At 71.2% G+C, this 57,671-nt stretch carries 48 protein-coding genes (2 of these 48 running past the window's edge); 40 read left to right on the forward strand and 8 right to left on the reverse strand.

The genetic code is table 11. The features are described from left to right. On the forward strand, nucleotides 1-8 hold the end of the coding sequence (locus EMA17_RS52115; RefSeq protein ID WP_160161682.1) for a hypothetical protein. Its footprint begins 130 nt before the window's first position; the window shows 8 of its 138 coding nt (coding positions 131-138); its start codon lies off the left edge, out of view; the stop codon is at nucleotides 6-8. 51 nt (nucleotides 9-59) lie between these two features. Beyond that, nucleotides 60-1,058, forward strand: a complete 999-nt coding sequence (gene pgfA, locus EMA17_RS35415; RefSeq protein WP_126641278.1) for a cell envelope lipid trafficking protein PgfA — start codon at nucleotides 60-62, stop codon at nucleotides 1,056-1,058. A 388-nt stretch (nucleotides 1,059-1,446) separates the two neighbouring features. Here pgfA and EMA17_RS35420 read toward each other — a convergent pair whose 3' ends face one another. Continuing rightward, entirely contained in the window at nucleotides 1,447-2,316 is an 870-nt protein-coding gene (locus EMA17_RS35420; protein ID WP_126641279.1) for a class I SAM-dependent methyltransferase, read from the reverse strand. Between the two features lie 300 nt (nucleotides 2,317-2,616). Between EMA17_RS35420 and rpsA the strand changes: the two genes are divergently transcribed. The 13 genes from rpsA (at nucleotide 2,617) to EMA17_RS35485 (ending at nucleotide 18,650) form a co-directional block, all read left to right on the forward strand. Beyond that, entirely contained in the window at nucleotides 2,617-4,104 is a 1,488-nt protein-coding gene (rpsA, locus tag EMA17_RS35425; RefSeq protein ID WP_078977653.1) for a 30S ribosomal protein S1, read from the forward strand. Between the two features lie 178 nt (nucleotides 4,105-4,282). After that, a complete protein-coding gene (locus EMA17_RS35430; protein WP_126641280.1) occupies nucleotides 4,283-5,548 on the forward strand; it encodes an MFS transporter in 1,266 nt (421 codons plus the stop codon). Further along, nucleotides 5,538-6,605, forward strand: a complete 1,068-nt coding sequence (locus EMA17_RS35435) for a TolB-like translocation protein (RefSeq protein WP_170222318.1) — start codon at nucleotides 5,538-5,540, stop codon at nucleotides 6,603-6,605. Before EMA17_RS35430 ends, EMA17_RS35435 begins: the two co-directional genes overlap by 11 nt. A 353-nt stretch (nucleotides 6,606-6,958) precedes the next feature. After that, the gene (locus EMA17_RS35440) at nucleotides 6,959-7,522 is read left to right on the forward strand and encodes a phosphatase PAP2 family protein (protein ID WP_126641281.1); all 564 of its coding nucleotides are present in this window, start codon (nucleotides 6,959-6,961) and stop codon (nucleotides 7,520-7,522) included. A 4-nt stretch (nucleotides 7,523-7,526) separates the two neighbouring features. Next, nucleotides 7,527-8,531, forward strand: a complete 1,005-nt coding sequence (locus tag EMA17_RS35445) for a decaprenyl-phosphate phosphoribosyltransferase (RefSeq protein ID WP_174861484.1) — start codon at nucleotides 7,527-7,529, stop codon at nucleotides 8,529-8,531. Continuing rightward, entirely contained in the window at nucleotides 8,524-9,909 is a 1,386-nt protein-coding gene (dprE1, locus tag EMA17_RS35450) for a decaprenylphosphoryl-beta-D-ribose oxidase (RefSeq protein WP_170222319.1), read from the forward strand. Before EMA17_RS35445 ends, dprE1 begins: the two co-directional genes overlap by 8 nt. A gap of 61 nt (nucleotides 9,910-9,970) precedes the next feature. Continuing rightward, nucleotides 9,971-10,726 (forward strand): decaprenylphospho-beta-D-erythro-pentofuranosid-2-ulose 2-reductase, encoded by a 756-nt coding sequence (gene dprE2, locus EMA17_RS35455; RefSeq protein WP_126641282.1) that lies wholly within the window; start codon nucleotides 9,971-9,973, stop codon nucleotides 10,724-10,726. Between the two features lie 144 nt (nucleotides 10,727-10,870). Then, a complete protein-coding gene (coaE, locus tag EMA17_RS35460) occupies nucleotides 10,871-11,470 on the forward strand; it encodes a dephospho-CoA kinase (RefSeq protein ID WP_126641283.1) in 600 nt (199 codons plus the stop codon). Between the two features lie 111 nt (nucleotides 11,471-11,581). Then, nucleotides 11,582-13,657 carry an excinuclease ABC subunit UvrB gene (gene uvrB, locus EMA17_RS35465; RefSeq protein ID WP_126641284.1) on the forward strand — a complete coding sequence of 692 codons (2,076 nt, stop codon included), beginning with the start codon at nucleotides 11,582-11,584 and terminating at the stop codon, nucleotides 13,655-13,657. Between the two features lie 218 nt (nucleotides 13,658-13,875). Continuing rightward, the gene (locus EMA17_RS35470) at nucleotides 13,876-14,448 is read left to right on the forward strand and encodes a TerD family protein (RefSeq protein ID WP_078977660.1); all 573 of its coding nucleotides are present in this window, start codon (nucleotides 13,876-13,878) and stop codon (nucleotides 14,446-14,448) included. A gap of 104 nt (nucleotides 14,449-14,552) precedes the next feature. After that, nucleotides 14,553-16,301, forward strand: coding sequence for a TerD family protein (locus EMA17_RS35475; protein WP_126641285.1), 1,749 nt, complete (start codon nucleotides 14,553-14,555; stop codon nucleotides 16,299-16,301). A gap of 538 nt (nucleotides 16,302-16,839) precedes the next feature. Continuing rightward, complete coding sequence (locus tag EMA17_RS35480) at nucleotides 16,840-17,496, forward strand: 3'-5' exonuclease (RefSeq protein WP_126641286.1); 657 nt, start codon at nucleotides 16,840-16,842, stop codon at nucleotides 17,494-17,496. Between the two features lie 164 nt (nucleotides 17,497-17,660). Beyond that, nucleotides 17,661-18,650 (forward strand): TerC/Alx family metal homeostasis membrane protein, encoded by a 990-nt coding sequence (locus EMA17_RS35485; protein ID WP_174861485.1) that lies wholly within the window; start codon nucleotides 17,661-17,663, stop codon nucleotides 18,648-18,650. Here EMA17_RS35485 and EMA17_RS35490 read toward each other — a convergent pair. Further along, on the reverse strand, nucleotides 18,647-18,811 hold the full coding sequence (locus tag EMA17_RS35490; RefSeq protein WP_170222313.1) for a hypothetical protein: 165 nt from the start codon (nucleotides 18,809-18,811) through the stop codon (nucleotides 18,647-18,649). The two genes, EMA17_RS35485 and EMA17_RS35490, sit on opposite strands and share 4 nt — an antisense overlap. Nucleotides 18,812-18,936: 125 nt before the next feature. Here EMA17_RS35490 and EMA17_RS35495 point away from each other — a divergent pair, with 125 nt between their 5' ends. Next, nucleotides 18,937-19,491 (forward strand): CGNR zinc finger domain-containing protein, encoded by a 555-nt coding sequence (locus tag EMA17_RS35495; protein ID WP_126641289.1) that lies wholly within the window; start codon nucleotides 18,937-18,939, stop codon nucleotides 19,489-19,491. A 25-nt stretch (nucleotides 19,492-19,516) separates the two neighbouring features. Here the strand turns inward: EMA17_RS35495 and EMA17_RS35500 are convergent, their stop codons facing one another. Both EMA17_RS35500 and EMA17_RS35505 read right to left on the reverse strand, forming a co-directional pair. Further along, nucleotides 19,517-20,173 carry an MBL fold metallo-hydrolase gene (locus tag EMA17_RS35500; protein ID WP_126641290.1) on the reverse strand — a complete coding sequence of 219 codons (657 nt, stop codon included), beginning with the start codon at nucleotides 20,171-20,173 and terminating at the stop codon, nucleotides 19,517-19,519. A gap of 45 nt (nucleotides 20,174-20,218) precedes the next feature. Continuing rightward, the gene (locus EMA17_RS35505; protein ID WP_218043174.1) at nucleotides 20,219-20,953 is read right to left on the reverse strand and encodes a maleylpyruvate isomerase family mycothiol-dependent enzyme; all 735 of its coding nucleotides are present in this window, start codon (nucleotides 20,951-20,953) and stop codon (nucleotides 20,219-20,221) included. Nucleotides 20,954-21,369: 416 nt separating this feature from the next. Here EMA17_RS35505 and uvrA point away from each other — a divergent pair, with 416 nt between their 5' ends. The 16 genes from uvrA to EMA17_RS35585 all read left to right on the forward strand — a co-directional run bounded on the left by uvrA (nucleotide 21,370) and on the right by EMA17_RS35585 (nucleotide 41,808). Further along, complete coding sequence (uvrA, locus tag EMA17_RS35510) at nucleotides 21,370-24,216, forward strand: excinuclease ABC subunit UvrA (RefSeq protein ID WP_126641291.1); 2,847 nt, start codon at nucleotides 21,370-21,372, stop codon at nucleotides 24,214-24,216. Nucleotides 24,217-24,320: 104 nt separating this feature from the next. After that, nucleotides 24,321-24,797 carry a Rieske (2Fe-2S) protein gene (locus tag EMA17_RS35515; protein ID WP_126641292.1) on the forward strand — a complete coding sequence of 159 codons (477 nt, stop codon included), beginning with the start codon at nucleotides 24,321-24,323 and terminating at the stop codon, nucleotides 24,795-24,797. A 39-nt stretch (nucleotides 24,798-24,836) separates the two neighbouring features. Beyond that, entirely contained in the window at nucleotides 24,837-26,942 is a 2,106-nt protein-coding gene (gene uvrC / locus EMA17_RS35520) for an excinuclease ABC subunit UvrC (RefSeq protein WP_126641293.1), read from the forward strand. A gap of 24 nt (nucleotides 26,943-26,966) precedes the next feature. Next, on the forward strand, nucleotides 26,967-27,860 hold the full coding sequence (gene rapZ, locus EMA17_RS35525; protein WP_126641294.1) for an RNase adapter RapZ: 894 nt from the start codon (nucleotides 26,967-26,969) through the stop codon (nucleotides 27,858-27,860). Further along, on the forward strand, nucleotides 27,857-28,822 hold the full coding sequence (locus EMA17_RS35530) for a gluconeogenesis factor YvcK family protein (protein WP_126641295.1): 966 nt from the start codon (nucleotides 27,857-27,859) through the stop codon (nucleotides 28,820-28,822). The genes rapZ and EMA17_RS35530 overlap by 4 nt, the downstream gene beginning before the upstream one ends. Continuing rightward, nucleotides 28,813-29,793 carry a DNA-binding protein WhiA gene (gene whiA, locus EMA17_RS35535; protein ID WP_126641296.1) on the forward strand — a complete coding sequence of 327 codons (981 nt, stop codon included), beginning with the start codon at nucleotides 28,813-28,815 and terminating at the stop codon, nucleotides 29,791-29,793. The genes EMA17_RS35530 and whiA overlap by 10 nt, the downstream gene beginning before the upstream one ends. Before the next feature lie 186 nt (nucleotides 29,794-29,979). After that, nucleotides 29,980-31,224, forward strand: coding sequence for a GNAT family N-acetyltransferase (locus EMA17_RS35540; protein ID WP_126641297.1), 1,245 nt, complete (start codon nucleotides 29,980-29,982; stop codon nucleotides 31,222-31,224). Between the two features lie 327 nt (nucleotides 31,225-31,551). After that, a complete protein-coding gene (locus tag EMA17_RS35545; protein ID WP_246127111.1) occupies nucleotides 31,552-34,632 on the forward strand; it encodes a M14 family metallopeptidase in 3,081 nt (1,026 codons plus the stop codon). A 144-nt stretch (nucleotides 34,633-34,776) separates the two neighbouring features. Beyond that, nucleotides 34,777-35,313: a hypothetical protein gene (locus EMA17_RS35550; protein ID WP_126641299.1), complete on the forward strand. Its 537-nt coding sequence runs from the start codon at nucleotides 34,777-34,779 to the stop codon at nucleotides 35,311-35,313. A 198-nt stretch (nucleotides 35,314-35,511) separates the two neighbouring features. After that, entirely contained in the window at nucleotides 35,512-36,516 is a 1,005-nt protein-coding gene (gap, locus tag EMA17_RS35555; protein ID WP_126641300.1) for a type I glyceraldehyde-3-phosphate dehydrogenase, read from the forward strand. Between the two features lie 136 nt (nucleotides 36,517-36,652). After that, nucleotides 36,653-37,840, forward strand: coding sequence for a phosphoglycerate kinase (locus tag EMA17_RS35560; RefSeq protein ID WP_126641301.1), 1,188 nt, complete (start codon nucleotides 36,653-36,655; stop codon nucleotides 37,838-37,840). A gap of 5 nt (nucleotides 37,841-37,845) precedes the next feature. Next, complete coding sequence (tpiA, locus tag EMA17_RS35565) at nucleotides 37,846-38,640, forward strand: triose-phosphate isomerase (protein ID WP_126641302.1); 795 nt, start codon at nucleotides 37,846-37,848, stop codon at nucleotides 38,638-38,640. Between the two features lie 250 nt (nucleotides 38,641-38,890). Further along, nucleotides 38,891-40,570 carry an AbeC-like domain-containing protein gene (locus EMA17_RS35570; RefSeq protein ID WP_126641303.1) on the forward strand — a complete coding sequence of 560 codons (1,680 nt, stop codon included), beginning with the start codon at nucleotides 38,891-38,893 and terminating at the stop codon, nucleotides 40,568-40,570. Further along, nucleotides 40,567-40,911, forward strand: a complete 345-nt coding sequence (locus EMA17_RS35575) for a hypothetical protein (RefSeq protein WP_126641304.1) — start codon at nucleotides 40,567-40,569, stop codon at nucleotides 40,909-40,911. Before EMA17_RS35570 ends, EMA17_RS35575 begins: the two co-directional genes overlap by 4 nt. 126 nt (nucleotides 40,912-41,037) lie before the next feature. Continuing rightward, the gene (gene secG, locus EMA17_RS35580; protein ID WP_126641305.1) at nucleotides 41,038-41,274 is read left to right on the forward strand and encodes a preprotein translocase subunit SecG; all 237 of its coding nucleotides are present in this window, start codon (nucleotides 41,038-41,040) and stop codon (nucleotides 41,272-41,274) included. A gap of 198 nt (nucleotides 41,275-41,472) precedes the next feature. Continuing rightward, a complete protein-coding gene (locus EMA17_RS35585) occupies nucleotides 41,473-41,808 on the forward strand; it encodes an RNA polymerase-binding protein RbpA (protein WP_040877318.1) in 336 nt (111 codons plus the stop codon). Nucleotides 41,809-41,964: 156 nt separating this feature from the next. Here EMA17_RS35585 and EMA17_RS35590 read toward each other — a convergent pair whose 3' ends face one another. Next, complete coding sequence (locus tag EMA17_RS35590; protein WP_126641306.1) at nucleotides 41,965-43,326, reverse strand: tetratricopeptide repeat protein; 1,362 nt, start codon at nucleotides 43,324-43,326, stop codon at nucleotides 41,965-41,967. A gap of 276 nt (nucleotides 43,327-43,602) precedes the next feature. On the opposite strand from EMA17_RS35590, the gene EMA17_RS35595 reads away from it, so the two are divergent. Further along, nucleotides 43,603-44,211 carry a hypothetical protein gene (locus EMA17_RS35595; RefSeq protein ID WP_126641307.1) on the forward strand — a complete coding sequence of 203 codons (609 nt, stop codon included), beginning with the start codon at nucleotides 43,603-43,605 and terminating at the stop codon, nucleotides 44,209-44,211. Nucleotides 44,212-44,255: 44 nt separating this feature from the next. On the opposite strand, the gene EMA17_RS35600 is transcribed toward EMA17_RS35595, so the two are convergent. The 3 genes from EMA17_RS35600 to EMA17_RS35610 form a co-directional block, all read right to left on the reverse strand. Next, nucleotides 44,256-45,908, reverse strand: a complete 1,653-nt coding sequence (locus EMA17_RS35600) for a pentapeptide repeat-containing protein (RefSeq protein WP_160161683.1) — start codon at nucleotides 45,906-45,908, stop codon at nucleotides 44,256-44,258. Nucleotides 45,909-46,099: 191 nt separating this feature from the next. After that, the gene (locus EMA17_RS35605) at nucleotides 46,100-46,459 is read right to left on the reverse strand and encodes a hypothetical protein (protein ID WP_126641309.1); all 360 of its coding nucleotides are present in this window, start codon (nucleotides 46,457-46,459) and stop codon (nucleotides 46,100-46,102) included. Nucleotides 46,460-46,561: 102 nt separating this feature from the next. After that, entirely contained in the window at nucleotides 46,562-47,512 is a 951-nt protein-coding gene (locus tag EMA17_RS35610) for a heme o synthase (RefSeq protein WP_174861486.1), read from the reverse strand. 444 nt (nucleotides 47,513-47,956) lie between these two features. Here EMA17_RS35610 and tkt point away from each other — a divergent pair, with 444 nt between their 5' ends. From tkt to egtA, 7 genes are all read left to right on the forward strand, one after another. Next, complete coding sequence (tkt, locus tag EMA17_RS35615) at nucleotides 47,957-50,047, forward strand: transketolase (protein ID WP_126641311.1); 2,091 nt, start codon at nucleotides 47,957-47,959, stop codon at nucleotides 50,045-50,047. Between the two features lie 127 nt (nucleotides 50,048-50,174). Further along, on the forward strand, nucleotides 50,175-51,287 hold the full coding sequence (gene tal / locus EMA17_RS35620; protein WP_126641312.1) for a transaldolase: 1,113 nt from the start codon (nucleotides 50,175-50,177) through the stop codon (nucleotides 51,285-51,287). 179 nt (nucleotides 51,288-51,466) lie between these two features. Then, a complete protein-coding gene (locus EMA17_RS35625) occupies nucleotides 51,467-53,149 on the forward strand; it encodes a phosphoglucose isomerase-related protein (RefSeq protein WP_246127112.1) in 1,683 nt (560 codons plus the stop codon). Continuing rightward, entirely contained in the window at nucleotides 53,146-54,702 is a 1,557-nt protein-coding gene (gene zwf / locus EMA17_RS35630) for a glucose-6-phosphate dehydrogenase (RefSeq protein WP_126641313.1), read from the forward strand. The genes EMA17_RS35625 and zwf overlap by 4 nt, the downstream gene beginning before the upstream one ends. Further along, a complete protein-coding gene (gene opcA / locus EMA17_RS35635; RefSeq protein ID WP_246127113.1) occupies nucleotides 54,699-55,889 on the forward strand; it encodes a glucose-6-phosphate dehydrogenase assembly protein OpcA in 1,191 nt (396 codons plus the stop codon). Before zwf ends, opcA begins: the two co-directional genes overlap by 4 nt. Then, nucleotides 55,886-56,644, forward strand: a complete 759-nt coding sequence (pgl, locus tag EMA17_RS35640) for a 6-phosphogluconolactonase (protein ID WP_126641314.1) — start codon at nucleotides 55,886-55,888, stop codon at nucleotides 56,642-56,644. The genes opcA and pgl overlap by 4 nt, the downstream gene beginning before the upstream one ends. A gap of 338 nt (nucleotides 56,645-56,982) precedes the next feature. After that, nucleotides 56,983-57,671, forward strand: the 5' portion of a protein-coding gene (egtA, locus tag EMA17_RS35645) for an ergothioneine biosynthesis glutamate--cysteine ligase EgtA (protein ID WP_126641315.1). Its footprint extends 562 nt past the window's final position; the window shows 689 of its 1,251 coding nt (coding positions 1-689); it begins with the start codon at nucleotides 56,983-56,985; the stop codon falls past the right edge of the window.

Below are 57,671 nucleotides of genomic sequence, written 5' to 3' on the forward strand. Positions count from 1 at the left end.
GTCCCTGACCGCGCCGGCGCGAATCCGTACCCGGTTCCATCGTCAAGGGGTCCACCTCGATGCGTCGTAAGTCCGGTCTGATCCTCCTGGTCGCGGCCGTGTTCTGCGTGGCCCTGGCGCCGCTGTTGCGCGAGTTCGTCCTCCCGAGACTGGTGGCCAAGGCGCTCGCGGGCGAGGACGCCTACCGGGTGGTGGTCCTGGACGCGACGAACGCCACGCTGCTGGGCGCACCCGAGGGCCCGGGCAAGGCCAAGGTCACCGCGATCCAGACGATCCGGCCCAACGCCAAGGACAGCCACGGTTCGACCGTGGTGTGGGACCTGAACCTGGCCGTGGTGGACGGCACCGGCAAGGTGGTCACCCAACTGCCCGAGCGCTACGCGTTCGACGCGGCCGGCCAGATCCCGAAGAACTGCTGCGGCGAATCCGTCGACGGCGCCCCGGCCGCGCACACCGGCCTCGCCTACAAGTGGCCCTTCTTCACCGGCAAGCGCGACTACAACTACTACGACTCGCAGGCGCACAGCGCGAACGTGATCGCGTACAAGGGCACCGACCGGCGCGACGGCCTGCGGACGTACCGCTTCGAGCAGGTCGTGCCGTGGATGAAGATCCCGATGCCCAGGCAACTCCCGGGCGGCCTGGACCCGGTCGCGGTGGAGAAGGAGGGCATGCAGCTCTGGTACACCGCGACCCGGAAGATGTGGGTCGAGCCGGTCACCGGCATCCCGGTGTACGTCGAGGAGACCCGCACCGAGGAGTTGCGCACGTCCCCGCCGGCCGACGATCCCAACGCCAAGCCGGTGGTCACCAAGCTCTTCGACGGCACCTTCAAGCTCCGCCCGGAGTGGTCGGCCGCGCTCGTCGCGGACGCGAAGGACTGGAGCGGCAAGCTGCGCCTACTGCACGACACGGCGCCGTTGGCGTTGATCGTGGTGGGCGTCCTGCTCTTCCTGACGGCCGTCGTGCTGCAATACGTGGCGGACCGCAAGACGGCCGGGCCGCGCGCGCGCCCAACCCCCGAGCACCAGCCGACGAAGCCACCCGTGACGGCGTAACGCGCACACCCCTCCGGGGATTGGCGCACCCACCCACTCCACCCGTTGCGTGAGGTGCGGACCCCGCGGTCCCACGGACCCCCCGACGACCCACCCGCCCCCACAGCCATCCGACGCCCCACCCCCAAGGCGCGTCAGCGCCCACACCCTTGGCCACCCCCGCGATCGACGCGCGAAGCGCGGAGAGCGGCGGAGCCGCAGAACTTGGGTCGGGTGACCCGGAGCGAAGCGGAGGGACACCCGACCCCGAGCGAGGCACCGCTTTTCTGCGGAGGAGCGAAGCGGGGGAGCAGAAAAGCGGTGCCTCGCGAGCCGGCGCGAAGCGCCCAACAAGAAGCAGCGCCCACGCCGCGACCCCGCCCCGCCCCGCCCCCTCCCCCCACCCCCCTCACTCCCTCCCACACACGAAAATCGCCGTCCCCGGCAACAACCGCCCCCGAAGCGGGCTCCAGCCCCCCCACGTCGACTCCAGATCGTCGGGCCACTCCGGTTCGACGATGTCCAGGAGCCGGAAGCCGGCCCCGACCACCTCGCGCACCCGCTCACCGAGCGTGCGGTGTTGTTCGACGTAGGTCGCCCGGCCGGTGTGGTCCTGCTCGACGTAGGGGGTCGTGTCGAAGTACGAGGCGACCGCGGTCAGCCCCTCCGGCCCCGGCTCGTCCGGGAACGCCCAGCGGATCGGGTGGGTGATCGAGAAGACCCACCGCCCGCCCGGTCGCAGCACCCGGGACACCTCGCGCATGATCCCCGCCCCGTCCGGGCTGAACGGCAGCGCGCCGTACGCGGAGAACGCCAGGTCGAAGCTCGCGTCGGCGAACGGCAGCCGGCCCGCGTCGGCCTGCACCACCGGTACCCGGGTGCCGTGCTCGGCGTCCAGTCGGCGCGAGTGCTGGAGCTGGCGCAGCGACAGGTCGAGCGCGATCGGGAACGCGCCGCGCGCGAGCAGCCGCCGCGAACACTGCGCCGCGCCCGCGCCCACCTCGAGCACGGTGCGCCCCTCCACCGGGCCGAGCAGCTTCACCCGGTCCTCGTCCAGTCCCTCCGGGCACCACGTGAAGCGCGCGTCGCCGAGGAAGTCGCCGTGCTCGACCTGGTACTCGTCGGCGTTCGCGTCCCACCACCGGCGGCCCGCGCGCACACTCTCGACGAGGCCGACCCTGCGGCGCACCGCGTCGTCGTCGCCGTCGTCCGCGTCCTCGGGGTCGGCGTAGCGCGCCACCAGTGACGCGTGGGGGTCGTGGGACGTGGGCCGGTTCACTTGGCTCCCGGGTGCGGTGAAGCCGCGGTATCGCTGCGGGCGGGCACGGACGCGCGTAGGGTACTCCCTTCGGGACGTCCGGGTTGATCGCATGCATCCCGTGCGCGTTGACCACACCCGGTCGGCCCCGTATGCTGCAAGTTGCGCCGCGGGCCTGCGTGAACTCAGACGGAGCAGGTCGCGCTCACCTTTGTCGATCCCACGCCATCCTCTTGCATGGACTGCGGTCGTCGGGGGCGAAACCGGGTCCACAAGCGTGTTTGAAAACGACTTCTGTCCGTACCCGGAGCCCTTACCCACATGACGAGCAGCACCGAGGCCACGCCCAGCACCACCCCGCAGGTGGCGGTCAACGACATCGGCTCCGAGGAAGACTTCCTCGCAGCGATCGATGAGACGATCAAGTACTTCAACGACGGCGACATCGTGGATGGCGTGATCGTCAAGGTCGACCGGGACGAGGTCCTGCTCGACATCGGTTACAAGACCGAAGGCGTCATCCCGTCCCGCGAGCTTTCCATCAAGCACGACGTGGACCCCCACGAGGTCGTCACTGTCGGTGACCACATCGAGGCCTTGGTTCTCCAGAAGGAGGACAAGGAAGGCCGCCTGATCCTCTCGAAGAAGCGGGCGCAGTACGAGCGCGCCTGGGGCACGATCGAGAAGATCAAGGAAGAGGACGGCATCGTCACCGGTACCGTCATCGAGGTCGTCAAGGGTGGTCTCATCCTGGACATCGGCCTCCGCGGCTTCCTCCCGGCCTCGCTGGTCGAGATGCGTCGTGTGCGGGACCTCCAGCCGTACGTGGGCAAGGAGCTCGAAGCCAAGATCATCGAGCTGGACAAGAACCGCAACAACGTGGTCCTGTCCCGCCGTGCCTGGCTCGAGCAGACCCAGTCCGAGGTGCGCCAGACGTTCCTCACGACCCTGCAGAAGGGTCAGGTCCGCACGGGTGTCGTCTCCTCGATCGTCAACTTCGGTGCGTTCGTGGACCTCGGCGGCGTCGACGGCCTGGTGCACGTCTCCGAGCTGTCCTGGAAGCACATCGACCACCCGTCCGAGGTTGTCGAGGTCGGCCAGGAAGTCACCGTCGAGGTCCTCGACGTCGACATGGACCGCGAGCGTGTCTCCCTGTCGCTGAAGGCGACCCAGGAAGACCCGTGGCAGCAGTTCGCCCGGACCCACCAGATCGGCCAGGTCGTTCCCGGCAAGGTCACCAAGCTCGTTCCGTTCGGTGCGTTCGTCCGCGTGGACGAGGGCATCGAGGGCCTGGTGCACATCTCCGAGCTGGCCGAGCGCCACGTGGAGATCCCGGAGCAGGTCGTCCAGGTCGGCGACGAGATCTTCGTCAAGGTCATCGACATCGACCTCGAGCGTCGCCGCATCAGCCTCTCGCTGAAGCAGGCCAACGAGGCGTTCGGCGCGGACCCGGCCACGGCCGAGTTCGACCCGACCCTCTACGGCATGGCCGCGACCTACGACGACGCGGGCAACTACATCTACCCGGACGGCTTCGACCCCGAGACCAACGACTGGCTCGAGGGCTTCGACAAGCAGCGCGAGGAGTGGGAGAAGCAGTACGCCGACGCCCAGGCGCGCTTCGAGTCGCACCAGCAGCAGGTCGTCAAGGCCCGCGAGGCCGAGGCGGAGGCCGTGGCCGGCGAGGCCGCGGGCGCCTACTCCTCGGGCGGTGACGACGAGGTCGAGGCCGACACCACCGGCGGCGCTCTCGCGTCCGACGAGGCGCTGGCCGCGCTGCGCGAGAAGCTGGCCGGCGGCCAGAGCTGAGCTCGCGCGGACGACGCCTGAGGTGAACCTCGGGTAGCCGGACGTATCGCGAGGCCCCATCTCCCTTCGGGGAGGTGGGGCCTTTCGATTTTCCGGGCGCGACGGCGTTTTCCGGTGCGGGGGCGCGAACGGCACTAGGGTCGGGATCGGTCACACGGCAGCCGGGGGAGGGTGCGGCGTGTACGTCTCGTCCACACGTGCGGATGCGCCGCTCGCGCGGCCCGGGTCGGGGCGCGGTGTGGTGGTCACCGGCAATGTGATCGCCCTCGGCATGGTCAGCCTGGTCACCGACATCTCCTCCGAGATGGTGACCGCGGTGATGCCGGTCTACCTGGTCACGGGCCTGGGCCTGACGATGCTTCAGTTCGGCTTCCTGGACGGCCTGTACTCCGGTGTCACGGTCTTCCTGCGGCTGATCGGCGGGCACCTCGCGGATCGGTTCGCCGCCCGCAAGCCGGTCGCGGTGGTCGGCTACGGGATGTCCGCCGCGGCCAAGCTCGGCCTGCCGCTGGTCGGCGCCTCGGTGCCGGGGATCGGCGCGGTGCTCGCCGCCGACCGGGCGGGCAAGGGGCTGCGTACGGCGCCGCGCGACGCGCTGATCTCGCTGTCCAGCACCCCCGAGGCGCAGGGGCGCGCGTTCGGTGTGCATCGTGCGCTCGACACCGTCGGGGCGTTCACCGGCCCGCTGGTGGCGTTCACCATCCTCGCGGCGGTGGGTACCGCCTACGACGCGGTGTTCGTGGTGAGCTTCTGCGTCGGCCTGGTGGCGGTGGCGATGCTGGTGCTGTTCGTGCGCGACCACCGGGATCCCCCGGAGCACCGGCCCGGATGGCGCGACGGGGCGCGGCTGTTGCGGGATCGGCCCTATCGCCGGTTGTGCGTGGTGGCGGCGGTGCTGGGGCTGGTCACGGTCAGCGACGCGTTCGTGTATCTGCTGCTCCAGCACCGGCTGGAGATCCGCCCGCACTGGTTCCCGCTGTTGCCGCTGGGTACCGCCGGGGTCTACCTGGTACTGGCGTTGCCGCTGGGGCGGCTGGCCGACCGGGTCGGGCGGCGCCGGGTGTTCCTGGCCGGGCACGGCGCGCTGCTGGCGGCGTATCTGTTCCTGGGCGGTCCGCTCGGCGGGGTGCCGCTGCTGCTCACGGTGCTCGCCCTGCACGGGGTGTTCTACGCGGCCACCGACGGCGTGTTGTCGGCCGCGGTGGGGGCGCGGTTGCCGGCGGCGGGTCGGGCGGGCGGGATGGCGGTGGTGCAGACCGGGCAGGCGGTGGGCCGGTTCGCCTCCTCGATGGTCTTCGGCGCGTTGTGGACCGCGTGGGGGCCGGAGACGGCGATCAGGGTGCTCGCGGTCGCCCTCGCGGTGGCCTTGTTCGGCTCCACCCTCGCCCTGGCGGGTCGCCGGGTGCGGGCGACGCGACCCACGGAGGTCCCCGATGTCCGTTGACATCGACTCCGACGCCGACGCGCCGGTGAAGCCGGTGGTCACCCGGCGGCGGGTACTGGTGTTCGCGCTGGTCCTGGTGCTGCTCGCGGGCATCGCGATCGGCTACACGGTGTACGCGGTGCGGCGCGAGGACGACCGGCTCTACGGCGGTGACGGCACGGCGCCGGGCGGGCCGCCGCTGAGCCTGGTCGGCGCGCCGCGACTGCTGTTCCGCAGCACCGAGTCGGGTCCGGGGTACGGCCGGCTGGCCACCGTCGCGGCGGCCGATCCGGGTGGGCCGCGCACGGTGGGCGAGCGCTCCTGCGACCGGGTCTACGCGGCCGGCGGCACCGCCGTGTGCCTGGCCACCGAGGGCGGCCTGACCAGGACCCCCGTGGCGCTGGTCCTGGACGCGAATCTGCGTCAGGTGCGTCGGGTCGAGTTGGCCGGCACGCCCAACCGGGCCCGGGTGTCGGCGTCGGGGCGGATGGCCTCGTGGACGGTGTTCGTCTACGGCGACTCGTACGCGTCCATGACCTTCTCCACGCGGACCTCGATCCTGGACACCCACACGGGCGAGTTGACCGCGAACCTGGAGGACTTCACCACCACCCGGGACGGCAAGGAACTCAAGTCGCCGGACCGCAACTTCTGGGGCGTCACCTTCACCGCCGACGACAACACCTTCTACGCCACCCTGTCGACCAACACCACCGGCCGCACCTACCTGGTCCGCGGGGACCTCTCGGCGCGCACCATGACGGTGCTGCGGGAGAACGTCGAGTGCCCGTCGTTGTCCCCCGACGGGACCCGACTGGTGTTCAAGAAGAAGGTCTCGCAGAGCACCCGCAACCCGTGGCGGCTGCATGTGCTCGACCTCGCCACCATGCGCGAGACACCGCTCGCGGAGACGCACAGCGTGGACGACCAGGCGATCTGGATCGACGACCGCACGGTGGGGTACGCGCTGCCCACCGGCTCCGGCGCGGCCGGCGATGTGTGGTCGGTGCCGGCCGACGGCGGCGGTGCGCCGGCCCGGCTCGTGGTCGGCGGATTCTCCCCGGCGCCGCTGCGCTGACCGCGCGCAAGGACGCACTTGTGCATCGGCCCGGCCTCGCGCAGGCTGCGGGTCTGCCACAGTTCCGTCACGAAATGCCGGTCGCGACCCGGCGGTGTCACCCGTTCGGCAGCGTGTGACCTGGAACGAAGCCGCAGGACGGGTGCCCGATGGCCGGCGCCCCCTTCGGGGCGACGGCGGACCGGCTCGGCGAAGAGCCCCCACGCGGTTCGCGTACCCTGACTCATTGGTGCCATGCGCCGGGCTCATATGGAAGTGGCCCGTGTGGCGGTCGGGACGACCGCCGAAAGCACGTAGCCCCCGGCTTCGGGGCAGGGTGCCCATTCGACGTGCAGTAGGAATTGGGGATATCGATGGCCTTTGGTGGAGCGTTCGCCACCGGGCAGGTAGTCAAGACCGTCGGCGCGTCAGACGTCGCCCTGTACCGCGGGGTGCGCGGGCGCACCGGGCACCCGGTCGTCCAGCGCACGAGCAAGGCGCTGTCCTTCGCCGGGGAGCACGCGGGTGTCTGGCTCGCCGCGGGTCTGGTCGGCGCCGCGGTGGACCGCGACCGTCGGCCCGAGTGGCTGCGCGCCACCGCGACCGTCGCCGGGGCGCACGTGGCCAGCATGGTGATCAAGCGTGTCGTGCGCCGTCCCCGACCGGCGATAGCGGGTCTGGAGCCGACGGTGCGCACCGCGGGCCGACACAGCTTCCCCTCCTCGCACTCGGTCTCCTCCGCTGCCGCGGCCGTGGCGTTCCACGGTCTGCTGCCCACGGCCGTCACCGGCACGGCAGCCGCCGCGACGTGTTTCTCGCGGCTCGTCGTGGGCGTCCACTATCCGTCCGACGTGGCCGCCGGCGCGACCATGGGTCTGGCCGCAGGTGGCTTGGGTCGAGCCTGGGCTCGCCGCGCAGAGCGTCCGAAGGGGATCTGAAGTCTTGAGTACATCCGAAGTCGAATCGTCGCTCGAGCCGGACGAGACCCTGGTCTCGGCCGGTCCGGCGGCCGGGGCGGCGACCGCCACGGTCACCGCCCCGGCCCCGGTCGAGGCGCCCGCGCCACCACGCGGCGGACTCGCCGGCGGCCTGCTGAAGCTGGCCCGACCCAAGCAGTGGGTCAAGAACGTGCTCGTGTTCGCCGCGCCGTTGGCGGCCGGACGACTGGACGAGGGCTACGTCCTGGGCCACAGCGCGATCATGTTCGTACTGTTCTGCCTGGCCGCCTCGGCGATCTACTACATCAACGACGCGTTCGACGTCGAAGCCGACCGCGAGCACCCCACCAAGCGCAACCGCCCGATCGCCTCCGGCGTGGTGCCGGTCAAGCTCGCCTGGACGCTCGGCCCGATCCTGGGCGTCGCCGCGGTCGTGCTCGGGGTGCTGCTGTGCAACCCGGGGACCGCGCTGGTCCTGGGCCTGTACGTGGTGCTCAACGTCGCGTACTGCTTCTCCTTCAAGCACGTGGTCGTGCTCGACCTGGCCATGGTCGCCTCCGGCTTCCTGTTCCGGGCGATGGCCGGCGGCACCGCGTCCGAACTGCCGCTGTCACGCTGGTTCCTGCTCACCGCGGGCTTCGGGTCGCTGTTCATGGTCGCGGGCAAGCGCTATTCGGAGATGGTCCTGATGGGCGAGGAGGCGGCCAAGACGCGCGCCTCGCTGGCCAACTACTCGATCACCTACCTGCGCTTCGTGTGGCAGATGGCGGTCTCGGTGACGCTGCTCACCTACTCGCTGTGGGCGTTCCAGATCCCCGAGGGCGATTCCACCCTGGCCTGGCACCAGTTGTCGCTGGTCCCGTTCGGCTTCGCCTTCCTGCGCTACGCGGTGTACGTGGACGCCGGAACCGCGGGGTCCCCCGAGGACGTTCTCCTCAAGGACAAGGTCCTCGTCGGCCTTGGCTTCGCCTGGCTTCTCACCTTTGTTCTGGGAGTGTTCCATGTCTGACGGCCCGTCGGCCGACGTACGCCCCACCGCTCGGCGGGTCCGGCTGAACGGATGGGGACGCACCGCCCCCACCTTCGCCGACGTCGTGCGGCCCACCACCCGCGAGCAGGTCGCGACCGCCCTCGGGCAGCGCACCTCGCGCGGGGTGATCGCCCGCGGCCTGGGTCGCTCCTACGGCGACCCCGCGCAGAACGGCGGCGGCACCGTCCTGGACATGACCGGCCTGGACCGGATCCTCGCGGTGGACCTGGAACGCGGTCTGGTCACCTGCGAGGCCGGGGTCAGCCTGGACCGGTTGATCGAACTGTTCGTCCCGTTCGGCTTCTTCGTCCCGGTCACCCCCGGCACCCGGCAGGTGACCGTGGGCGGCGCGATCGGCGCCGACGTGCACGGCAAGAACCACCACGCCGACGGCAGCTTCTGCAACCACGTGTCGTCCATCGACCTGCTCCTGGCCGACGGCACCGAGCGCACCGTCACCCCCGAGAGCGACCCGGAGCTGTTCTGGGCCACCGCCGGCGGCATGGGCCTGACCGGACTGGTGTTGTCCGCGACCATCCGCATGACGCCCATCGAGACCTCGCTCGCGTCGGTGGACACCGACCGGACGCGCAACCTCGACGAGGCCATGGCGTTGATGGCCGAGACGGACGAGAAGTACACGTACACCGTCGCCTGGCTCGACTGCCTGGCCAAGGGCGCCAACCTGGGCCGCTGCGTGCTCACCTGCGGCGAGTTCGCGGCGCTCGACGACCTGCCCGCCAAGAAGCGCCGGGACCCGCTGCGCTTTCGTACCGGCTCCCTGCTGACCGTGCCGGACCTGGTGCCGGGCCGGCTGCCGAACAAGCTCACCATGGGGCTGTTCAACGAGCTGTGGTACCGCAAGGCGCCCAAGCACAAGGTCGGTCAACTCCAGTCGATCACCGCGTTCTTCCACCCGCTCGACCTGGTCCAGGAGTGGAACCGGGTCTACGGGCGGACCGGCTTCCTCCAGTACCAGTTCGTGGTGCCGTTCGGCCGCGAGGACGGGCTGGTCAAGGCGGTCGAGACGATCAGCCGGCACGGCGCGCCCTCCTCGCTCACCGTGCTCAAGCGCTTCGGTCCGGGCAACGCGGGTTTCCTGTCCTTCCCCAAGCCGGGTTGGACGCTGACCCTCGACTTCCCGACCAACACCCCCGGCCTGGCCCGGCTGCTGCGCGAGCTCGACGAGATCGTGCTGACCAACGAGGGCCGGTTCTACCTCGCCAAGGACTCGCGGATGGACCCGGCCGACCTGGCCCGGATGTACCCGCGCCTTGAGCGGTTCCGCGAGGTGCGCGCCAAGGTCGACCCGGACGGGGTCTTCGTCTCCGACCAGGCGCGCCGGCTCGGGCTCTGAGCCGGCCCCTCCCCAGTCCTCTTCCGTCTGTTGTGAACCACGCCTTTGTGAAGGACGCACCGTGAAAGACGCCTTGGGCGCACCGCAGTCCCTGCTCGTTCTCGGCGGTACCTCCGAGATCGCGCTGACCACGGCCCGCGCGATGGTCGCCGAGCGCGTGCGGCGGGTCGTGCTCGCCGGACGCCCCTCCGCCGGGCTCGAGGCGGCCGCCGACGACCTGCGCGGTCGCGGCGCCACGGTCGAGGTGGTCGCGTTCGACGCGGCCGAGCCCGACGACCACGAGAAGACCATCGACGAGGTCTTCGCGGCGGGCGACATCGACGTCGTGCTGCTCGCCTTCGGTGTGCTCGGCGACCAGGACGCGGACGCGAAGGCCCCGGCCGCCGCCGCGCGCGTCGCGCAGGTCAACTATGTCGGCGGCGTCTCCGCCGGGCTCGCGGCGGCGAACGCGCTGTCCCGGCAGGGGCACGGGGCGCTCGCGGTGATCTCGTCGGTGGCCGGCGAGCGGGCCCGCAAGTCGAACTTCATCTACGGCTCGACCAAGGCCGGCCTGGACGCGTTCGCGCAGGGCCTGGGCGACAAGCTGCACGGCACGGGCGTGCACGTGATGGTGGTCCGGCCCGGGTTCGTCCGGACCAAGATGACCGAGGGCCTGCCGGACGTGCCGCTGGCCACCACGCCGGAGGCCGTCGCGGAGGCGATCGTCAAGGGCCTGCGGCGCAAGTCGTCGGTGGTGTGGGTGCCCGGTCAGTTCCGCTTCGTGATGTCGGCGCTGCGGCACGTGCCGCGCCCGATCTTCCGCAAGCTCAACATCTGACACCCCGTGCCACGCGAGGGCCCGCCCCGGTGATCCGGGGCGGGCTTTCGCGTGTCCGGGGCCGGGGCCTTCCGGGGCGGGCGCCGCCCGGCCGCTACGGTGGCCCGGTCGTGGTTCACCCGGGTACGGACGAGGGGCGCGGGCATGGGCAGCAGGGGAAACGTCGGCCTGACCGGTGGGATCGGGGCGGGCAAGAGCGAGGTGGCGCGGCTGCTCGCGGAGCTGGGCGCGGTGGTGATCGACTCGGACCGGATCGCGCGCGAGGTGGTGGCGCCCGGGACGCCCGGCCTGGCGGCGGTGGTCGCCGAATTCGGCGAGTCGGTGCTGCTGCCCGACGGCTCGCTCGATCGCCCGGGCCTGGGTCGGATCGTCTTCGGCGCGCCCGAGCGGCTGGCCGCGCTGAACGCGATCGTGCATCCCCTGGTCGGGGCGCGCGCGGCGGAGCTGACGGCGGCCGCCGGGGACGACGCGGTGCTGGTCAACGACGTGCCGTTGCTCGTGGAGAACGACCTGGCCGGGCGGTACGACCTGGTGGTGGTCGTGGACGCGGCTCCCGAGACGCAGCTGGACCGGCTGGTCCGGCTGCGGGGTATGCCGGAGGCCGACGCGCGGGCCCGGATGGCCGCGCAGGCGTCGCGGGAGCAGCGGCTGGCGGTCGCGGATGTGGTGATCGACAACGACGGGCCGTTGGCGGCGCTGGAGCCTCAGGTGCACGCGCTGTGGGAGCGGTTGACGGGCGCCTGAGGCGGTGGTCGTGCGTCGGCCCGGTTCGGTGGGGTGTACCCGCCCGCGGAGCGGCCCGGTCACGTTCCCGGGCATCCGTCGTTTGTCGGTGCGGGGTCGTAACGTGTATCCGTGCGACCCATTACCGATCTCGAACGCAGAGTGGCGCCTTTCGAGGTCGTCAGTCCCTTTCAACCGTCCGGCGACCAGCCGCAGGCCATCGATCTGCTCGAGGAGCGGATCAAGGCCGGCGACCGCAACGTGGTGCTGCTCGGCGCCACCGGCACGGGGAAGTCGGCGACGACCGCGTGGATGATCGAGCGGCTGCAGCGACCGACGCTCGTCATGGCGCCCAACAAGACCCTCGCCGCGCAGCTCGCCAACGAATTCCGCGAACTGCTGCCCAACAACGCCGTCGAATACTTCGTCTCGTACTACGACTACTACCAGCCCGAGGCGTACGTCCCGACCACCGACACCTACATCGAGAAGGACTCCTCGATCAACGAGGAGGTCGAGCGACTGCGGCACTCGACCACCAACTCGCTGCTGACCCGCCGTGACGTGGTCGTCGTCGCCTCGGTGTCCTGCATCTACGGCCTGGGCACCCCGCAGGAATACGTCGACCGCATGGTCCGGCTGCGGGTCGGCGAGGAGATCGAGCGGGACGAGCTGCTGCGCCGCTTCGTGGGCAACCAGTACACCCGCAACGACGTCGCGTTCACGCGCGGCACCTTCCGGGTGCGCGGCGACACGATCGAGATCTTCCCGGTCTACGAAGAGCTGGCCGTGCGGATCGAGATGTTCGGCGACGAGATCGAGTCGCTGATGACGCTGCACCCGCTCACCGGCGAGGTGGTCAGCGAGGACGAAGAACTCTACGTCTTCCCCGCCACCCACTACGTGGCCGGCCCCGAGCGCATGGAGCGCGCGGTCGTCGGGATCGAGCGCGAGCTGGAGGAGTCGCTGGCCCTGCTGGAGAAGCAGGGCAAGGTGCTGGAGGCGCAGCGGCTGCGCATGCGCACCACCTACGACATCGAGATGCTCCGCCAGATCGGCACCTGCTCCGGCGTGGAGAACTACTCGCGGCACATGGACGGCCGCGAGGCCGGCAGCGCGCCGAACACGCTCCTCGACTACTTCCCCGAGGACTTCGTCCTCGTGCTGGACGAGTCGCACGTGACCGTGCCGCAGATCGGCGCGATGTACGAGGGCGACGCGTCGCGCAAGCGCACGCTCGTCGAGCACGGCTTCCGGCTGCCCTCCGCGATGGACAACCGCCCGCTGAAGTGGGAGGAGTTCCTGGAGCGGGTCGGCCAGACGGTGTACCTGTCGGCGACGCCCGGCAAGTACGAGCTGGCCAAGGCCGACGAGGTGGTCGAGCAGATCATCCGGCCGACCGGACTGGTCGACCCCGAGGTGGTGGTCAAGCCGACCGAGGGCCAGATCGACGACCTGCTGCACGAGATCAGGATCCGGGCCGAGAAGGACGAGCGGGTGCTGGTCACCACGCTCACCAAGAAGATGTCCGAGGACCTGACCGACTACTTCCTGGAGCAGGGCGTGCGGGTGCGCTACCTGCACAGCGACATCGACACGCTGCGCCGGGTGGAGTTGCTGCGCGAACTGCGGTTGGGCGAGTTCGACGTGCTGGTCGGTATCAACCTGCTCCGCGAGGGTCTGGACCTGCCCGAGGTCTCGCTCGTGTCCATCCTGGACGCGGACAAGGAGGGCTTCCTGCGCTCGGGCACCTCGCTGATCCAGACCATCGGCCGCGCCGCCCGCAACGTGTCCGGCCAGGTGCACATGTACGCGGACCGGATCACCCCGTCGATGGAGAAGGCGATCGACGAGACGAATCGCCGGCGCGAGAAGCAGGTCGCGTACAACACCGAGCGCGGCATCGACCCGCAACCGCTGCGCAAGAAGATCGTGGACATCCTCGACTCGATCTCGCGCGAGGACGCGGACACCGCCGACCTGCTGTCCGGCGGGGGCCGGGGTCGGCAGAAGGCGCCGGCGCTCGGTCGCAAGGGCGGGGCGGGCGAGATGCCCGCGACCGACCTGGCCGACATGATCCGGGTGATGACGGACCAGATGCACGCCGCCGCGTCCGAACTGCAATTCGAGCTGGCCGCGCGGTTGCGCGACGAGGTCGGGGAGCTGAAGAAGGAGCTGCGCGGGATGAAGGCCGCGGGCATCGCGTAGCAGGATGGCGGGACGGTTCGCCGGATCCGAGGGAACGGCCTGCCGAGTCCGTACGTCATGACCGGTAGGTTCGTGACCCTGAATGTGTCCGAGGGGGCTCGCCGGGACACCGGCGACCCCCGAGGACTACTCTGCGGCCAGTACGGGCCCGCCCGCCTCGTTCCGGGGCGGGGCCCACGAGCCGCGTGACCGAAAATCTGTGAGGGGAGACGTCGCCAGTGGCCGTCAACATGTCCAAGGGCCAGAGGATTTCACTCGACAAGCCGGGTGGTGGCGAGCTGACCATGGTCCGGATGGGCCTGGGCTGGGACGCCATCAAGCGCCGCGGCCTGTTCGGCAGCCGGGAGAAGGAGGTCGACCTCGACGCGTCGTGCGTGCTCTTCGCGGAGAACCAGCCGGTCGACGTCTGCTACTTCGGCCAGCTCACCAGCAAGGACGGGTCCGTGCGCCACACCGGCGACAACCTGACCGGGCACGGTGACGGCGACGACGAGTCGATCCTGGTGGACCTGGGTCGCGTGCCGGTGCACGTGGACCAGATCATCTTCACGGTCAGCTCCTTCCAGGGGCAGACCTTCCAGGAGATCGAGAACGCGTTCTGCCGGATCGTGGACGAGACCACGAACACCGAGCTGGCCCGCTACACGCTCTCCGGCGGTGGCAACTACACCGGCCAGATCATGGCCAAGCTGTACCGGCACGGCACCGGCTGGAAGATGGCCGCGATCGGCGAGCCCGCCCACGGGCAGACCCTGCGCGACCTCCTGCCGGCTCTGATGGCGCACCTGTAGGACGCACAACCACACATGGCGAGCGGGCCGGGACGGGCGGACGACGCCTCCCGGCCCGCTCGCGCGGGGTCCGTCCCGGCGGGGCGGGGAGGGGACGAACGCACGTGAGCACCGAACTGGTACGGGGTCAGAATCTGGCACTGCCCGACACCCGGGTGGAGGTCGAGGTCGCGGCGCAGTGTCCGGTCGAGCTGGTGGTGGCCCTGGTGGGGGCCGACGATCGGGTCCGCGGCGACGACGACGTGGTCCAGCGCGGCGGTGGCGACACCGCCGGGGTGACGATCCGTCAGGCCGGTGCGACCTTCGAGTTGGACAAACTGCCCGCCGAGGTCGAGCGGGTGCTGGTCGGCGCCTCGCTGGAGGGCGGCGGCGTGGACCGCTTCGGCGTGGTCGCCGCGCCCGTGGTCACCGTGCGCGCCGCGGGCGAGGACCTGGCCTCCTTCCGGGTCACCGACCTCGGCAACGAGCGGGCACTGCACACCGTGGAGCTGTACCGGCGCCAGGGGGCGTGGAAGGTGCGCGCCGTCGGGCAGGGCTACGAGGCGGGCCTGGAGGCGCTGCTCAAGGACGTCGGGGTCCAGAACCGGGCCCGGGTCGTGGACCGCGCCCGGACCGCGCTCGGCGGGCCGGCCGCCGCGCCGTTCAGCGCCGCGAACGCGCCAACGGAGCCGCGCGAGCCGGGTACCGTGCCGCGCGTGGACGCGAACGGCGGGATGGCCTGGGCCGCGCCGCCGCCGGATGTCGAGCAGGAGGCGAACCGGCGGGCCGCGCGGCGCGAGGTGGAGAAGCTGTACGAGCAGGTCTGGGGCGTGTTCGAGGACGCGGCGCGGTCGGCGGCCGCCTATCGCTCGGCGATCGAGTACGCCGACGGTCGGCTGGACAAGGAGCTGGAGGGGGTCCTGAACGACCCCGCCGCGCGCTTTTCGCCCGCCGGGCTGGCCGCGCAGGACACCGCGCGGGATCGGCATCGGGCGCTGGCCGAGCAGGCGAAGGCGGTGCTGGATCGCGACACCGCGCAACTGGTCGGCGAGGTCGAGCAGTTGGAGCCGAACCTGCCGCCGGTGATGGCGCGTTGGGACAGCACGTCGTGGGCCGGGTGGCAGGCGCCGGAGGACGGGGCGCCGGCGATTCGGCTCGGCGACCTGTACCTGCCGGAGCGGCCCGAGCTGCGGGTGCCGATGGTGTTGCGGCTGCCGATGGATCGCGGGTTGTGGGTGGACACCGGTGCCACCGGTCTGGAGGGCGAGCGGGGCGACGGCGCCGAGCGGGCGAACGAGCTGGCCGTGTCGTTGACCGCGCGGATGTTCGCGGCCTTCCCGGTGGGCGAGTTCAAGGTGCACGTGATCGACCCGGCGGGCAAGGGCACGGCGGCGGCGCCGTTGCAGCCGCTGGCGGCCTCACGACTGCTGGTGGGGCCCGTGGCCACCGACGCGGCCGACGTCTCGGCGCTGCTGGGTCGGATCATCGATCGCATCGAGCTGGTGCGGATGGCGGTTGCCAACGACGCGGTGGACTCGCTGCCGGACGGGCTCGATCTGGCGCGGCAGTTGCTGCTCGTGCACGATTTCCCGTTCGGGTTCGACGATCGCAGTGCGGCGCAGTTGCGGCACATCGTCGAGGAGGGGCCGCGGGTCGGGGTGCACGTGATCGTGGTCGGGTCGCGGGCGGACGCGGAGTCGTTCGGGCCGCTGCTTGAGCCGTTGTGGCGGTCGTTGTTGCGGCTGACGGCGATTCCGGAGGATCACATCATGGATCCGTGGATCGGCCTGCCGTGGGTTTACACGCCGGACCTGCCCTCGGGCGGTGCGGAGGCCACGCGCCAGCTCCTGTCGTGGGTGGCGGGCGGACGCTAGAGCCGGGTCGGCGGTGCGGCCGGGTCGTGGGTCGGCCGGGTGTCCTCAAACGCCGGACGGGCTGATTGTTCGGGTGCCCCGGGTGTCGGGGGTTGCGGTTTTCGGTGGCCTCCGGCCGGGTGTGCTCAAGCGCCGGACGGGCTGGGTGGTTTGGGCCTTGGGTGTCGGGGGTTGCGGTTTTCGGTGGCCTCCGGCTCGGTGTCCTCAAGCGCCGCACGGGCTGGTTGTTCGGGTGCCCCGCGTGCCGGGGCTGCGGTTTGATGTCGGCCCCGGTCGGGGGGTTTCGGGTGCCCCGAGTGCCCGGGGCTGCGGTTTGTTGGTGGCCTCCGGGTCGGTGTCCTCAAGCGTCGGACGGGTTGATTGTTCGGGCGCCTGGGGCGTTTGGGTTGTTCTTGTGTGTCGGATCGGCTGATTGCGGGGTGGATGGGTCGTCGGTTTGGGGGAGTTGGGGGGAAAGGGGCGGGGCTGGGGGGCTCGGGGTCGTAGACTCTCGGGCCGTCGGTCGTGATCGAGGCGGCCTGGGGAAAGGGATGTCGCCTTGTTCGCCTATGCCGATCCGGTGCGGATGCTCGGGGTGGCCGCCGAGGTCGCGCGGACCGAGTTCGCGGTTGTCGATCTGGAGACGACGGGGTTCTCGCCCGCGCGCGGGGACCGGATCGTGGAGATCGGCGTGGTGCGGATGCGCGGCACCGGTGAGGTGTTGCGGGAGTGGACCACGCTGCTCGATCCCGGGCGGTCGGTGGGCGCGAGCCACGTGCACCGGATCACCGCCGCCGACGTGGTGGGCGCGCCCCGATTCGGGCAGATCGCCGGCGAGTTGGCGGGCCTGCTCGCGGGCGCGGTCGTCGTCGCCCACAACGCCTCCTTCGAACAGCGTTTCCTGGAAGCGGAGTTCGTCGCCGCTGGCCTGGCGCCGCCCACCCTGCCCGCGCTGTGCACGATGCGGCTGGCCAAGGCGTCCGGCCTACCGCTGGCCGACCACAAGCTCGGTACCTGCTGCGCCCACTTCGGGCTGACCTTCCCCGACGCGCACGCGGCCCTGGCCGACGCCCGGGTCACTGCCCGTCTGCTGCCGCTGCTGCTCGCCGACCTCGGCACCCGCAGCCTGGGTCTGCCGGTGCCGCCGGCCCGCGCCCCCGAGACCCTGCCCGCGTCCGCGCTCAAGCCGCGCCGGGGGTTCGCGCCCGCCCGATGACGGGTATCCGGGCCCCGACACGGGGGTCGCCGAGCGACCTGTCACCAGGATTTGGCAAAGGATGCCTTGGTGTTTCTTTTACCTTCTGGCATCCTGGAGGCAATCGGAGGGGTACAGACCCCCCTCCGGCGATGACGCGACCCCCCACGTCTGCCGGAGGCGCAGTGGACGTTTCACCCGTTGCCTGGATCCTGACCATCGTCGTGCTGTTGGCACTGGTGGCGGTCGATCTGTTCATCAATCGCAAACCCCACGAGGTGACCCTCAAGGAGGCATCCCTGTGGGGCGTCTTCTGGGTCGGCCTCGCCGTCCTGTTCGGCATCGGCCTGACGGTCTTCGCCGGCGCCGAGCCCGGTGGCGAGTTCTTCGCGGGCTTCATCACCGAGAAATCGCTGAGCGTCGACAACCTGTTCGTGTTCGTGCTGATCATGGGCAAGTTCGCGGTGCCGCCGCAGTACCAGCAGCGGGTGCTGCTCGTGGGCGTGCTGCTCGCGCTCGTGTTGCGCGGCGCCTTCATCGCCGCCGGCGCCGCCGTGGTCGCCGCGTTCTCGTGGGTCTTCTTCATCTTCGGCGCGTTCCTGATCTGGACCGCGTGGAAGCTGATCAAGGAGGCCCAGTCGGACGAGGAGGAGGAGTTCGAGGAGAACGCCCTCCTGCGCAAGGTCGAGAAGGTGCTGCCGACCACCGACGGCTACCGCGACATGAAGCTGGTGGTCCGCGAGAACGGCAAGCGGCTGGTCACGCCGATGCTGATCGTGATGATCGCCGTCGGCACCACCGACGTGCTGTTCGCGCTGGACTCGATCCCGGCGATCTTCGGCCTCACCAAGGAGCCGTACATCGTCTTCACGGCGAACGCGTTCGCCCTGATGGGGCTGCGCCAGCTCTACTTCCTGATCGGCGGACTGCTGAAGAAGCTGGTCTACCTGTCGTACGGCCTGTCGGTGATCCTGGGCTTCATCGGGGTCAAGCTGATCTTCGAGGCGCTGCACGGCGAGGGCGTGCACGTGCCGGAGATCGGCATCCCGCTCTCGCTCGGCGTGATCGTGGTGACCCTGGCGGTGACCACGGTGCTGAGCCTGCGCAAGACGAGGAAGGACGAGCGGGCGGCGGCCGAGGCGGCCGCGAAGGCGGACCGGGACGCGAGCGTCTAACCCGGAAGCGGTACGGCCGGCGGCCCCTGCGCGAGGAGGATCTCGTGCGGGGGCCGCCGCGCGTCCGGGTCCGGCCGCAGTCGTACGCCGACGCTGCCGCACAGGCAGCGGGTGTAGACGACTTCGCCCTGGGATGTGGAGTGCCGGGACAGTACGGTCATACGCGGATCCTCGATCCGCCCACAGGCGTCGCACCGGGAAGACATCGGGTTGCCCCCATGTTGGCTAGGGTAATGAGTGTGCCGGTGTAGCTCCTTACATAGTTCGCAGCCTAGGTAAGGGTTCAATGGAAGTCAACGGTTACCGCAGTGACGGGGTCGGCGCTGCCGTCGCGATGGTCAACGCGTGGACCGGCGAGGAGGGCGCGGCGCCGGACGTGGCGTCCGCGCGCGACGTGCTGAGGCCGTTCTCGTATCTGGTCGCCGACCTGGACGAGCGCGCGCTGGAACCGTTGCTCGCCTGGGCCGAGGAGGTGCGCGCGTTCTTCGTGATCACCGATCTGGAGGCCGCCGTGGCACACGTGAACGGCCTGCTGGAGCGGGTCGAGTCGCGACCTCGGCTGGTGGATCACGGGTATGGGCTGCACCTGCACCACGCGCCCTCGGGGGTGCCGTTCGTCCAGCGCATCCGGATCAGCACCGCACTGGGCCTGGCCAACCTGGTGGCCGACTACGGGCTGGGTCGCTCGGGGGTGTGCGCGGCGGCGGCCTGCGACCACGTGTTCGCGGACACCTCGCGCAACGGCCGCAAGCGCTACTGCTCGGACACCTGCGCCAACCGGGCGAACGTGGCGGCGCACCGGGCCAGGCGCCGGGCCGCCGAGGGCGCCGGACGGACCTGACCCGGCCCGGCGCCCCGCGGATCCGCTACCAGCGGCGGGCGCGCCATTCGGCGAGGTTGGGGCGCTCCGCGCCCAGCGTGGTGTCGTTGCCGTGGCCCGGGTAGACCCAGGTCTCGTCGGGGAGCACGTCGAACAACTTGTGCTCGACGTCGTCGATCAGGTGGTCGAAGGCGGCGGGATCGCCGAAGGTGTTGCCCACTCCGCCCGGGAACAGGCAGTCGCCGGTGAACAGGTGCGGGTGCCCCTTCGGGTCGTCGTACAGCAGGGCCACGCTGCCCTCGGTGTGCCCCACCAGGTGGATGGCCCGCAACTCGATCGCCCCGAACGCGACCGTGTCGCCGTCGTCCAGGAGCACGTCGCTGGGCACCGGGATGGCCTCGGCGTCGGCGCGCCCGGCGAGGGTGGTGGCGCCGGTGTGCGCGACCACCTCGGCCAGCGCCTGCCAGTGGTCCTGGTGCCGATGGGTGGTGACCACCTTGGCCAGGCCGCCGTCGCCCACCAGGGTGATCAGCGTGCCGGCGTCGTTGGCCGCGTCGATCAACAACTGCTCATCGGTGGCGCGACAGCGCAGCAGGTAGGCGTCGTTGTCGTAGGGCCCGACGGCCACCTTGGTGATCATCAGCTCGGCCAGCTCGCGCACGGCCGGGGCGCCGCCGACCTTCACGGATCCGTGATACGTCATGCGGGCCATCCTCCCCGGCCGCGCGCCCTCTCGGCTACCGACCGGCTACGTCCAGGCGGGCGGTGTCGGCAGGGGGCCGGCCGGTTCGACGCTCAACCCGTCACCGTTGGCGCGGCCGATCAGCCAGGCGAGCAGCGACTGGCGGCGGCCCGAGACGACCGCGGCGGGGGCCACGCCCTCCGGGCCGATCAGCAGCTCGCGGTGGGTGATGTCGTCGCGCAGCAGCAGCGGCGGGCAGTCCGGCCGACCGCGGAAGGACGCCGCCACCTCGTTCAGCTCGCGATCGGCGTACTCGGTCGGCCAGTGCGCCGGCGTCCAGCCCGCGTCCAGGTCGACGTGGTGGATGTACAACTCGCGCAGCCGCTTGCCGGGCAGCGTCGTCGCGGCGATCTCGCCGGCGTTGCGCGCGGTCACCTTGGCGCCCCACGCGGTCGGCGTCATCGCCGTGAACGCCCGGTCGAACCGGGTCGAGGCGTCGTACAGGTCGGTGAGCTGCTCCTGCGGCGGCCGGCCGGCGCCCTCCTCGATGGCCCGGTCGCGGGCGTCGCCCGGCGGGTACATCGGGGTGGGTATCCCGGTCCGCGCCCAGTTCAGCAGGTTGGTCAGGGCGTCCGCGTTGCGGGCCAGATGGGTCAGCACATGGCCTCGGCTCCACCCGGGCAGCAGCGACGGGCCGGCCAGGTGCTCGGCCGACAGTCGTTCCGCGCTCGCCAGGACCTGAGCGGTCGCTTCGTTGATCTCCGCGAGCATCGCGGCCGGCTCGAACCCGTCCGTGGTCACGTTTACCTCCCCCGGATCGCTCTCCGCCGCGGATTCGCGGAACGAGACGGGTCCCGATGCGACGGAGGTCTGTGGTGTTGCAGCTTAGTGCGGCGGGCAGGCCCGAGCGCCCGGGCCGGGGCTTCACACGATCGGGTGAAGATGGGCCCGGAGAAGTTTTGTTCGAATGAATGTGCGATAGCCTGGCGCCTCAAAGGGGAACAAACACCTGCCCGCGGCTGCTTACGATGGCGCGAGGATGTAACGATCCGGGGCCGCAGAACGTCACCACCGGCGTGACCTCGACTGCGACCGTCCCCGGGTCCGCGTCCTCGATCCGCACTGTCGACGCGTACCGATCAGCCTCTGATCGGCTTCCGTTCAGCTCGACACCATTCAGCCGAAGCGGCATGTCGTCGAAGGGTTTCGATTCTCAAGTGGCCGACCGTCTCATCGTCCGTGGCGCGCGCGAGCACAACCTCAAGGACGTCTCCCTCGACCTTCCGCGCGACTCACTCATCGTCTTCACCGGGCTGTCCGGGTCCGGCAAGTCCTCCCTCGCCTTCGACACGATCTTCGCGGAGGGACAGCGCCGCTACGTCGAGTCGCTGTCGTCCTACGCGCGCCAGTTCCTCGGGCAGATGGACAAGCCCGACGTCGACTTCATCGAGGGCCTGTCGCCCGCGGTCTCGATCGACCAGAAGTCGACGAACCGCAACCCCCGCTCCACGGTCGGCACCATCACCGAGGTCTACGACTACCTGCGCCTGCTCTACGCCCGGATCGGTCACCCGCACTGTCCCGAGTGCTCCCGGCCGATCGCCCGGCAGAGCCCGCAGCAGGTGGTCGACCGGGTCCTGGAACTGGAGGAGGGCACCCGCTTCCAGGTGCTCTCGCCGATCGTGCGCGAGCGCAAGGGCGAGTTCGTCGACCTGTTCGCCGAACTCCAGTCCAAGGGCTACAGCCGGGCCCGGGTGGACGGCACGGTGATCCAGCTCACCGACCCGCCCAAGCTGAAGAAGCAGGAGAAGCACACGATCGAGGTGGTCATCGACCGCCTCACCGTGAAGTCCTCCGCCAAGCGCCGGTTGACCGACTCGGTGGAGACCGCGCTCGCGCTCGGCTCCGGCATGGTCATCCTGGACTTCGTCGACCTGCCCGAGGACGACGCGCACCGCGAGCGCATGTTCTCCGAGCACCTCTACTGCCCCTACGACGACCTGTCGTTCGAGGAGCTGGAACCGCGCTCGTTCTCGTTCAACTCGCCGTTCGGCGCCTGCCCCGACTGCACGGGCATCGGCACCCGCATGGAGGTCGACCCCGAGCTGGTGGTGCCCGACGGGCAGAAGTCGCTCGACGAGGGCGCGCTCGCGCCGTGGAACGTCGGACACGCGTCGGAATACTTCGGCCGGCTGGTCTCCTCGCTCGCCGAGGAGATGGGCTTCCGGACCGACATCCCCTGGGACGGACTGCCGCAGCGGGCCAAGAAGGCGCTGCTCAACGGCCACAAGACGCAGATCCACGTCAAGTACCGCAACCGCTACGGGCGCGAGCGCTCCTACTACACCTCGTTCGAGGGCGCGCTGCCCTACATCGTGCGCCGGCACTCCGAGGCGGAGACCGACGTCAGTCGCGAGCGCTTCGAGGGCTTCATGCGCGAGGTGCCGTGCGCCACCTGCCACGGCGCCCGGCTCAAGCCGATCGTGCTCGCGGTGACCATCGCCGACAAGTCCATCGCCGACGTGGCGGGCATGTCGATCAGCGACTGCGCCGAGTTCCTGACCCGGATCAAGCTCGTGGCGCGGGAGAAGAAGATCGCCGAGCGGGTGCTCAAGGAGGTCAACGAGCGGCTGCGCTTCCTGATCGACGTGGGCCTGGAATACCTCTCGCTGAGCCGCCCCGCGGCCACCCTGTCCGGCGGCGAGGCGCAGCGCATCCGGCTCGCCACCCAGATCGGCTCCGGCCTGGTCGGCGTGCTCTACGTGCTCGACGAGCCCTCCATCGGGCTGCACCAGCGCGACAACCACCGGCTGATCGAGACCCTGGTCCGGCTGCGCGACATGGGCAACACGCTGATCGTGGTCGAGCACGACGAGGACACCATCCGGGTCGCCGACTGGGTCGTCGACATCGGCCCCGGCGCCGGCGAGCACGGCGGCGAGGTGGTGCACTCGGGCACCTACAAGGAGCTGCTCAAGAACAAGCGTTCGGCCACCGGCGACTACCTCTCCGGCCGCAGGTCCATCCCCACCCCGACCGAGCGGCGGGTGCCGGACAAGAAGCGCCGGCTGGTGGTGCACGGCGCCCGGGAGAACAACCTGCGCGACGTCGCCGTGGGCTTCCCCCTCGGCGTGCTCACCGCGGTCACCGGCGTCTCCGGCTCGGGCAAGTCGACCCTGGTCAACGACATCCTGTACACGCACCTGGCGCGCGAGCTCAACGGCGCGCGCAGCGTGCCGGGCCGGCACACCCGGATCACCGGGACCGACCTGGTGGACAAGGTCGTGCACGTCGACCAGGGGCCGATCGGGCGCACCCCGCGCTCCAACCCGGCCACCTACACCGGCGTGTTCGACCACATGCGCAAGCTGTTCGCCGAGACCACCGAGGCCAAGGTGCGGGGCTACCTCCCGGGCCGGTTCTCGTTCAACGTCAAGGGCGGTCGCTGCGAGAACTGCGCGGGCGACGGCACGATCAAGATCGAGATGAACTTCCTCCCCGACGTATACGTGCCGTGCGAGGTCTGCCACGGCGCGCGCTACAACCGGGAGACCCTGGAGGTGCACTTCAAGGGCAAGAACATCTCCGAGGTGCTGGACATGCCGATCGAGGAGGCCCTGGCCTTCTTCGAGGCGGTGCCCGCGATCGCCCGGCACCTGCGCACGCTCAACGACGTCGGCCTGGGCTACGTGCGCCTGGGCCAGCCCGCCACCACGCTCTCCGGCGGCGAGGCGCAGCGGGTCAAGCTGGCCTCCGAGCTGCAGCGCCGCTCCAGCGGCAAGACGGTCTACGTACTCGACGAGCCGACCACGGGTCTGCACTTCGAGGACATCAGCCGGCTGCTCGGCGTGCTGACCAGCCTGGTCGACAAGGGCAACACGGTGATCGTGATCGAGCACAACCTCGACGTGATCAAGACCGCCGACTGGGTCGTCGACCTCGGCCCCGAGGGCGGCAGCGGCGGCGGGCTGATCATCGCCGAGGGCACTCCCGAGGAGGTCGCCGAGGTGGCCGGCAGCCACACCGGCAAGTTCCTCCAGAGCGTGCTCCAGGACCGACGCTGACGCGAGCGGCGATCGGGCCGGGTGCGAGGATTGACCGGCCTCACGGTGGCGCGGCCGACGTTCGGCCGCGCCACCGGCGTCACCCGTTCACAAGGAGATCCCGCATGACCGCGCAGCACCAGCCCCGGCCCGAGCACCCGTCCGACACCGCGGGCGAGGCCGGACCGGATCGGCGCACGCTGCTGCGCGGCGCGGCGGTGGTGGGCGCGGTCGGCGTCGCCGGGGTGGCCGTGACCGCCTGCACGACGGAGAACCAGCCCGCGACGCCGCACGAGAAGAAGCTGCTCGACGGGCCGGTCACGGTGGGTCGGTCCGACGACGTGGTGGTCGGCAAGGGCAAGGTCTACACCGACACCTCGATCGTGGTGACCCAGCCGGCCAAGGACGATTACAAAGCGTTCGACGCCCGTTGTCCGCACCAGGGCTGTCTGGTCACCAAGGTCGACCAGGGTGTCATCCAGTGCCAGTGCCACGGCAGCCAGTTCTCGATGAACGACGGTTCGGTCGTGCGCCGACCCGCCAAGCGCGGCCTGACGCCGCTGCCGGTCACCGTCGCGAACGGCGAGATCGTGGTGGGTTGACCGCGAAAATCTGTTGGAGCCAGCACATAGGGTGGAGAAATGGACCCGTCGTCGTACCGGCCCGCGCCCGGCCAGATCCCGACGTCGCCCGGTGTGTACCGGTTCAGCGACGAGCACGGGCGCGTGGTCTACGTCGGCAAGGCGAAGAACCTGCGCGCCCGGCTCTCGTCCTACTTCCAGGACCTGGCCAACCTGCACCCGCGCACCCAGACCATGGTCACCACCGCCGCCTCGGTGGACTGGACCGTGGTCGGCACCGAGGTCGAGGCGCTCCAGCTCGAATACTCCTGGATCAAGGAGTTCGACCCGCGCTTCAACGTCAAGTACCGCGACGACAAGAGCTATCCCTCGCTCGCGGTGACGCTGAACGAGGAGTTCCCGCGCGCCCAGGTGATGCGCGGTCCGCACCGCAAGGGGGTGCGCTACTTCGGGCCGTACGGGCACGCGTGGGCCATCCGCGAGACGCTCGACCTGCTGCTTCGGGTCTTCCCGGTACGCACCTGCTCGGCCGGGGTGTTCAAGAACGCCCGCCAGGTGGGCCGGCCCTGCCTGCTCGGCTACATCGGCAAGTGCGCGGCGCCGTGCACCGGCAAGATCTCCCCGGAGGACCACCGCGCGCTGGCCGAGGACTTCTGCGAGTTCATGGCCGGGCGCACCGGGCCCTACGTCAAGCGCGTCGAGCGCGAGATGAAGCAGGCCGCGCAGGCGATGGAATACGAGAAGGCGGCCCGGTTGCGCGACGACCTGGCCGCGCTCACCCGCGCCCTGGAGAAGAACGCGATCGTCTTCGGCGACGGTACCGACGCCGACGTGATCGCCCTCGCCGAGGACGAACTCGAGGTCGCCGTCCAGATCTTCCACGTGCGCGGCGGTCGGGTGCGCGGCCAGCGCGGCTGGGTCACCGAGCGGGTCGAGGACGTGGACACCGCCGAGTTGGTCGAGCACTTCCTCCAGCAGCTCTACGGCGAACAGCGCGGCGAGGCGGTGCCGCGCGAGGTGCTGGTGCCCGCGCTGCCCGCCGACACCGCGGCGCTGAGCGAATGGCTGTGCGAACTGCGCGGCGCCAAGGTCGAGTTGCGGGTGCCGCAACGCGGCGACAAGAAGTCGCTCCAGGAGACCGTGCAGCGCAACGCCGCGCAGGCGCTGAACCTGCACAAGCTGCGCCGGGCGGGCGATCTGACCGCCCGCTCGCTGGCGCTGCAACAGCTGGCCGAGGCACTGGAGATGGACACCGCGCCGCTGCGCATCGAGTGCTACGACATCTCGCACCTCCAGGGCACCGAGGTGGTCGCCTCGATGGTGGTCTTCGAGGACGGGCTGCCGCGCAAGAGCGAGTACCGGCGCTTCGCGATCAAGACCTTCGAGGGCCAGGACGACCCGCGCGCGATGCACGAGGTGCTGACCCGGCGCTTTCGGCGGTACAAGTCCGACCTCGCGCGGGACGCGGCCGGCGACGCCGCGACGGACGCGACGGATACGGAGGGCGCCGACGGCGCGGAGCACACCGGGCCGATCGACCCCGAGACCGGCAAGCCGAAGCGGTTCGCGTATCCGCCGCAGCTGGTCGTGGTCGACGGCGGGCAGCCCCAGGTCGCCGCCGCGATGCGGGCCCTGGAGGAGGCCGGCGTGGTGGACGTCACCGTGTGCGGCCTGGCCAAGCGGCTCGAAGAGGTCTGGGTCCCGGGGGAGGACGACCCCATCGTGCTCCCGCGCAGCAGCGGCGAGGCGCTGCTGATGCTCCAGCGCATCCGCGACGAGGCGCACCGCTTCGCGATCACCTACCACCGGGCCAAACGCTCCAAGGCGATGACCGCGAGCGCGCTGGACGACATCCCCGGCCTGGGCGAGACCCGGCGCAAGGCGGTGCTCGCGCACTTCGGCTCGCTCAAGCGCCTGCGCGCGGCCCGGATCGAACAGATCACCGAGGTGCCCGGCATCGGTCGGGCCACCGCGGCGGCGATCGTGGCGGCGCTCGCCACGCGCGCGCCCGCGGCTCCCGCCGTGAACACCGCCACGGGCGAGATCATGGAGGAGGACGACGCTGCCGGCGCCGACGACGGTGTCGGCGCGGCGGACGAGGCGGTCCCGGTTGTACCCCCGAGGCAGGAACCAGCAGGAGGAAGCGTTGAACTCGCCCAGCCGTAGGTGCGGCACGCACCGGGGGGACGCATGAGTACCGAGAGCACGAACGACGAGGTCGAGGGCACCCCGGAGCTGGTGATCATCTCCGGCATGTCCGGCGCCGGTCGCAGCACCGCCGCCAAGGGCATGGAGGACCTCGGCTGGTTCGTGGTGGACAACCTGCCGCCGTCGCTGATCCCCGCCATGGTCGACCTCGGGGCCCGCACGCAAGGGGCGGTCGCGCGGATAGCGGTCGTCGTCGACGTGCGCGGACGGACCTTCTTCGACGACCTGCGCTCCGCGCTCGGCGAGCTGGACGCGTCCGGCGTGGTGCGTCGGATCGTCTTCCTGGAGGCCTCCGACGACGTGCTGGTGCGCCGCTTCGAAGGGGTCCGCCGGCCGCACCCGCTCCAGGACGACGGCCGCATCCCCGACGGCATCGCCCGCGAGCGCGAACTGCTGCGCGAACTGCGCGGCGAGGCCGACCTGGTGATCGACACCTCCGACCTGAACGTGCACCAGCTGCGGGCCCGGATGGACGACCGGTTCGCCGGCTCCGGCGAGCCGCAGCTGCGCGCCACGGTGATGTCCTTCGGCTTCAAGTACGGCCTGCCCGTGGACGCCGACCTGGTGGTCGACTGCCGCTTCCTGCCCAACCCGCACTGGATCCCGGAGCTGCGCCCGCACACCGGCATGGACGAGGCGGTCAGCCGCTACGTGTTCGACCAGCCCGGCGCGAAGGAGTTCCTGGACCGCTACGCCGAACTGCTGCACATCGTCACCGAGGGCTACCGGCGCGAGGGCAAGCGCTACGTCACGCTCGCGGTGGGATGCACCGGCGGCAAGCACCGCAGCGTCGCGATGGCCGAACGCCTCGCCCGCCGGCTCACCGAGGACGGCCTGGACACCGTCCTCGTGCACCGCGACATGGGTAGGGAATGAGCGGCCCCAAGGTGGTCGCCCTGGGCGGCGGACACGGCCTCTCCGCCTCGCTGGCGGCGCTGCGCCGGCTCACCGACGACCTGACGGCGATCGTCACGGTCGCCGACGACGGCGGCTCCAGCGGGCGGCTGCGCAAGGACCTGGGCGTATTGCCGCCGGGCGATCTGCGGATGGCGCTGGCCGCGCTGTGCGGCGACGACGAGTGGGGGGTGACCTGGAGCCGGGTCATCCAGCACCGGTTCCGCCGCGAGGGCGAGCTGAACGGGCACGCGGTCGGCAACCTGCTCCTCGTCGGTCTGTGGGAACTGATGGACGACCCGATCGCGGCACTGGACTGGATGGGCAGGCTGCTCGGCGCGCACGGGCGGGTGTTGCCGATGTCGGCGGTCCCGCTCGACATCGAGGCGGACGTCGCCGGGCACGATCCCGCCCACCCGGAGCGGGTGTCCACGGTGCGCGGGCAGGCCCAGGTCGCGGTCACCCCGGGCGACGTGCGCGGGATCCGGCTGCTCCCGGCCGATCCGCCGGCCGTGCCCGAGGCGGTCGCGGCGGTCCGTGACGCCGATTGGGTGGTTGTCGGGCCCGGTTCGTGGTTCACCTCGGTACTGCCCCACCTGCTCGTTCCCGAGTTGGCGGCGGCGCTGGTGGAGACCAAGGCCAGGCGGCTGTTGGCGCTGAATCTGGCCCCGCAACCGGGCGAGACGGCGGGTTTCTCGCCGCAGCAGCACCTGGAGGTGCTGGCCGCGCACGCCCCGGGACTGACCTTTGACATCGTCCTCGGCGACCGCGACCGTGTGGAGGACGTACCGGGCCTGGAACGGGCCACGGCGGCGCTCGGTGGACACGTCCATCTGGCCCCCGTTTCGGCGGTCGACGGCTCGCCGCGACACGACCCCGAACGGTTGGCCTCGGCCTACGGCCGGATCTTCGTCGATCGTGAAAGGATCGCTCCATGGCGATGACGGCAGCAGTGAAGGACGAGCTCAGCCGCCTCCCGGTCACCCGGTCGTGCTGTCGCAAGGCGGAGGTCTCCGCGCTCTTGCGCTTCGCGGGCGGACTGCACATCGTGGGCGGGCGAATCGTCATCGAGGCGGAGCTGGACACCGCGATGGCCGCGCGCCGGCTGCGCAAGGACATCCTCGAGGTCTACGGGCACGGCTCGGACCTGGTCGTGGTGGCACCCGGCGGGCTGCGCCGCGGCAGTCGCTACGTGGTCCGGGTCGCGGTCGGCGGCGATCAGCTGGCCCGCCAGACCGGGCTGCTGGACGCGCGGGGACGACCGGTACGCGGACTGCCGCCCCAGGTCGTCTCGGGTGCCACGTGCGACGCGGAGGCCGCCTGGCGCGGCGCGTTCCTGGCGCACGGCTCGCTCACCGAACCCGGCCGCTCCTCGGCGCTCGAAGTGACCTGCCCCGGCTCGGAGGCGGCGCTCGCCCTGGTCGGCGCGGCCCGTCGGCTGGGCCTGGCGGCCAAGTCGCGCGAGGTGCGCGGGGTGGACCGGGTGGTGGTCCGCGACGGCGACGCGATCGGCGCGCTGCTCACCCGGCTCGGCGCGCACGAGAGCGTGCTGGCCTGGGAGGAGCGGCGGATGCGCCGCGAGGTGCGGGCCACGGCGAACCGGCTGGCCAACTTCGACGACGCGAACCTGCGCCGCTCGGCCCGGGCGGCGGTGGCCGCGGGGGCACGGGTGCAGCGGGCGTTGGAGATCCTGGGCGAGGAGGTCCCGGAGCACCTGGCGGCGGCCGGCAAGCTGCGGCTCGACCACAAGCAGGCGTCCCTGGAGGAACTGGGCGGGCTGGCCGAGCCGCCGCTGACCAAGGACGCGGTCGCGGGTCGCATCCGCCGCCTGCTGGCGATGGCCGACAAGCGCGCGGGCGAGCTGGGCATGCCCGGCACCGACGCCGGCTTGTCCGTGGACATACTCGTGTCCTGAACGCTCCCGGGAACGCCGGGCCCGACCGGCGCGGGCGACTCGAACACACGGACCGGCACGCGGGCCCGGTGCGCGAGCCAAAACCATTCGAAGGCGTCGGTCCGCGAGACATAGGGTCTCCGGATCGGCGCCTTCGCCCGTAGTCGCGGAGGGAAGGCCGCGTACGCGAGGGAAGGAACCACCACCGTGGACGTCCGCACGATCGACGAAGACGAGATCATCCCGTGGACCGCCGCCGTCGGCGTCGGCTTTCTCCGAGTCCCCGACGGCTCCAAGGAGAACCGGGAGAAGCGGTTGGCCCACTGGCGCGAGCGGGCCGACCTGGCCAGGACGCGCGGCGCCTTCGACGGGGACCGTTGCGTGGGCACCTTCCGCAGCTTCGCCACCGGGCTGACCGTGCCCGGCGGCGCGATCGTGCCGGTGTCGGCGATCACCAACGTGACCGTCTCGCCCACCCACCGCCGGCGCGGGCTGCTGACCGAGATGATGCGGCTCGACCTGGCGGACGCCGCCGCGCGCGGCGAGATGCTGGCCATCCTGATCGCCGCCGAGTACCGCATCTACGGCCGGTTCGGATTCGGCGTGGCCACCGAATACCAGAAGTTCACGCTCGACACGCTGCGCACCGACTTCGCCCCCGACGCGCCGGTCGAGGAGGGCGGGCGGGTCGAGCTGGTCACCCCCGAGGAGGTGGCCGAGCTGGGTCCGCCGCTGCACGAGGAGTTCCGCGGGCTGCGCGCGGGCGCGATCGGCCGCACGCCGCTGTGGTGGGCCAACTACACCGGTCTGGACCCGTCCCCCGTGCATCCGGCGCCGCCCCGCTTCCACGCGATCTACCGCGACCCGTCCGGGAAGGTCGCCGGCCTGGTCTCCTATCGCACCGACGACCACTGGGACGAGTTCGTCCCCAAGGTGACGCTGACCGTGGACTCGCTGATGGCGCTGACCCCGGCGGCCGAGTTCGCGCTGTGGCGGTTCTGCGCGAGCGTGGACTACGTGGAGAAGATCGAGGCCGCCGACCGCAGCCCCGACGAACTGTTGCCGATGCTGGTCACCGATCCCCGGGCGATCACCACGCAGACCCGCCGGGACTTCGTCTGGACCCGGATCCTGGACGCGCCCGCCGCGTTCTCCGCGCGCACCTACGGTGCCCGGGACCGGCTCGTGGTCGAGGTCGTCGACGATCTCGGGTACGCGGCAGGCCGGTTCGCGATCGACGGCGGACTCGACGGCGGCACGTGCGTGCCGACGGGGGAGCCGGCCGAACTGGCCCTGGACGTGGCCACGCTCGGCGCGTTGTACCTGGGTTCGGGATCGCCCGTACGGCTGGCCGTGGCCGGGCGAATATCCGAATTGTCACCCGGTGCCGCCGAGCGGGCCGAGGCATTGTTGCGGACGCCGCGCGAGCCGTGGTGCCCCGACTGGTTCTGACCACATCGTGGAATCTTTGCGCGTAGCTTCGACCGAATATGACCGTCAGTCAGGTCTCGTGTACCACGCGGTGGGTGCCGTAGCATGCGCAACACCCGAGCGCAGGAGTCACGTTCCATCCCTCGGGTGGTGATTCCGCGCCTTACCCGTATGCACGCCTAACCCACGACTGGGGGGTCGATGAGGCGTCATCGTTCCACGGGCACCACCAAACGAGTTCGGCTGGCCACAACGGGGATCGCGGCGCTTTCGCTGGCACTGGGTCTGTTGACCGCAGCGCCGGCGAGCACCGCGGCACCCGCCGCCGGTCCCGGCTCCTATCCCGAAGTGACCAGCGCACCGCCGGAAGCGAAGCTTCCTCCGGCGGGCGACAACGGTCCGCAGTCCTACACGGTCAAGGCCGACTCCGCCCAGGTGAAGCAGATCTTCGCCCTGGGCGTGGACCGCCACGAGACGAAGGCCACCAAGGCCGCCGACGGCAAGGCCGAGCTGGAGGTGATCCTGAGCGATGCCCAGGTCGCCAAGCTGCGTGCCGCCGGCATCGCGGTGGAGGCGAAGTCCCAGGCGCAGAACCGCTCGGCGGCTCCGGCCGCGGCGGGCGTCTTCCGCAAGTACAGCGGTCCGGGCGGCCTCGGCGCCGAGTTGGTGCAACTCGCCAAGGACCACCCGGACATCGCCAAGACCGTCAGCATCGGCAAGACCGTGCTCGGGCAGGACATCCTCGCGGTCAAGGTGACCAAGAACGTCCGCACCAGCCCCGACGGGTCCAAGCCCGCCGTGTTGTACATGTCCAACCAGCACGCGCGCGAGTGGATCACGCCGGAGATGACCCGCCGGCTCCTGCACCACTACGTGGACGGCTACGGCACCGACGCCGAGGCGACCCAACTGGTCGCGGACAACGAGTTGTGGTTCGTGATCTCGGCCAACCCCGACGGCTACGACTGGACCTTCCAGACCGGCCAGCGGTTGTGGCGCAAGAACCTGCGCGACAACAACGGCGACGGGGTGATCACCGCCGGCGACGGCGTCGACCTCAACCGCAACTTCGACTACAAGTGGGGCTACGACAACGAGGGCTCCTCGCCCGACCCGCTGAACGAGACCTACCGCGGCCCCGCCCCGTCCTCCGAGCCGGAGACCCGGGCGATCGAGGGCTTCGCCGGGCACATCAAGGCCAAGTTCGTGGTCAACTACCACTCCGCCGCCCAGTTGATCCTGTACGGGGTCGGCTCGCAGGTGGCCACGCCCAGCCCCGACGACGAGATCATGGTCGCGCTCGCGGGCGACGACGCGCACCCGGCCGTCGCGGACTACGACCCCGACCTGTCCGCCGAGCTGTACGTGACCAACGGCGACACCGACGGGCAGATGAACGAGGCGTACAAGACGCTCTCGTTCACCCCCGAGATGTCCACGTGCGCCACGGCCGCCGGCTACCTGCCGGACGACCCGTACACGGTGGAGAACTGCGGCAGCATCTTCGGCTTCCCGAACGACGAGACGCTGGTCGGGATGGAGTACGCCAAGAACCAGGCGTTCGCGGTGTCGGTGGCCAAGTCGGCCAAGGACCCCGACGACCCGATCTCCTCGGTCGGGCGCAAGGCCCCCGACCTGATCGCCGACCGGTTCGAGCACTCCTACGCCGAGGACCGCGACGACCAGACCGTCGCCGTGATCGCCAAACGTTCGCTGACCAACCGCAAGCTCAACTACCGCGTCAACGGCGGCCCGGCCAAGACCGCGGGCGTCAAGGAGTGGAAGGGCGGCAAGCGGTACGGCGAGCAGGGTTCGGCCTACTACGCCGAATACCGGGGCGACATCAAGAAGGTGCGCACCGGTGACCGGATCGAGGTGTGGTTCACCGGCGACAAGGCCGGCACCGGCAAGGTGGAGAGCGACCGCTTCACCTTCACGGTGGAGAGCGGCATCGCCGAGAAGACCGAGACGCTGGTCCTGGCCAACGAGGACTACAAGGGCGTCAACCCGACCTACCCGCCGAACACCGTCGGTCCCAAGTACGCGCAGCAGTACGTGGACGCGCTGGCGGCCAACGGCATCAAGGCGGCCGTCTACGACGTCGACAGGCTCGGCGCACCGCACCACCTCGGCGTGCTCTCGCACTTCAAGGGCGTGTTCTGGTACCTCGGCGACAACCGACTGACCACGGACGCGGCCCGGGAGAACACCGACGTCCAGGGCGACATCTACCAGGACGCCCAGGTCACGCCACTGGTCCAGGACTTGACCGTCAACGTGCGCGACTACCTCAACGAGGGCGGCAAGCTGGCCTACCTCGGCGAGACCGCGGGCTACTACGGTCCCCTGCGCAGCGCCGCGGGCGGCGGCATCTACTACGGCCTGAACGGGCACCCGGACCAGCCCTGCAAGGTCACCGTCGACCCGACGAGCGACTGTCTGATCGTCTCCGACGACTTCACCCAGTACTGGCTCGGCGCCTTCGATCGTTCGGCGACCAACGGCGCCTCCGGCGTGGTCGGTTCGGCCGCGCCCTTCGAGGGCATCGACAAGCCGCTGCCGGGCACCGCGTCCAACCCGCTGAACGAGGCGGGCGGATTCCTGCCCACCAGTTCGATCCTGACGCCGGACAAGTTCCCGATGTTCGACAGCCGTTCGGTGGCGACCTACTCGGGCAACACGTCCGGGCCGTACACCCCGGCCGAGGGCAAGTGGTACATCAACGGCCTGCACACGGACAACGCGTACAAGCGACTGACCCGCACGATCGACCTCACCGGGGTCACCGCGGCGGACGCGGCGAAGCTCACCGCGCAGTTCTCGTACGACACCGAGCGGGCCTGGGACCACGCGATCGTGGAGGCGCACACGGTCGGCGCCGAGGACTGGACGACGCTCCCGGACCTGAACGGGAACAGCACCACCAAGCCGCCCACCTCCTGTGAGGGCGGCGACCTGGTGGCCACCCACCCGCAGTTGAAGCACTACCTCACGGTGACCACCCCCAAGTGCCTGAGCACCGGCACCACCGGGTCGTGGAACGCGTTCACCGGCAACTCGGGCGGCTGGAAGCCGGTCGCGTTCGACCTGTCCGCGTACGCGGGCAAGAAGATCGAGGTGTCGATCGCGTACGTGAGCGACGCGAACACCGGCGGCACCGGCCTGTTCGTGGACGACACCAAGGTCGTCACCGCGGCGGGTGTCCGGGACGCCGAGGCGTTCGAGACCGGTCTGGGCCCGTGGGTCCTGGCCGGCCCGCCGCCCGGTGACCAGGCGCTGGTCGGCTTCAGCCGCAGCCAGGCCGCGTTCGGCACGTCGGTGATCGCCACCGACGACACCCTGCTCGTCGGCTTCGGCCTGGAGCAGTTGGCCACCGCGGAGGACCGCAAGGTCTTCATGGACCGCATGTTGCGGGAGCTGTACAAGTAGGCGCGAGCGCGTGTGATCGACCCACCGGTGAAAACCGGTGGCCGTGACACCGGCCCCCGGCGGAGACTTCTCCGCCGGGGGCCATTAACGTCTCTGCGCACATGCGAGTTCCCGCATGCGCACTTCTTTCGGGGGGATTTCTTCGTGAGCAACAACGCGCCCGGACCGTGGGGGCCGCAGCAGCCCGGTCCCGGACAGTGGGGGCCGCAGCCGGGTCCGCCCGGACCGTTCGGCTCGGGCCCGTACGGCGGCGCGCCGCCGCCGCAGCCGCCCCGCACCGGCAACGTGGGTCTGGCGGTCGCGGCCGGCGTGGTGGCGATGCTGGTCGGTGCCGGTGTGTACGGCGTGATCGTCAAATCGTTGGATGTTCAGAGCACCTGGTTCGGCGTGGGCGTCGCGGCGCTGATCGCGCTCGCGGTGGGTCGGGTCGGCGGGGCCGATCCGGTGCTGCCGGTGGTCGCCACGGTGCTGGCGCTGCTCGGGGTCGTCCTGGGGCAACTCACCGCGCTCACCCTGTCCGGTGCCGACGAACTGGACATCTCAGTGCTCGACGTGCTCACCGATTACGGCAGCGACCTGATGCGGGGCTGGAAGGACGGACTGGAGTTCTTCGACTTCCTCGTCTTCGGGTTCGCCGGGTTCGCGGCCTTCGGCATCACCAAGTCCATCGGCGAGAGGTAGCCCTGTCCGAGATCTCCGACCGCACCGCTTTTCCGATCATCCGTCCCGCCCTGGGCCCCTTGTGCAGCAAGCCTGCGTGGAGGTGCCCGGGGCGTCACGGTAGGGTCGGACATGGCCGGGGATATCGCAGATTCCACTGACCATCTCCTCGGCCATTCACCATCAGGGCATTCGGCGTTCGACAGAGGAGATCGGTTCGTGACGATCCGGGTAGGCATCAACGGATTCGGCCGTATCGGCCGCAACTTCTTCCGCGCGGCGCTGGCCTCGGGCGCGGACTTCGAGATCGTCGGGGTCAACGACCTCACGAACATCGCGACCCTGGCCCACCTGCTGAAGTACGACAGCATCCTCGGCCGCATCGGCCAGGAAGTCACCCACACCGACGACGCGATCACCGTCGGCGACAAGACCTTCAAGGTCATCGCCGAGCGCGACCCGGCCGCGCTGCCCTGGGGCGAGCTGGGCGCCGACATCGTGATCGAGTCCACCGGCATCTTCACGGACGCCGAGAAGGCCAAGAAGCACATCGAGGCCGGCGCGAAGAAGGTCATCATCTCGGCTCCGGCCAAGAATGAGGACGTCACGATCGTGATGGGCGTCAACCACGAGAAGTACGACGCCGCCGCGCACACGATCATCTCCAACGCCTCCTGCACGACCAACTGCGTCGCGCCGATGGCCAAGGTGCTCCTGGAGAACTTCGGCCTGGTCAAGGGCATGATGACCACGGTCCACGCGTACACGAACGACCAGGTCATCCTGGACTTCCCGCACTCGGACCTGCGTCGCGCCCGCGCCGCCGCCACCAACATCATCCCGACCTCGACCGGTGCCGCCAAGGCCACCGCGCTGGTCATCCCCGAGCTCAAGGGCAAGCTGGACGGCATCGCCATGCGCGTCCCGGTCCCCACCGGCTCGGTCACCGACCTGGTCGTCGAGCTCGAGCGCGAGGTCACCCGCGACGAGGTCAACGCCGCCTTCCAGAAGGCCGCCGAGGGCTCGCTCAAGGGCTACCTCACCTACACCGAGGACCCGATCGTCTCCTCCGACATCGTGACCGACCCGTCCTCGTGCACCTTCGACTCGGGCCTGACCATGGCCCAGGGCAAGCAGGTCAAGGTCGTCGGCTGGTACGACAACGAGTGGGGCTACAGCAACCGCCTGGTCGACCTCGTCGGCTACATCGGTGGTCAGCTCTGACGGACCGGCACGCGTGCCGATAGTCGACGCTTGACGATGCGGGCCCGGGTGACACGTCACCCGGGCCCACCGTTTCTTCGACATCCGAGCACGACCACTCCCCACCGTTTCTTCGACATCCGAGGACGAGTCGAACTTGAAGACCATCGACGACATCGACGTATCCGGTAAGCGCGTCCTGGTGCGCGCCGACCTCAACGTCCCGCTCGACGGCGGACGCATCACCGACGACGGCCGGATCCGGGCGAGCGTGCCGACCATCGAGGCGCTGCGCGGTCGCGGCGCCAAGGTGATCGTGTGCTCGCACCTGGGTCGGCCCAAGGGCGCCCCCGAGCCCGAGTTCTCGCTCGCCCCGGTGGCCGCGCGGCTCGGCGAACTCCTGGGCGCCGACGTGGCGTTCGCGACCGACACGGTCGGCGACAGCGCCCGGGCGACGGTCGGCAAGCTCGCCGACGGCGAGGTCGCGCTCCTGGAGAACCTGCGCTTCAACCCGGGCGAGACGGCCAAGGACGACACCGAGCGCGGGGCGTTCGCGGACCGGCTCGCCGACCTCGCCGAGGTGTACGTGGGCGACGGTTTCGGCGCGGTGCACCGCAAGCACGCGTCGGTCTACGACGTGCCGGCCCGGCTGCCGCACGCGGTCGGCGGCCTGATCGCCACCGAGTTGGACGTGCTCAAGCGGCTCACCGACGACGTGCAGCGCCCGTACGCGGTGATCCTGGGCGGGTCGAAGGTCTCCGACAAGCTCGGTGTGATCGACAGCCTGCTGGAGCGCGCGGACCGCATCCTGGTCGGCGGCGGCATGGTGTTCACCTTTCTGGCCGCGCAGGGCCACGAGGTGGGCAAGTCGCTCCTGGAGCGGGACCAGATCGACCGGGTCCGCGAGTATCTGGCCCGGGCCGAGGCGAACGGCGTGGAGTTCGTACTGCCCGTCGACGTGATCGCGGCCACCGCGTTCGCCGCCGACGCGGACCACGCGGTGGTCTCCGTCGAGGCGATCCCGGCGGACCGGCTCGGTCTGGACATCGGTCCGGCGTCCGGCGAGCTGTTCGCCGACAAGCTGGCCGACGCGCAGACGGTCTTCTGGAACGGCCCGATGGGCGTGTTCGAGATGGAGCCGTACAGCCACGGCACCCGCGCGGTGGCCCAGGGGCTGATCGACTCCGACGCGTTCACCGTGGTCGGCGGCGGCGACTCGGCCGCGGCCGTGCGCACCCTCGGCTTCGACGAGAACGCCTTCGGCCACATCTCCACCGGTGGCGGCGCGAGTCTGGAATACCTCGAAGGCAAGTCCCTGCCCGGCCTCGAAGCCCTGGAGGGCTGAATCCGATGTCCGCCGTGAAGAACACCTCCGGTCGTATCCCGCTGATGGCGGGCAACTGGAAGATGAACCTCAACCACATCGAGGCCATCTCCCTGGTGCAAAAGCTCGCGTTCACCCTGAACGACAAGGACTTCGACCGGGTCGAGGTCGCGGTCCTGCCCCCGTTCACCGACCTGCGCTCGGTGCAGACCATGGTCGAGGCGGACAAGCTCCGCTTCACCTTCGGCGCGCAGGACATCTCGCGGCACGCGGGCGGCGCGTACACCGGCGAGATCGCCGGGTCGATGCTGGCCAAGCTCAACTGCACCTACGCGCTGGTCGGCCACTCCGAGCGGCGCCAGTACCACCACGAGGACGACGCGCTGGTCAACGCCAAGGCGCACGCCGCGTACGCGAGCGGCCTGGTGCCGATCGTGTGCGTCGGCGAGGGACTGGACGTGCGCAAGGCCGGCGAGCACGTCGCGTACACGCTCGCCCAGGTCGAGGGCGCGCTGAAGGGCATCACCCCCGAGCAGGCCGAGTCCGTGGTGATCGCCTACGAGCCGGTCTGGGCGATCGGCACGGGCGAGGTGGCCACCCCGGAGAACGCGCAGGAGGTGTGCGCGGCGATTCGGGGCAAGCTCGCCGAGCTGTACTCCGCCGACCTGGCGGACCGGGTGCGGGTGCTGTACGGCGGTTCGATGAAGCCGAACAACGTGGCCGGCCTGATGGCGCAGGCCGACGTGGACGGCGGCCTGGTCGGCGGCGCCTGCCTCCTCGCGGAGGACTTCGCGCGGATCGTGCGCTACCAGGAGCAGTAGGACCGACGCCGGTCGATCGGGCCCGGGGCGCACGTCGCCCCGGGCCCGACGCGTGTCCGAGATTGTGCGCCGATCGGTCATCGGGGCCGGAATCACGCGTTCCTCATAAACCCGATGCGAGTATTTCCAACCCGCTTGCCCCACCCATAACCGGTACCTGACGATAAGTCATCGCCAAGTGGCCGGTAGTCGCCCCTCTGCGGCGACTGTGGCCGGCTGCCCCCAGGGGGTGCGGGTGTCCTTTCCAGACATGTCCAGAACCGGGGATACCGGAGCCACACGGTATCTGTGTACGGGTGCGGAGATCGACGAGCGGTTCGCCGCGCGAGTGATCGAGGAACTGTGGGAGAACGCGCACCGGGACCGCGCGCCTTCCTACGGATACAACGAACAGGCGGTCCTGGAGCACGCGTTGGCCGCCCGCAGGCGGCGGATCCTGCGCGACGTGATCGCGTTCCTGGTGCCGGTGATGATGGCCCTGATCGGCTTCGGCCCCGCGGCCGGGCTGACCTGGCTGGCGCTGGTGCTCTTCTTCGGCCTGATGACGGTGCGCAGCGGCGTCGTGGGCGGGGGTGGTGTGCGCGACCTCCGGAGCCGGGCGGCGGCGCAGGTGTCGTGGGTGGCGGCGCTGCTGTTCGGGCTGATGTTGTACGTGGTGGCGGGCGGGACCGGTGAGCCGCCGGACTTCACGATGATCGTGCTGACCGTGCTGCCCGCCTACGCCGTGGTGGTGTTCGTGGTGTGGATCGAGCGGATGCAGCAGCGTGCCACGGTGGTCTCGGACCTGGGCCCCGGGCGCACCTGGGTGCCGACGGTGCCGCCGGCCGGCCCGGCGCCGGTCGGCGGGGTCGGCACGTTACAGGGGGCGCTGACCGAGGTGTTGCCGCCGCGCCCGACGCACGCCCCGGTCGACGTCGCCGAGTCGCCGCCGCCGGCGTCGGTGGTGCCGCCGCCGATCCCGTCCGTCGTGCGCTACAGCGGCTACGTGCCGTTCGTCGGCGCCGGCGAGTTGGTGGAGAGCTGGACCTTCCCGGTCGAACTGCGCGGGGCCGGGCCCTCCGTCCTCGACGCGCCGCGGTCGCGTATCGCCGACAAGAACGGATACACCCCGTTCACCGTCGACGAGCTGACCGGTGCGATCTGCACCGCGTTCGAGGGGTTGTCCCGGTCCGAGGAGGGCCGGCACCGGTTGACCGGGCTGAGTGTGCAGATGCACGAGTTCAGCAGCGGGATCACCGGCGGCGCGGTGCCGCCGCCGGTCGAGGCGACCCGACGCTACCTGTGCGTGCGGGTGGGCACGTGGTCGCAGGAGGTGGTCGTCTCGGTACTGATCCGCTTCACCCTGGACGGCCGCATGTTGTACACCGAGCTGCACGAGTTGGTGCTGCCGCCGATCCGGCCCGACTTCCATGTCGCCGACGAGTGGCTGCACGCCGCCGACGCGGCCACCCTGTGGGGGGCGTTCGGCCACGGGCTCGTGGAGGCGCCGGGGCTGATGGCCTCGGCGGCGGGCCGGCTGATGCGGGTGTGGACCTCGTGGTGGCGCCGGGCCGGCAACCTGCGCGCGGCGCACGAGCGCACCGCCCGCAACCTCCCGGTGGACCGGGGCGCGCGGGCCTCGGTGCGCGAGTTGGGCGCGTCGGCGAACTACGCCACGTTCTTCCAGAACTCGGACGCGGAGAAATACCTCAAGCTGATCGAGCGCAAGTTCACCGTATTCGTGCTGGACTTCCTCCAGCGCCGGAACGTGGATGTCACCGAGTATCGGCAGCGGAACGAGCTGGTGCTCAACAACGGGATCATCCAGCACGTCTCGGGTGATCTCAACAACAGCGGCGCGATCGTCGCGGGCCGCGGCAACCAGGCGTCCGTGCGCGGTTCCGGCGGGGTCGGCACCGGCGCACGATCGACAGCGGGAGGTACCTCGTGAACGCCGCCGAATCGAACGTGACCGGGCCGGAGCCCGAGGACGAGGGCGCGGGCGAGCCGCGCAACGACGGGATCAGCCTGTCGGGCGGCCCGGTGACCAACACCGGCGCGATCGTGGCGGGCGGTGACAACCGGGTCACGGTGCGACGCACGGGCGCGGTGCGCGGCACCCGGGACGCCGGGCGCGGGCACCCGCTGACCAGCACCGGTGCGCTGGTCAGCGGCAGTGGCCACGAGGTGGAGCTGGAGGACACCGGCGACGTCGAGCCGGCCGACGCTTCGGCGAAGGATGCCGGGGACGGGTGGTCGCCGGGCGAGCGGAGCACGCCCGACCAGCCGTAATACTATGATCCGCCGGATTAGCCGAAGGGCCGCACGGCTCCCACTTGCGGGGCGCGGCAGCGTACTCTGTCCGGTGGCCGGGAATCTCCGGCCTCCGCGTTCCGCCAGAAGGAGTTGGGCCCGGCCGTGATCACCGGTTTCTCGATCGCCCTGATCGTCTTCAGCCTGCTCATGGTGCTGTTGGTGCTGCTGCACAAGGGCAAGGGCGGCGGCCTGTCGGACCTGTTCGGCGGCGGCATGTCCTCCTCGCTCGGCGGTTCCTCCGTCGTGGAGAAGAACCTCGACCGCATGACCATCATCGTCGGCGTGTGCTGGATCACGACGATCGTCGTACTCGGTCTGCTCCTCAAGAACTCGTACTGACGACTCGTATCGACAAACGCGTACCGACAGGGCCGGTTCGGCCGCTGTTTCCACCCGCGCGGTGGCCTTTCTGACGGACTGTCGGAAACGGTCGGAAAAGGGCCACCGCTCGGTTCAACCTTGCGCGGGGCGCACGTACACTGGACGCCAAGCCGCGCGACGGGGGCGCGACCTCAAGGACCAAGGGGAGTTTTTACCGTGGCAAGTGGCAACGCCATCCGTGGGAGTCGGGTCGGCGCCGGCCCGATGGGTGAGGCTGAGCGCGGCGAAGCAGCCCCACGTCTCCGTATTTCTTTCTGGTGCGCGAACAAGCACGAGACCCAGCCGAGCTTCGCGACCGACGCTCAGGTCCCCGAGACGTGGGACTGCCCCCGCTGCGGTCTGCCCGCCGGGCAGGACCAGCACAACCCGCCGGACGCCCCGCGTACCGAGCCCTACAAGACGCACCTCGCCTACGTGCGCGAGCGGCGCAGCGACGCGGACGGCGAGGCGATCCTCGCCGAGGCGCTGGCCAAGCTGCGCGGCGAACTCTGAGTCCGATTCCGGGCTCGACGAGCGTGTACCCGTACGGTCGGCCGTAGGCCGCCGTCGGGGGAGCCGCCGGGAGTGACGACCCACCTTCGGGTGCCGTCGTGACTCCCGGCGGCTTTTTGTCGTGCGTCGTTCGGCGCGCGCCGAACGGGCCGGGTGTCAGTCGCGGGCGGGCAGTGCCTCCTGGGGGACCGGGCGGTGTACGCGGCGGCGGTCGGTCTGGTGGGGGAGCGGGCGCCGGCCGCGTTCGATCCAGTCCGGCAACTCCTCGCCGGTGGCCGCGAGCCAGCGGTTGCGCACCGCGTCGGGGTCGGCGTGGTGGGCCCGCACCAGGGTGTCGCCGGCCAGGTCGGAGACGCGGTCCAGGTTCAGCGCGGTGCCCACGCCCAGGGCCGCGGCGAGCGGCGGCACCGCGTCGGCGGGTCTGCCGGCGGCGACCAGGACGATGCCGTACAGCGCGTAGGTGACCGGGACTTCGGGGCGGCGGGCCAGCACGGGGTCGGCCCGCACCCGTCTCGCCCGCAGCCGGACCGCCTCCTCCAGCGCGTCCACCGCCTCCTCGTGCGCGCCGGCGGCGCTGTGCAGCAGGCCCAGACTCTGCAGCGAGGCGGCGAGTTCGTCCTCGCGGCGCCCGGCGGGGGCGTGCTCCGCGCTCGCGTAGCCGCGGCGCACCTCGACCGCCTCGGCGGCCAGGGCGATCGCCTCGGGGCCGCGGCCGAGGCGGGCGAGCAGGGTGGCGTGCCGGAGCAGCACGGCGGCCTGCCGGGCCTCGGGCGGGCCGACCCCGAGCAGCCGTTCGGCCTCGGTGAACGCGGCCAGCGCGGGTTCGCTCGCGCCGCCGGCGGCGAGTCGGCCGGCGAGTTCGTCCAGGGACAGGGCGAGTTCGACCCGGTGCCGCTCGGGCGTGCGGGCGGCGAGGGTGCGGAAGAGCTGTACCGACTCGTGCAGCGCGCCGAGCGCGGCCGGCCCGTCGCCGTGGTCGCCGAGTCGGGCGCCCGACTCGCGCAGGGCCAACGCGAGCAGCGGGCGGTGCGCGCGGTGGTCGAACGCGGCCAGTCGGCGGGCGTGTTCGGTGGCGCTCGCGGCCACCTTCACCGCGTCCTCGGTGCGGCCGTCGGCGGCCAATACGGCGGCGAACGCGCGCAGTCCGCCGACCAGGGCGGGCCCGTGCCGGCGATGGTCCCGCGCGGCGAGCGTGCCCAGCATCCGCACCGCGGCGCGGGCGGGCGCGGCGGCGTCGGCGTGCCGACCGGCGCGGGTCAACTGCCGTGCCTTCTCGGTCAACATCTCGGCCCGGGTCGCCTCGGCGTCGTCGGCCTCGGCCGGAGCGCCCGCGCCGCCCGGCGGATTCGGTTCCGGTTCGGCCGGATCCGGCCCCTCGGTCCGTGCGGGTTCGGCGAAGGGCGGCGCGGCGGGCGGGGTTTCGGGCGTGGCGAGGCCCGGACACGGCGACTGCTGCTCGCGCCGGTGCCGGTATTCCTCCAGGTGACGCTCATGGCGTCGCAGCCATCCGAACCGCACGGGTCCCCACCTCGCCTCTGGTCCCGAAGACCTCCGCGTGACGCTATCGCGAGCGGGCGGCCGACGGGGCCGAACGGGTACGGATCCGGCCACGAACACCCGACCGAGACGACAGCGGGATGTCCGCGGCATGCCGGTTTGCCCGGTCCGGTTCACTCCTTGGGCTCGGCTTCGCCGACTCGGCGGCGGATCCCGGGTGCTCGCGTTCCAAGATCGCTAATGTGTGCGAGTTCCATCGAAGTACGGGCGCGCCGCGCCCGACGCACAGGGGGTTCGATGTATCCGATCACACGCAGGATCTTGGGCGGGATCACCGCCGTGACGATCGGCGCGCTCGCGCTGGTCGCCTGCGACGCGGACGACGAGAAGGACACATCCAAGGCGGCCGACGGCCCGACCGCGACGGCGCCGGTGATCGCGCCGCCGCCCTCCGGCAACCCCGGCGGCTCCGGTACGCCGGCCGGCCAGGCGCCGAAGTCGACCAAGCCGTCGGCGAGTCGGTCCTCGGCGGGCGATCCCGGCGACGATTGTGGCCCGGCGCCGACGACCAAGCCCGGACACCGGATCGTCCATCCCGTCAAGGCACCGAGCAAGGACTCGTTGTACTACCGCGACACCAGGTTCGTGTGCGACCCCAACGACGGCCACTACGAGCCGGTCGGCGCCGAGCAGACGCCGCTGCGCTTCGCGGCGCAGGCCACGGGCACGCTGTCCGGGCCGGCCCCGTGGAAGGCGCAGTACCTCGGCCAGGTGTGGGACCACATCGACAAGTGCCTGGCCGGTCGGACCGACCCCGGACACGCGTGCTCGTCGTTCGGGGCCTACGAGGTCACCCTGAACGCCGCCGGCGAGATCAGCGAGATCAGGGAGATCTTCCACTCCTGACCCGCCGGCCCGGCCGGACTCTCCCACGGCGGGAGAGTCCGGCACTACCCGACGAGGGCGGGGACTCGGCGTTCGAGCCGGGCCCGGAGGGCGAGCGCGGCCAGGACCAGCAGCACGGGAACGAGCACCCGCACGCCGGCTTCGACGCACGTGCCCACGACGGTGAGCCGGGTGCCGTCGCCGCGCAGGACGGCCGCGTGCACCACGACCCGCACGGCCGTACCGGCCCCGCCGGCGTCGGCCGGCAGGCCGAACAGGACGAGCGCCGCGACGGCGACGACCATCGTGGCGGCGAGCCAACCCAGGACCCGGGCGGCGCGCAGGCCGTAGCCGGACCCGACCCGGTGGACGGCGAGCAGGGCACGTTCGGCCCGGGGCCGCTCCGGGTCGAGCCGGCGCATCTCCGCCTCGCCGTAGCGGAAGTCGGCGGCGTCCGCGGTGTTCCCGGCGACCGCGAAGGCCCGGCCCAACTCCCGGTACAGGGGCGCCAGGTCGGCCGGGGCGAGATCCCGCCGTACGGGCGGAGTGGGCGTTCCCCAAAAGCGCGGAAACTCCACCGGGCCGGGCTTCGGCGCCCACCCCCGCCAGTACCGCTCCTCGGCCAGGACGCGCCGGGAGGTGTGGTACGGCCGGCCGGTGGGCGTGCGGGCGAGCCCGACGCGACCGCCGAGGGTGAGCCGGTCGAGCCGGCGGGCGCCGGCGAACAGGCAATCGCCCAGGTCGACATCGATCAGCGCCAGATGCTCGACGTCGACTCCGCGCAGCGAGATCAGTCGAGCCCCCGACTCTCCCACACCGGTGATGGAGAGCGGGTGGGTCACCATCGCGTTCGACAGGTCGATGTCGGGCGAGCACAACCGCAGCGTGGCGGGCGCCTCCCACCGGGTGCCCAGAAGGTGCACCGAAGCCGCCTCGGCCTCGATCGTCACGGGTTTTTCGAACACCGCCTCGCGCAGGTCGAGCCGGCCCGGGCAGGTGAACGGGCCCAGCCCGGAACCGGCGAAGACGGTGTGGTGGAAACTCGCGTCGGTGGCGAAGGTCACCTCCGCGAACCCGACCTCACCACAAAACCGCACGGCGTCGAACGAGGCCGCGGCGACGAACGTGGCGCGGCCGAACGAGACGCCCGTGACGAACGTCGACGCGAGGAAGTCGGCGTCGTCGACGAACGTCGTGTTGTCGAAGGAGCAGCCGTCGGCGAAGGTCGCGCCCATGAACGAGGCGTCCGTGAGCGTCGCGTCGCGAAACGTCGCGCCCGCGGCGAAGCCGGCGTTGCCGAAGTGGACACCGATGCCGACCGTCGCCTCGGCGAAGTCGGCGCGCGCCTCGAACGTCGTGTCGGAGAAGTCGGCGTTCCAGCCGATCGTGGCACCCCGGAACAGGGCTTCCCCGGTGAACGTCGCGTCGGAGAAGTCGGCACCCTCGTGGACCGCGGCACCCGTGAACCGGGCCTCCTCCGCGAACGTCACACCCGCGAAGTCGGCGCCGCCGGGGAAGATCGCCTCGACGAACCGGGCCCGCCCGAAGCGGGGCCGGCCGCCGGCGGGGTCGCGCAGCGCGGTGAGCAGCCGCTCGACCAGGTCCGGGGTCAGGGTGGTGCCGCTCAGGTCCACGTCGTCCCCCGGCGACAGGCCCAGGAGATGGGCGACCCGCTCCTTCGCGGTGACGTGGACCAGGCATTTCAGGTGTCCGGGCACGCGTATCCCCCGGCAGCCGACGGGATCGAGCCCGGCATCGGCGCCCTCGGCACAGTGCGTCCAGGGCGGCGGAGCGGGCCGCGGCCGCGGCGGGGACGTCATGCCATCGGGGACGAACGTGTCCTCGGCCGCGGTTGCGGCGGAGGACACGACCGCGGTCGCGGCGGGGCCGGGCGGACCCGGCCCGCGCGTCAGCCCTGCGCGCCGCCCAGTTGCAGGCCCGCCATCCGGGACCACTCGTACTCGGTCGTGCGCACCTTCGCCGCGAGTTCGTTCGGGAACTCCTCGTGCAGCGTCACGCCCGCCTTCACGATCGCCGCGCGGGCGATGTCCCGGTCGCGCACGACCTGGTCGCCCCAGGCCCCGTCGGTGCCGACGAGCACGATCCGGGTCGCGTCGCGGCCGACGTACTCGACGACCGCGTCGCCCCCGCCGCCGTGCGCGGCGGTGAAGCGCTCGATGTGTTTGGCGATCCTGCGCACCTGTCGCTCGACCCGCGCATCCGGGGAACCCGGTTCCGGCGTGGCCGTCGTGGTCTCGGTGTCCGTCATGGCGCCCACATTACCGACGGGGCGTCACCGGATCCGGCGCAATCGCGCGTGGTCCGGATCACGTCGCGACGCACCGCTCGCGGGCGCCGCGCCGGAGCCGGCTCAGAACAGCAGCGGGTCGACCGCGACCGCGACGAACAGCAGCGTCAGGTAGGTGATCGACCAGTGGAACAGCCGCATCTCCTTGAGCTTGGCGCCGGTCACCTCGGCCTTGGCCCGACGCCGCAGCCCGTGCGCCTCCCACAACCAGGCCACCCCGAGCAGCGCCGCGGCGATCGGGTACAGCGGCCCGGTGTCCGCGGCCGGCCACAGCAGCATCGACACCCCGACCATGACCCAGCTGTAGAGCACGATCTGGTTCGCGACGACCTTGTTGCCCGCGACCACCGGCAACATCGGCACACCGGCATTGGTGTAGTCGTCGGTGAACTTCATCGACAGCGGCCAATAATGCGGCGGGGTCCAGAAGAAGACCACCGCGAACAAGACCACCGGTGCCCAGTCCAGCGAATTCGTGACCGCGGTCCAGCCGATCAACACCTGCATGCAACCCGCGATACCGCCCCACACGATGTTCTGCGGCGTGCGCCGCTTCAGCAACATCGTGTAGACGACGACGTAATAGAAGATCGCGAAGACGGAAAGCGCCGCCGACAGCGGATTGACCAGGAACCAGAACCACGCGGTGGAAACGACCCCGAGCGCGCTCGCGAACACGATCGACTCGCGCGGCGACACCATTCCGGTGACCAGCGGCCGTCGTTCGGTGCGGTGCATCAGCCGGTCGATGTCCCGGTCGATGTACATGTTGAAGGCGTTGGCGCTGCCCGCCGAAAGGTAACCGCCGAAGACGACCAGCAACACCAGACCCAGATCCGGCAGCCCGTGCGCCGCGAGGAACATCACCGGAATCGTGCTGATCAGCAGCAGTTCGATGATGCGCGGCTTGGTGAGGGCCACGAATGCGAGAACCCGGGCCATCGGCGGGCGGGCGCCGGCGGGCGCATTTCCCACCAGCCCGGCCGGTCGGGATTCGACGGCTGTCACGAACACCCCATCAGCAGCGTTTTCGGCCGGGCCCGGGTGCCGCCCGGAAGCCGGTTTGCTCGTCAATATGTAAGCGGAAGGCAAGCGGTGTCGAGACGTCGGGGTCCGGACCCACTAGCAGGAAACTGTAGTCCCTCACCAGGGGCACGAAGCCTCCGGGGCATGCCCGCCGCACCGCCGGGTAGCCGACCGGAAGGTCGCCGCGTGCGCCGCCCCGTGCCCACCACGCGTCGCGCCCCGTCCCGCGTGTCCCCGCGGTCCGCTCGACCACGTGGACACCGGGGCGAACCACACGGCGAACGTCACCACCCGGGTGGCCGTCCTCCGAGCGAGGGAACATGCCGCCCCCGGTAGGCTCGGCCACGTGCCTGAGGCGCCGGGGCGAAGGTCCCGAGCCGGCCGCAATCATTCGGCCTATCCCGGAAGACCCCGGAAGGAGCCCTGACAAGGGTGAGCACCAAGCCGACCCCCGACAACAGCTCTCTCGACTGGAGCGACCTCGACAAGCGAGCCGTCGACACCGCTCGCGTGCTCGCGATGGACGCCGTTCAGAAGGTCGGTAACGGCCACCCCGGAACGGCCATGAGCCTGGCCCCGGCGGCCTACCTCATCTGGCAGAAGTTCCTGCGCCACGACCCGACCGACCCGGACTGGACCGGTCGCGACCGCTTCGTGTTGTCCCCGGGCCACACCAGCCTGACCCTGTACACCCAGCTCTACCTGTCCGGCTACGGCCTGACCCTGGACGACCTGAAGTCGTTCCGCACCTGGGGCAGCCGCACCCCCGGCCACCCCGAGCACGGCCACACCGCCGGCGTCGAGACCACCACCGGGCCGCTCGGCCAGGGCGTGGGCAACGCGGTCGGCATGGCGATGGCGGCCCGCTACGAGCGCGGCCTGTTCGACCCGGACGCGGCCCCCGGCACCTCCCCGTTCGACCACACCATCTGGGTGATCGCCTCCGACGGCGACCTGGAAGAGGGCATCTCCGCCGAGGCCAGCTCGCTCGCCGGGCACCAGAAGCTGGGCAACCTCGTCGTGCTCTACGACGACAACCACATCTCGATCGAGGGCGACACCGAGACCGCGTTCAGCGAGGACGTCCTCGCCCGCTACGCGGCCTACGGCTGGCACACCATCCGGGTCGAGCCGCAGGCCGACGGCGACATCGACGTCGCGGCGCTGAACGCGGCCCTGGCGGCGGGCAAGGCGGAGACCGGCCGGCCGACCATGATCGCGATGCGTACGATCATCGCCTGGCCCGCGCCGAACGCGCAGAACACCGGCAAGGCGCACGGCTCGGCGCTCGGCGCCGACGAGGTCGCGGCCACCAAGCGGGTGCTCGGCTTCGACCCGGAGCAGACCTTCGAGGTCGCCGACGAGGTGCTCGCGCACGCGCACCAGGTGGTCGACCGCGGTCGCGCGGCGCACGACGCGTGGAAGAGCGCGTTCGCCAAGTGGGCCGAGACCAACCCCGAGCGCGCCGCCGAGCACGCCCGCATCTCCGCCCGTCGACTGCCCGACGGCTGGGAGAAGGCGCTGCCGGAGTTCGAGGCCGGCAAGCCCGTCGCCACCCGCAAGGCCTCCGGCAAGGTGCTCGCCGCGCTCGGCCCGGTCGTCCCCGAGCTGTGGGGCGGCTCGGCCGACCTGGCCGAGTCCAACAACACCACCATCGACGAGGGCAGTTCGTTCCTGCCCGAGGGCAACCCCCTCAAGGGCGCGAACCCGTACGGGCGCACCGTGCACTGGGGCATCCGCGAGCACGCCATGGGCTCGACCATGAACGGCATCGCGCTGCACGGCGGGACCCGGATCTACGGCGGCACCTTCCTGGTGTTCAGCGACTACATGCGCCCGGCCGTCCGGCTCGCCGCGCTGATGAAGCTGCCCACGACCTACGTGTGGACGCACGACTCGATCGGTCTCGGCGAGGACGGCCCCACCCACCAGCCGATCGAGCACATCGCCGCGCTGCGCGCGATCCCCGGTCTGGACGTGGTCCGCCCGGGTGACGCCAACGAGGTCTCGGTGGCCTGGCGCAAGATCCTGGAGACCACCGACCGCCCGGCCGGCATCCTGCTCACCCGCCAGGACGTACCCACCTGGGACCGCACCGAGTTCGGCTCGGCCGAGGGCACCGCGCGCGGTGGCTACGTGCTGGCCGAGGCGTCCAGCGGCACCCCGCAGGTGATCCTGATCGGCACCGGTTCCGAGGTGCAGATCGCGGTCGCCGCGCGCGAGGTGCTGGAGGCCGAGGGCGTGCCCACCCGGGTCGTCTCGCTGCCCTGCCTCGAGTGGTTCAACGAGCAGGACCAGGCGTACCGCGAGCAGGTGCTGCCGCCGTCGGTCAAGGCGCGTGTGTCGGTCGAGGCCGGCATCGCCCAGGGCTGGCGCGAGTTGGTCGGCGACGCGGGTCGGATCGTCTCGCTGGAGCACTTCGGCGCGTCGGCGGACTACAAGAAGCTGTTCGCCGAGTTCGGGCTGACCCACGAGGCCGTCGTTTCGGCCGCTCGGGAATCCCTGGCGCACGCCGGTAGCTGAAGATCATGTGACCCGGTGGGCGGTGTCGGGTGGGAACACCCGCCCGACACCGCCCACACCGGGCGCCGATCCGCCGCCCACGACGCGGCCGGATCCCGGCCGCCCACTCGATAAGGAGCAAAGTGTCATGACGGAACCCCTGCGTCGCCTGTCCGCCGAGGGCGTGGCCGTGTGGCTCGACGACCTGAGCCGGACGCGGCTGGAGTCCGGCAACCTGCACGAACTCGTCCGCGACCGCGAGGTCGTGGGCGTGACCACCAACCCGGCGATCTTCCAGAAGGCGATCACCGGCAACGACGTCTACGACGCCCAGCTGCGCGACCTCGCGGTACGTGGCGTGACCGTCGACGAGGCCGTACGGATGATCACCTCGGCCGACGTACGCCGGGCGTGCGACGTGCTGCGCCCGGTCTACGACGCGACGAACGGCGTCGACGGCCGGGTGTCGATCGAGGTCGACCCGCGCCTCGCGCACAAGACCGAGCCGACCATCGCCGAGGCCCGCCAGCTGTGGTGGCTCGTCGACCGGCCGAACCTGTTCATCAAGATCCCCGCCACCAAGGCCGGCCTGCCCGCCATCTCGCAGACCCTCGCCGAGGGGATCAGCGTCAACGTCACGCTGATCTTCTCGCTGGCCCGCTACCGCGAGGTGATGGAGGCCTACGTCGAGGGCATCGAGCGCGCCCGCGCCGCCGGTCTGGACATCTCGAAGATCGAGTCGGTCGCGTCGTTCTTCGTCTCCCGCGTGGACACCGAGATCGACAAGCGGCTGGCCGCGCTCGGCACCGACGAGGCCGCGGCCGCGGCGGGCAAGGCCGCGGTGGCCAACGCGCGACTGGCCTACCAGGCGTACGAAGAGGTCTTCGGCACCGAGCGCTGGCAGGCCCTCGCCGCCGCCGGGGCCCGGCCGCAGCGCCCGCTGTGGGCCTCGACCGGCGTCAAGGACCCGGCGTACCGCGACACGATGTACGTGGACGACCTGGTCGTCGAGGGCGTGGTGAACACCATGCCCGAGGCCACCTTGAACGCGGTCGCCGACCACGGCGCGATCACCGGCGACACCGTGCACGGCACCTACGAGTCGGCGCAGGCCGACCTCGACGCGGTCGCCAAGCTCGGCATCTCCTACGACGAGGTCGTCGACCTGCTCGAGGAGGAGGGCGTCGAGAAGTTCGAGACCTCCTGGAACGAGCTGCTCGCGTCCGTACAGGGCGAGCTGGACCGGCTCGCCAAGGGCTGACGCCCACCTCGTCGAACGGCCGTTGCACCCGGTCGGCCTCCCTCGCCGACCGGCGCAGTACCCGCTCGTCCCGCCGCCGCCGAATGTGACCCGTTCGGTGGTGGCGGGACGGGTAATCCACGCAATCAGGGCATGATTTCAGCACACTCCCACCCCATTCATAGGAGGGCTGACCGCCCGTGGTACACGCAAACGACGAACGCGTGACCGCAGGCGGCGTGGACGTCACCGTTTCCGGTGACCTCGTTCACTCCGCCGCAGTCGCCGAAGTCATCACCGCCTGCGTCGTGGACAAGGTGCCCGCGCGCCTGGCCGCCTCCGACGCCACCCTGTGGGGTCCGGACGCCGAGTCGCTGGCCGCGATCCGCCTGGGATGGGTGGACCTGCCCGCCTCCTCGCGCGCGCTGCTGCCGCAACTCGCCGAACTGCGCGAGCGGCTGGCCGCCGAGGGACTGGACCACGTGGTCCTGGCCGGCATGGGCGGCTCCTCGCTGGCCCCCGAGGTGATCACCGCCACCTACGGCAAGCCGCTCACCGTGCTCGACACCACAGACCCCGCCCAGGTCCGCCGCGCGCTCGGCGACGACCTGGAGCGCACCGTCGTGGTCGTCTCCAGCAAGAGCGGCGGCACCGTGGAGACCGACAGCCACCGCCGCGCGTTCGAACAGGCCTTCCTCGACGAGGGGTTGACCAACGACCAGCTCGCCGGGCGGATCGTGGTGGTGACCGACCCGGGCTCGCCGCTGGAGAACACCGCGCGCAACGCCGGCTACACCATCGTGCTCGCCGACCCCAACGTCGGCGGTCGCTACTCCGCGCTGACCGCGTTCGGCCTGGTGCCCAGCGCGCTGGCCGGGGTGGACGTGGAACGCCTGCTCGACGAGGCCGCCGCGCTGGCCCCGACGCTGGCCGGCGATCGGGACAACCCCGGCCTGCTGCTCGGCGCGGTGCTCGGGGCCGCCGCCAACCACGGCCGGGACAAGCTGGTTTTGGCCAACAGCGGCGACATCGTCGGATTCGGCGACTGGGCCGAGCAGTTGATCGCCGAATCCACCGGCAAGCAGGGCCGGGGCATCCTGCCCGTCGTGGTCGAGGGCCCGACCGCGCCCGGCTTCGACCACGCGACCGGCCCCGACGCGGTGTGCGCGGTCATCGGCGCCGAGGACATCGAGCGCCCCGCCGCCGACCTGCGCGTCTCCGGCCCGCTGGGCGCGCAGTTGTTGCTGTGGGAGTACGCGACCGCGGTGGCCGGCCGGGTGCTCGGCATCGACCCGTTCGACCAGCCCAACGTGCAGGAGTCCAAGGACAACACCGGCGCGCTGCTGACCAGGGCGGGCGACGAGGGACCGCTGCCCGTGGGCACCCCCGCCTTCGTCGACGGCGCGGTCGAGGTACACGGCGACCTGGCCCTGTCGACCGGCGCGAGCGACCTGACCGGGGCGCTGCGCGCGCTGCTCGCCGCGGTGCCCGACAACGGCTACCTCGCCGTGATGGCCTACCTGGACCGGCTCGGCGACACCGACGCCCCCAAGCTGCGCCCGCTGCTCGCCGAGGCGCTGGACGGCGAGCAGGTCACCTTCGGCTGGGCACCCCGATTCCTGCACTCCACCGGCCAGTTCCACAAGGGCGGACCCGCCGTCGGCGCCTTCCTCCAGATCACCGGCGCCAATGCCGAGGACCTGGACGTACCGGCCAAGCCGTACAGCTTCGGCCGCCTGCAACTGGCCCAGGCCCTCGGCGACCTCGGCGCGATCACCTCGCGCGAGCGCCCGGTGCTGCGCCTGCACCTGACCGACCGCGCGGCCGGACTCGGGCAACTGCTCGACGCCGCCCGCGCCCTCGCGGACGGAGCGGCTCGATGAGCCCCAAAGCCGGCAAGAGCAAGCCGGCCGCCTGGCCGGAGAACCCGCTGCGCGACCCCCAGGACCGCCGACTCCCGCGCATCGCGGGCCCGTCGGGCCTGGTCATCTTCGGCGTCACCGGCGACCTGTCCCGCAAGAAGCTGATGCCGGCGATCTACGACCTGGCCAACCGCGGCCTGCTGCCGCCGGGCTTCGCGCTGACCGGGTTCGCCCGGCGCGACTGGGAGAACCAGGACTTCGCCCAGGTGGTCTACGAGGCGGTCAAGGAACACGCCCGGACCCCCTTCCGCGAGGAGGTCTGGCAGCAGCTGTCCGAGGGATTCCGGTTCGTCCAGGGCGAGTTCGACGACGGCAAGGCGTTCGACCAGCTGCGCCAGACGATCGACGAGCTGGACGAGCAGCAGGGCACCCAGGGCAACCACGCGTTCTACCTGTCGGTGCCGCCGAAGGCCTTCCCCGAGGTGGTCCGCCAGCTCAAGGAGCACGGACTCGCCGACCCCAGGGCCGACTCGTGGCGCCGCGTGGTGATCGAGAAGCCGTTCGGGCACGACCTCAAGAGCGCGCGCGAGCTGAACAAGGTCGTCGACGAGGTCTTCCCGCCCGAGTCGGTCTTCCGGATCGACCACTACCTGGGCAAGGAGACCGTCCAGAACATCATGGCGTTGCGCTTTGCCAACACCATGTTCGAACCGCTGTGGAACCGCTCCTACGTGGACCACGTGCAGATCACCATGGCCGAGGACATCGGCATCGGCGGCCGGGCCGGGTACTACGACGGCATCGGCGCCGCGCGCGACGTGATCCAGAACCACCTGCTGCAACTGCTCGCGCTGACCGCGATGGAGGAGCCGGTGTCCTTCGACGCCGACTCGCTGGTCGCCGAGAAGCTGAAGGTGCTGAGCTCGGTCAAGCTGCCCGACGACCTGTCGCGCGGCACGGTGCGGGCCCAGTACACCCGCGGCTGGCAGGGCGGCGAACTGGCCAAGGGCTACCTCGAAGAGGACGGCATCCCGCCGGACTCGCGTACCGACACCTACGCCGCGATCAAGCTGGAGATCGCCAACCGCCGCTGGGCGGGCGTGCCGTTCTACCTGCGCGCGGGCAAGCGCCTCGGCCGCCGGGTCACCGAGATCGCGGTGGTCTTCCAGCGCGCCCCGCACCTGCCGTTCGACGCCACCGCGACCGAGGAACTGGGGCAGAACGCCCTGGTCATCCGGGTGCAGCCGGACGAGGGCATGACGGTGCGCTTCGGCTCCAAGGTGCCCGGCACCGCGATGGAGGTGCGCGACGTCAACATGGACTTCGCGTACGGCGAGTCGTTCACCGAGTCGAGCCCGGAGGCCTACGAGCGCCTGCTGCTCGACGTGCTGCTCGGCGACGCCCCGCTGTTCCCCCGGCACGAGGAGGTCGAGCTGTCCTGGAAGATCCTCGACCCGATCGAGGAGCACTGGGCACAGCACGGCAAGCCCGAGCCCTACGTGTCCGGGACCTGGGGTCCGGACGCGGCCGACGAGATGCTCGCACGTGACGGACGGAGCTGGCGCCGCCCATGATGATCGATCTGACGGACACCAAGTCGAGCAAGATCAATGCCGCGCTGGTCGAGGCCCGCCGAGGAATGGGCAGCCCCACCCTCGGCATGGTGCTCACCCTGGTCATCGTCACCGACGAGGCCAACCAGTACGACGCGATGAAGGCCGCGAGCACCGCCGCCCGCGAGCACCCCTCGCGGATCCTGGTGGTGATCGGCCGCCCGGGAGCGGAGATCGCGCCGCGCCTGGACGCCGAGGTCCGGGTCGGCGACTCGGGCGTGGGCGAGACCGTACTGCTGCGCATGCACGGCGAGTTGGCCAACCACGCCGAGTCGGTCGTGCTGCCGCTGCTGCTGCCGGACGCGCCGGTCGTGGTGTGGTGGCCGGGACGCGCGCCGGAGGTGCCGAGCAAGGACCTGCTCGGCGCGCTGGCCACCCGCCGGGTGACCGACGCGGCCGCGCCGCCGCGCCGGGCCGACGTACTGCGGCTGCGCGCGAGCGCGTACACGCCGGGGGACACCGACCTGGCCTGGACCCGCACCACGCCGTGGCGCAGCCTGCTGGCCGCGGCGCTCGACCAGAAGTACAGCCGGATCCTGAACGCGAAGGTCGGCGCCAAGGCGGGCAACCCGAGCGCGGAACTGCTCGCGCTGTGGTTGACCGACCGCCTGGAGGTCGACGTGGAGCGGGTGGAGACCGGCGGCCCCGGGATCACCTCGGTGACGCTGGTCACCGAGGACGGCGAGATCGTGATCGACCGCCCCGACGGCATGATGGCGTCGCTGTCCTCGCCCGGCCAGCCGGATCGGGTGGTCGCGCTCAAGCGGCGCGAGGCCTCCGACCTGGTCGCCGAGGAACTGCGCCGGCTGGACCCGGACGACGTGTACGCCGCGACGTTGGCGCGGGCCGCGTTGGAGGCGGCGCGGGTGCCGTCGGCGGCGTCGTTCACCGAGTCGCCCGTGTCGCAGACGCCGGTGAGCGACGTGGAGAAGGCCGAGGAGGGCGAGGCGCCGCCGCGGAAGGCGAAGAAGGAGGTCGGCACGGCTCCGCCGCTCAAGCGCACGTCGAGCGCGGCGGGGGCCAAGCGTGCCTCCGCCCGGGCGCGGGTGGCGGACGAGAGCGCGCCGGCGGCCGGGTCCGCGGTCGCGCCCGCGCCGGAGAAGGCGGGTGCCCGGGCGCCTCGGAAGAAGAAGGGCGACGGCGCGTGAGCCCGCACGGCCCGGTTCGGGTGCACGCCGACACGGCGCTGCTGGCCAAGGCGGCGGCGACCGGGCTGATCCAGCGGGTCGCCGACGCGCAGGCCGAGTTCGACGTGGCGCACATCGTGCTGACCGGTGGCCGCAACGGCAACGCGTTGCTGCACGAGTTGTCGCTCACGCCCACGCTGGGCGCGATCGACTTCGACCGGCTGCACGTGTGGTGGGGCGACGAGCGGTTCCTGCCGGCGGGCCACCCCGACCGGAACGAGACGCAGGCGCGCGAGGCGTTGTTGGACACGATCCCGGTGCCGCCGGAACTGGTGCACCCGATGCCGGCCGGTGACGGTCCGGACGGGGACGACGTGGAGGCGGCGGCGGCGCGGTATGCCGCCGAACTGGCCGCCGCCGCGCCCGAAGGCGCGCTGGTGCCGACGTTCACCCTGGCCATGTTCGGGGTGGGCCCCGACACGCACGTCGCGTCGCTCTTCCCGGGCTTCGCGGCGACGGAGGAGACGGGGCGCACGGTGGTCGCGGTCCGCGAGGCCCCCAAGCCTCCGCCGACCCGGATCACGCTGACCTTCCCGGCGATCCGAGCCGCCCACGAGGTGTGGCTGCTCGCGGCGGGCGAGGACAAGGCCGACGCGGTGGCGGCGGCCCGGGCCTCGACCGACCCCACCAGGACCCCGGCGGCCGGCGCCTACGGCACCGGCGCGACGCTGTGGCTCCTGGACCGGGCGGCGGCGGCGCGGCTGCCCGAGCACTAGCCGTACCCGAAGGGCGGGGCGGAGGCCGGAATCGGCCCCCGCCCCGCCCTTTCGCATGCCCCGCGCGTCCGCTGCCGGGGCGGCCGCGGACGACCACCCCTTCCATGACACACGGTCACATTCCGGATGCCGGAATTCGGGCGGATGCGGCAACCGGACGGTCTCGCCCGGGGGATTGCGGGGCTTCGTCCGGGCGTGGGCCCGAGTTCACGGAGGTACGGGTGTTCGGGTCGTCAATGCCGGGTACAGCAGACCGGGAAAGTTACGGGAGGGCCACACTGGGGGCCACGAGTGGGACCGGAAGCGGGACCACGCGAGGGATCGAAGGAGTGCGTGCGATGGCTACCACTCTGGCGGAGGACGACGCACAGGCCCATGTACACGGGGTGTGCTTCAAGACCGGTCCGCCCGCACGGGTCGGGATCGAACTGGAATGGATCGTGCACGACGGCGTCGACGCCCACCGGGAGGTGGCGCCGGAGCGGCTGGACGAGGCCCTGGCCCCACTGGAGGCGGAAGGGCTGCCGTTCGGCAGTGGATTGACCCGCGAGCCGGGTGGGCAGGTCGAACTGAGTTCACCGCCCGCCGACACGCTCGCCGGATGCGCCCGAGACCTCCGGGCCGACATGACGGCCCTGGAACAGGCGCTGGCCACGAGCGGACTGGTGCTCGCGGGCCACGGCCTCGAGCCGTATCGAAACCCGCCGCGGATCGTGGACCATCCGCGCTATCGAGCGATGGAGGCGTACTTCGACCGGGGCGGCTCCTGGGGCCGGATGATGATGCGCGGCACCGCGTCCGTGCAGGTCAACCTGGACGCGGGCGACGAGAGCGCGGGCCCGCGGGGCTATCGATCGCGCTGGGAGTTGACCCACCGGCTGGGCCCGGTACTGGTCGCCGCGTTCGCCAACTCACCGCTGTGGCAGGGCAGGCCGACCGGCTGGCGGTCCACCCGGCAACTGGTCTGGGCCCGCATGGACCCCGGCCGCACCCGGCCGCCGGGCCCGCCGCCGGGCATCGACGGCGA

The sequence above is a fragment of the Embleya hyalina genome, from assembly GCF_003967355.1.
GTDB classification, from domain to species: domain Bacteria; phylum Actinomycetota; class Actinomycetes; order Streptomycetales; family Streptomycetaceae; genus Embleya; species Embleya hyalina.

Excerpts from the sequence above, each read along its gene's own strand:
- rapZ (WP_126641294.1), top strand. The coding sequence starts at position 26,967 with ATGAGTACCGAGAGCACGAACGACGAGGTCGAGGGCACCCCGGAGCTG.
- tal (WP_126641312.1), top strand. The coding sequence starts at position 50,175 with ATGACGGAACCCCTGCGTCGCCTGTCCGCCGAGGGCGTGGCCGTGTGG.
- pgfA (WP_126641278.1), top strand. The coding sequence starts at position 60 with ATGCGTCGTAAGTCCGGTCTGATCCTCCTGGTCGCGGCCGTGTTCTGC.
- EMA17_RS35530 (WP_126641295.1), top strand. The coding sequence starts at position 27,857 with ATGAGCGGCCCCAAGGTGGTCGCCCTGGGCGGCGGACACGGCCTCTCC.
- zwf (WP_126641313.1), top strand. The coding sequence starts at position 53,146 with ATGAGCCCCAAAGCCGGCAAGAGCAAGCCGGCCGCCTGGCCGGAGAAC.
- rpsA (WP_078977653.1), top strand. The coding sequence starts at position 2,617 with ATGACGAGCAGCACCGAGGCCACGCCCAGCACCACCCCGCAGGTGGCG.
- whiA (WP_126641296.1), top strand. The coding sequence starts at position 28,813 with ATGGCGATGACGGCAGCAGTGAAGGACGAGCTCAGCCGCCTCCCGGTC.
- EMA17_RS35495 (WP_126641289.1), top strand. The coding sequence starts at position 18,937 with ATGGAAGTCAACGGTTACCGCAGTGACGGGGTCGGCGCTGCCGTCGCG.
- EMA17_RS35570 (WP_126641303.1), top strand. The coding sequence starts at position 38,891 with ATGTCCAGAACCGGGGATACCGGAGCCACACGGTATCTGTGTACGGGT.
- dprE1 (WP_170222319.1), top strand. The coding sequence starts at position 8,524 with ATGTCTGACGGCCCGTCGGCCGACGTACGCCCCACCGCTCGGCGGGTC.
- EMA17_RS35500 (WP_126641290.1), bottom strand. The coding sequence starts at position 20,173 with ATGACGTATCACGGATCCGTGAAGGTCGGCGGCGCCCCGGCCGTGCGC.
- tpiA (WP_126641302.1), top strand. The coding sequence starts at position 37,846 with ATGTCCGCCGTGAAGAACACCTCCGGTCGTATCCCGCTGATGGCGGGC.
- uvrC (WP_126641293.1), top strand. The coding sequence starts at position 24,837 with ATGGACCCGTCGTCGTACCGGCCCGCGCCCGGCCAGATCCCGACGTCG.
- EMA17_RS35490 (WP_170222313.1), bottom strand. The coding sequence starts at position 18,811 with ATGACCGTACTGTCCCGGCACTCCACATCCCAGGGCGAAGTCGTCTAC.
- EMA17_RS35440 (WP_126641281.1), top strand. The coding sequence starts at position 6,959 with ATGGCCTTTGGTGGAGCGTTCGCCACCGGGCAGGTAGTCAAGACCGTC.
- opcA (WP_246127113.1), top strand. The coding sequence starts at position 54,699 with ATGATGATCGATCTGACGGACACCAAGTCGAGCAAGATCAATGCCGCG.
- coaE (WP_126641283.1), top strand. The coding sequence starts at position 10,871 with ATGGGCAGCAGGGGAAACGTCGGCCTGACCGGTGGGATCGGGGCGGGC.
- EMA17_RS35605 (WP_126641309.1), bottom strand. The coding sequence starts at position 46,459 with ATGACGGACACCGAGACCACGACGGCCACGCCGGAACCGGGTTCCCCG.
- EMA17_RS35515 (WP_126641292.1), top strand. The coding sequence starts at position 24,321 with ATGACCGCGCAGCACCAGCCCCGGCCCGAGCACCCGTCCGACACCGCG.
- EMA17_RS35595 (WP_126641307.1), top strand. The coding sequence starts at position 43,603 with ATGTATCCGATCACACGCAGGATCTTGGGCGGGATCACCGCCGTGACG.
- EMA17_RS35435 (WP_170222318.1), top strand. The coding sequence starts at position 5,538 with ATGTCCGTTGACATCGACTCCGACGCCGACGCGCCGGTGAAGCCGGTG.